This is a genomic window from Roseateles sp. GW835-FHT13E02, from assembly GCF_058794035.1.
This window is the reverse complement of sequence record NZ_JBXAGJ010000011.1, coordinates 114048-169212: the sequence shown is the minus strand read 5'-3', so window position 1 is coordinate 169212 and position 55165 is coordinate 114048. Positions and strand designations below refer to the sequence as shown.

54 protein-coding genes and 1 other RNA gene (2 of these 55 only partly in view) are annotated in these 55165 nt (G+C 65.4%); 17 read left to right on the top strand and 38 right to left on the bottom strand.

Features of this window, described 5'->3' with window-relative positions:
* The 7 genes from AC1Q6P_RS12905 to aptA form a co-directional block, all read right to left on the bottom strand.
* Positions 1 to 611: the 5' portion of an ABC transporter ATP-binding protein gene (locus AC1Q6P_RS12905; RefSeq protein WP_492664169.1), read on the bottom strand. Its footprint begins 520 nt before the window's first position; only the first 611 of its 1131 coding nucleotides appear in the window; its start codon is at positions 609 to 611; its stop codon lies off the left edge, out of view.
* A gap of 47 nt (positions 612 to 658) precedes the next feature.
* A complete protein-coding gene (locus AC1Q6P_RS12900) occupies positions 659 to 1783 on the bottom strand; it encodes a polyamine ABC transporter substrate-binding protein (RefSeq protein WP_102770267.1) in 1125 nt (374 codons plus the stop codon).
* 136 nt (positions 1784 to 1919) lie between these two features.
* A complete protein-coding gene (locus AC1Q6P_RS12895) occupies positions 1920 to 3350 on the bottom strand; it encodes an aspartate aminotransferase family protein (protein ID WP_492664168.1) in 1431 nt (476 codons plus the stop codon).
* A 39-nt stretch (positions 3351 to 3389) separates the two neighbouring features.
* On the bottom strand, positions 3390 to 4757 hold the full coding sequence (locus AC1Q6P_RS12890; RefSeq protein ID WP_102770269.1) for a glutamine synthetase family protein: 1368 nt from the start codon (positions 4755 to 4757) through the stop codon (positions 3390 to 3392).
* 91 nt (positions 4758 to 4848) lie between these two features.
* Entirely contained in the window at positions 4849 to 5610 is a 762-nt protein-coding gene (locus tag AC1Q6P_RS12885; RefSeq protein WP_492664193.1) for a gamma-glutamyl-gamma-aminobutyrate hydrolase family protein, read from the bottom strand.
* A gap of 74 nt (positions 5611 to 5684) precedes the next feature.
* A complete protein-coding gene (locus AC1Q6P_RS12880; protein ID WP_492664167.1) occupies positions 5685 to 7028 on the bottom strand; it encodes an NAD(P)/FAD-dependent oxidoreductase in 1344 nt (447 codons plus the stop codon).
* Positions 7029 to 7050: 22 nt separating this feature from the next.
* The gene (gene aptA, locus AC1Q6P_RS12875) at positions 7051 to 8331 is read right to left on the bottom strand and encodes an omega-aminotransferase AptA (protein ID WP_492664192.1); all 1281 of its coding nucleotides are present in this window, start codon (positions 8329 to 8331) and stop codon (positions 7051 to 7053) included.
* Between the two features lie 217 nt (positions 8332 to 8548).
* Between aptA and AC1Q6P_RS12870 the strand changes: the two genes are divergently transcribed.
* On the top strand, positions 8549 to 9019 hold the full coding sequence (locus AC1Q6P_RS12870; RefSeq protein WP_171826212.1) for an Lrp/AsnC family transcriptional regulator: 471 nt from the start codon (positions 8549 to 8551) through the stop codon (positions 9017 to 9019).
* Between the two features lie 72 nt (positions 9020 to 9091).
* On the opposite strand, the gene AC1Q6P_RS12865 is transcribed toward AC1Q6P_RS12870, so the two are convergent.
* From AC1Q6P_RS12865 to AC1Q6P_RS12840, 6 genes are all read right to left on the bottom strand, one after another.
* On the bottom strand, positions 9092 to 9280 hold the full coding sequence (locus tag AC1Q6P_RS12865) for a hypothetical protein (protein WP_492664166.1): 189 nt from the start codon (positions 9278 to 9280) through the stop codon (positions 9092 to 9094).
* A 96-nt stretch (positions 9281 to 9376) separates the two neighbouring features.
* The gene (locus AC1Q6P_RS12860; RefSeq protein ID WP_492664165.1) at positions 9377 to 10291 is read right to left on the bottom strand and encodes a DMT family transporter; all 915 of its coding nucleotides are present in this window, start codon (positions 10289 to 10291) and stop codon (positions 9377 to 9379) included.
* 213 nt (positions 10292 to 10504) lie between these two features.
* On the bottom strand, positions 10505 to 11209 hold the full coding sequence (locus AC1Q6P_RS12855; protein WP_102770275.1) for a Bax inhibitor-1/YccA family protein: 705 nt from the start codon (positions 11207 to 11209) through the stop codon (positions 10505 to 10507).
* Between the two features lie 105 nt (positions 11210 to 11314).
* Entirely contained in the window at positions 11315 to 12076 is a 762-nt protein-coding gene (locus AC1Q6P_RS12850; protein ID WP_271009351.1) for a TerC family protein, read from the bottom strand.
* Between the two features lie 165 nt (positions 12077 to 12241).
* Positions 12242 to 12640 (bottom strand): hypothetical protein, encoded by a 399-nt coding sequence (locus AC1Q6P_RS12845; protein WP_492664164.1) that lies wholly within the window; start codon positions 12638 to 12640, stop codon positions 12242 to 12244.
* A 10-nt stretch (positions 12641 to 12650) separates the two neighbouring features.
* Positions 12651 to 13508 carry a ferritin-like domain-containing protein gene (locus tag AC1Q6P_RS12840; RefSeq protein WP_492664191.1) on the bottom strand — a complete coding sequence of 286 codons (858 nt, stop codon included), beginning with the start codon at positions 13506 to 13508 and terminating at the stop codon, positions 12651 to 12653.
* A 129-nt stretch (positions 13509 to 13637) separates the two neighbouring features.
* On the opposite strand from AC1Q6P_RS12840, the gene AC1Q6P_RS12835 reads away from it, so the two are divergent.
* From AC1Q6P_RS12835 to AC1Q6P_RS12820, 4 genes are all read left to right on the top strand, one after another.
* Positions 13638 to 14195 (top strand): gamma carbonic anhydrase family protein, encoded by a 558-nt coding sequence (locus tag AC1Q6P_RS12835; RefSeq protein ID WP_492664163.1) that lies wholly within the window; start codon positions 13638 to 13640, stop codon positions 14193 to 14195.
* Positions 14192 to 15160 carry an Hsp33 family molecular chaperone HslO gene (hslO, locus tag AC1Q6P_RS12830; RefSeq protein WP_271009353.1) on the top strand — a complete coding sequence of 323 codons (969 nt, stop codon included), beginning with the start codon at positions 14192 to 14194 and terminating at the stop codon, positions 15158 to 15160. Before AC1Q6P_RS12835 ends, hslO begins: the two co-directional genes overlap by 4 nt.
* A 171-nt stretch (positions 15161 to 15331) precedes the next feature.
* A complete protein-coding gene (locus AC1Q6P_RS12825; RefSeq protein WP_492664162.1) occupies positions 15332 to 18913 on the top strand; it encodes a hypothetical protein in 3582 nt (1193 codons plus the stop codon).
* A gap of 41 nt (positions 18914 to 18954) precedes the next feature.
* On the top strand, positions 18955 to 20028 hold the full coding sequence (locus tag AC1Q6P_RS12820; RefSeq protein ID WP_492664161.1) for a 6-phosphofructokinase: 1074 nt from the start codon (positions 18955 to 18957) through the stop codon (positions 20026 to 20028).
* A gap of 16 nt (positions 20029 to 20044) precedes the next feature.
* On the opposite strand, the gene AC1Q6P_RS12815 is transcribed toward AC1Q6P_RS12820, so the two are convergent.
* From AC1Q6P_RS12815 to AC1Q6P_RS12775, 9 genes are all read right to left on the bottom strand, one after another.
* Positions 20045 to 20719, bottom strand: a complete 675-nt coding sequence (locus AC1Q6P_RS12815; protein ID WP_102770282.1) for an AAA family ATPase — start codon at positions 20717 to 20719, stop codon at positions 20045 to 20047.
* Between the two features lie 22 nt (positions 20720 to 20741).
* The gene (gene pnuC, locus AC1Q6P_RS12810) at positions 20742 to 21404 is read right to left on the bottom strand and encodes a nicotinamide riboside transporter PnuC (RefSeq protein WP_492664160.1); all 663 of its coding nucleotides are present in this window, start codon (positions 21402 to 21404) and stop codon (positions 20742 to 20744) included.
* A 71-nt stretch (positions 21405 to 21475) separates the two neighbouring features.
* Complete coding sequence (gene ftsB, locus AC1Q6P_RS12805) at positions 21476 to 21745, bottom strand: cell division protein FtsB (RefSeq protein ID WP_102770284.1); 270 nt, start codon at positions 21743 to 21745, stop codon at positions 21476 to 21478.
* A 105-nt stretch (positions 21746 to 21850) separates the two neighbouring features.
* A complete protein-coding gene (gene eno / locus AC1Q6P_RS12800; RefSeq protein ID WP_492664159.1) occupies positions 21851 to 23137 on the bottom strand; it encodes a phosphopyruvate hydratase in 1287 nt (428 codons plus the stop codon).
* 113 nt (positions 23138 to 23250) lie between these two features.
* Positions 23251 to 24108 (bottom strand): 3-deoxy-8-phosphooctulonate synthase, encoded by an 858-nt coding sequence (kdsA, locus tag AC1Q6P_RS12795; protein WP_171826224.1) that lies wholly within the window; start codon positions 24106 to 24108, stop codon positions 23251 to 23253.
* 13 nt (positions 24109 to 24121) lie between these two features.
* Positions 24122 to 25765 (bottom strand): CTP synthase, encoded by a 1644-nt coding sequence (gene pyrG, locus AC1Q6P_RS12790; RefSeq protein ID WP_271009358.1) that lies wholly within the window; start codon positions 25763 to 25765, stop codon positions 24122 to 24124.
* Positions 25766 to 25853: 88 nt separating this feature from the next.
* Positions 25854 to 26675: an alpha/beta fold hydrolase gene (locus AC1Q6P_RS12785; RefSeq protein WP_492664158.1), complete on the bottom strand. Its 822-nt coding sequence runs from the start codon at positions 26673 to 26675 to the stop codon at positions 25854 to 25856.
* A 24-nt stretch (positions 26676 to 26699) separates the two neighbouring features.
* Positions 26700 to 29294 (bottom strand): DNA mismatch repair protein MutS, encoded by a 2595-nt coding sequence (gene mutS / locus AC1Q6P_RS12780; RefSeq protein ID WP_492664190.1) that lies wholly within the window; start codon positions 29292 to 29294, stop codon positions 26700 to 26702.
* Between the two features lie 102 nt (positions 29295 to 29396).
* The gene (locus AC1Q6P_RS12775; protein ID WP_271009360.1) at positions 29397 to 30377 is read right to left on the bottom strand and encodes an inositol monophosphatase family protein; all 981 of its coding nucleotides are present in this window, start codon (positions 30375 to 30377) and stop codon (positions 29397 to 29399) included.
* A gap of 210 nt (positions 30378 to 30587) precedes the next feature.
* On the opposite strand from AC1Q6P_RS12775, the gene AC1Q6P_RS12770 reads away from it, so the two are divergent.
* Positions 30588 to 31307, top strand: a complete 720-nt coding sequence (locus AC1Q6P_RS12770; protein ID WP_492664157.1) for an RNA methyltransferase — start codon at positions 30588 to 30590, stop codon at positions 31305 to 31307.
* 101 nt (positions 31308 to 31408) lie between these two features.
* On the top strand, positions 31409 to 32185 hold the full coding sequence (cysE, locus tag AC1Q6P_RS12765; RefSeq protein ID WP_102770291.1) for a serine O-acetyltransferase: 777 nt from the start codon (positions 31409 to 31411) through the stop codon (positions 32183 to 32185).
* A 44-nt stretch (positions 32186 to 32229) separates the two neighbouring features.
* Here the strand turns inward: cysE and mog are convergent, their stop codons facing one another.
* Positions 32230 to 32850, bottom strand: a complete 621-nt coding sequence (gene mog, locus AC1Q6P_RS12760; protein WP_492664156.1) for a molybdopterin adenylyltransferase — start codon at positions 32848 to 32850, stop codon at positions 32230 to 32232.
* Positions 32847 to 33428 (bottom strand): ribosome biogenesis factor YjgA, encoded by a 582-nt coding sequence (gene yjgA / locus AC1Q6P_RS12755; protein ID WP_492664155.1) that lies wholly within the window; start codon positions 33426 to 33428, stop codon positions 32847 to 32849. The genes mog and yjgA overlap by 4 nt, the downstream gene beginning before the upstream one ends.
* Before the next feature lie 224 nt (positions 33429 to 33652).
* On the opposite strand from yjgA, the gene pmbA reads away from it, so the two are divergent.
* On the top strand, positions 33653 to 35029 hold the full coding sequence (gene pmbA, locus AC1Q6P_RS12750; RefSeq protein WP_492664154.1) for a metalloprotease PmbA: 1377 nt from the start codon (positions 33653 to 33655) through the stop codon (positions 35027 to 35029).
* Positions 35030 to 35147: 118 nt separating this feature from the next.
* On the top strand, positions 35148 to 36230 hold the full coding sequence (locus AC1Q6P_RS12745) for a TRAP transporter substrate-binding protein (protein WP_102770295.1): 1083 nt from the start codon (positions 35148 to 35150) through the stop codon (positions 36228 to 36230).
* A 77-nt stretch (positions 36231 to 36307) separates the two neighbouring features.
* On the opposite strand, the gene AC1Q6P_RS12740 is transcribed toward AC1Q6P_RS12745, so the two are convergent.
* From AC1Q6P_RS12740 to AC1Q6P_RS12715, 6 genes are all read right to left on the bottom strand, one after another.
* Positions 36308 to 38125 carry a TRAP transporter large permease gene (locus tag AC1Q6P_RS12740; RefSeq protein ID WP_492664153.1) on the bottom strand — a complete coding sequence of 606 codons (1818 nt, stop codon included), beginning with the start codon at positions 38123 to 38125 and terminating at the stop codon, positions 36308 to 36310.
* A 13-nt stretch (positions 38126 to 38138) separates the two neighbouring features.
* Entirely contained in the window at positions 38139 to 38765 is a 627-nt protein-coding gene (locus tag AC1Q6P_RS12735) for a TRAP transporter small permease subunit (protein ID WP_102770453.1), read from the bottom strand.
* A 232-nt stretch (positions 38766 to 38997) separates the two neighbouring features.
* Complete coding sequence (locus AC1Q6P_RS12730) at positions 38998 to 39339, bottom strand: protein tyrosine phosphatase family protein (RefSeq protein WP_171826234.1); 342 nt, start codon at positions 39337 to 39339, stop codon at positions 38998 to 39000.
* A gap of 20 nt (positions 39340 to 39359) precedes the next feature.
* On the bottom strand, positions 39360 to 39806 hold the full coding sequence (locus tag AC1Q6P_RS12725; protein ID WP_171826235.1) for a GatB/YqeY domain-containing protein: 447 nt from the start codon (positions 39804 to 39806) through the stop codon (positions 39360 to 39362).
* A gap of 178 nt (positions 39807 to 39984) precedes the next feature.
* Positions 39985 to 40197 (bottom strand): 30S ribosomal protein S21, encoded by a 213-nt coding sequence (gene rpsU, locus AC1Q6P_RS12720; protein ID WP_007833691.1) that lies wholly within the window; start codon positions 40195 to 40197, stop codon positions 39985 to 39987.
* Positions 40198 to 40357: 160 nt separating this feature from the next.
* Positions 40358 to 41593, bottom strand: coding sequence for a BaiN/RdsA family NAD(P)/FAD-dependent oxidoreductase (locus AC1Q6P_RS12715; RefSeq protein WP_492664152.1), 1236 nt, complete (start codon positions 41591 to 41593; stop codon positions 40358 to 40360).
* 469 nt (positions 41594 to 42062) lie between these two features.
* Here AC1Q6P_RS12715 and AC1Q6P_RS12710 point away from each other — a divergent pair, with 469 nt between their 5' ends.
* Positions 42063 to 43091 (top strand): GGDEF domain-containing protein, encoded by a 1029-nt coding sequence (locus tag AC1Q6P_RS12710; protein ID WP_102770300.1) that lies wholly within the window; start codon positions 42063 to 42065, stop codon positions 43089 to 43091.
* 28 nt (positions 43092 to 43119) lie between these two features.
* Here AC1Q6P_RS12710 and AC1Q6P_RS12705 read toward each other — a convergent pair whose 3' ends face one another.
* The 8 genes from AC1Q6P_RS12705 to AC1Q6P_RS12670 all read right to left on the bottom strand — a co-directional run bounded on the left by AC1Q6P_RS12705 (position 43120) and on the right by AC1Q6P_RS12670 (position 48675).
* Positions 43120 to 43587, bottom strand: coding sequence for an EVE domain-containing protein (locus tag AC1Q6P_RS12705; RefSeq protein ID WP_492664189.1), 468 nt, complete (start codon positions 43585 to 43587; stop codon positions 43120 to 43122).
* 148 nt (positions 43588 to 43735) lie between these two features.
* Positions 43736 to 43916: non-coding RNA, 6S RNA (gene ssrS / locus AC1Q6P_RS12700), on the bottom strand.
* A 38-nt stretch (positions 43917 to 43954) separates the two neighbouring features.
* Positions 43955 to 44278 carry a cell division protein ZapA gene (locus tag AC1Q6P_RS12695; protein ID WP_171826237.1) on the bottom strand — a complete coding sequence of 108 codons (324 nt, stop codon included), beginning with the start codon at positions 44276 to 44278 and terminating at the stop codon, positions 43955 to 43957.
* A complete protein-coding gene (locus AC1Q6P_RS12690; protein ID WP_102770302.1) occupies positions 44275 to 44490 on the bottom strand; it encodes a cell division protein ZapB in 216 nt (71 codons plus the stop codon). Before AC1Q6P_RS12690 ends, AC1Q6P_RS12695 begins: the two co-directional genes overlap by 4 nt.
* Positions 44491 to 44506: 16 nt before the next feature.
* On the bottom strand, positions 44507 to 45178 hold the full coding sequence (gene nth / locus AC1Q6P_RS12685; protein WP_492664151.1) for an endonuclease III: 672 nt from the start codon (positions 45176 to 45178) through the stop codon (positions 44507 to 44509).
* Between the two features lie 45 nt (positions 45179 to 45223).
* Positions 45224 to 45913 carry an electron transport complex subunit RsxB gene (gene rsxB / locus AC1Q6P_RS12680; RefSeq protein ID WP_492664150.1) on the bottom strand — a complete coding sequence of 230 codons (690 nt, stop codon included), beginning with the start codon at positions 45911 to 45913 and terminating at the stop codon, positions 45224 to 45226.
* A complete protein-coding gene (locus AC1Q6P_RS12675; RefSeq protein WP_271009370.1) occupies positions 45910 to 47229 on the bottom strand; it encodes a polyhydroxyalkanoate depolymerase in 1320 nt (439 codons plus the stop codon). Before AC1Q6P_RS12675 ends, rsxB begins: the two co-directional genes overlap by 4 nt.
* Before the next feature lie 243 nt (positions 47230 to 47472).
* A complete protein-coding gene (locus tag AC1Q6P_RS12670; protein WP_492664149.1) occupies positions 47473 to 48675 on the bottom strand; it encodes an amino acid aminotransferase in 1203 nt (400 codons plus the stop codon).
* Between the two features lie 179 nt (positions 48676 to 48854).
* On the opposite strand from AC1Q6P_RS12670, the gene uvrB reads away from it, so the two are divergent.
* The 7 genes from uvrB to hscA form a co-directional block, all read left to right on the top strand.
* Entirely contained in the window at positions 48855 to 50948 is a 2094-nt protein-coding gene (gene uvrB, locus AC1Q6P_RS12665; protein ID WP_492664148.1) for an excinuclease ABC subunit UvrB, read from the top strand.
* Positions 50949 to 51179: 231 nt separating this feature from the next.
* Positions 51180 to 51713, top strand: a complete 534-nt coding sequence (locus tag AC1Q6P_RS12660; RefSeq protein WP_102770307.1) for a Fe-S cluster assembly transcription factor — start codon at positions 51180 to 51182, stop codon at positions 51711 to 51713.
* 102 nt (positions 51714 to 51815) lie between these two features.
* Positions 51816 to 53036, top strand: a complete 1221-nt coding sequence (locus AC1Q6P_RS12655) for an IscS subfamily cysteine desulfurase (RefSeq protein WP_492664147.1) — start codon at positions 51816 to 51818, stop codon at positions 53034 to 53036.
* 98 nt (positions 53037 to 53134) lie between these two features.
* The gene (iscU, locus tag AC1Q6P_RS12650) at positions 53135 to 53521 is read left to right on the top strand and encodes a Fe-S cluster assembly scaffold IscU (protein WP_102770308.1); all 387 of its coding nucleotides are present in this window, start codon (positions 53135 to 53137) and stop codon (positions 53519 to 53521) included.
* Between the two features lie 10 nt (positions 53522 to 53531).
* Positions 53532 to 53855: an iron-sulfur cluster assembly protein IscA gene (gene iscA, locus AC1Q6P_RS12645; RefSeq protein ID WP_102770309.1), complete on the top strand. Its 324-nt coding sequence runs from the start codon at positions 53532 to 53534 to the stop codon at positions 53853 to 53855.
* A gap of 131 nt (positions 53856 to 53986) precedes the next feature.
* Positions 53987 to 54529: a Fe-S protein assembly co-chaperone HscB gene (hscB, locus tag AC1Q6P_RS12640; RefSeq protein ID WP_492664146.1), complete on the top strand. Its 543-nt coding sequence runs from the start codon at positions 53987 to 53989 to the stop codon at positions 54527 to 54529.
* 3 nt (positions 54530 to 54532) lie between these two features.
* Positions 54533 to 55165 carry the 5' portion of a Fe-S protein assembly chaperone HscA gene (gene hscA / locus AC1Q6P_RS12635; RefSeq protein WP_492664145.1) on the top strand. 1224 nt of this gene lie beyond the right edge of the window, so only the first 633 of its 1857 coding nucleotides appear in the window; it begins with the start codon at positions 54533 to 54535; its stop codon lies beyond the right edge, outside the window.

The window sequence follows — 55165 nt, the reverse complement described above, 5'->3', positions numbered from 1 at the left end:
CAGGTCACGCCCACGCTTTCGATGATGTTGACCAGCTCGATCTGGGTCTGCTCACGCAGCTTCTTGTCGAGGGCGCCGAGCGGCTCGTCGAGCAGCAGCAGCTGCGGCTTCTTGGCCAGGCTGCGCGCCAGGGCCACGCGCTGCTGCTGGCCGCCGGAGAGCTGATGCGGCTTGCGCTTGGCGTACTTGCCCAGCTGCACCAGCTTGAGCATGGCCTCGACGCGGCTGGCGATTTCATCCTTGGGCAGGCCGTCGCGGCGCAGGCCGAAGGCGATGTTGTCCCAGACGCTCAGGTGCGGGAACAGCGCATAGCTCTGGAACATCATGTTGATGGGCCGGGCATAGGGCGGCAGGCCCGCCAGGTCCTGACCGTTCAGGATGATTCGGCCGCTGCTCGGTGTCTCGAAGCCGGCCAGCATGCGCAGCAAGGTGGTCTTGCCGCAGCCCGAGGAGCCGAGCAGGGCGAAGATCTCGCCCTTGGCAATGTCGATGGACACACGGTCCACCGCGACGGCGCCGCCGCCAAAGTCCTTGACCACGTTCTCGATGCGCAGGTAATCGCCTCGTGGCGCATCGCCTGGCCCCTGGTTCTTGCGCTCCGCGTCGCTCATCGCGTTCCTCCCGGCTGACTGGGTCTTGTGGCTGCGGCGTGCCGGGCTCAGAGGCCGGTCTTGAAGCTGGTGTAGATGCGCGTCATCTGGCGGCGCACATCGTTGTTGATGGCATCGGGTGCGGCCATCTTCTTGAGGTCGCTGTCGCTCAGGAACACGCTCGGGTTGTTGGCCACATCGGGCTTGACGAACTTCTTGGCCTCTTTGTTGGGGTTGGCGTAGAAGACCTTGTTGGTCAGGCTGGCGTGCACCTCGGGGCGCAGGATGTAGTTGATGAACTTGTGGGCATTGCCGGGGCGCGGCGCATCGGCCGGGATGACCATCACGTCCATGAAGATGATGCCGCCGCTCTTGGGGATCAGGGCCTCGATCTTCTGGCCGGTCTTGCCGTCGATGGCGCGCTGGCGGGCAATGTTGATGTCACCCGAGTAGCCCATGGCCACGCACAGCGAGCCGTTCGCCAGGTCGTTGATATAGCCCGAGGAGCTGAACAGGCTGACATAGGGCCGCACGCTCTTCAGTAGGGCTGGCACATTGGCGAAGTCGCCGATGTTCTTGGTGTAGGGCGGCTTGCCCAGGTAGTGCAGGGCGGCGGGCACCACCTCGGTGGCCGAGTCGAGGAAGCTCACGCCGCAGCTCTTGAGCTTGGCCATGTACTCGGGCTTGAAGATCAGGTCCCAAGCGTTTTCGGGCATGGGCATGCCGCCCAGCGCCGCCTTGACCTTGTCCACATTGATACCCACGGTGGAGAAGCCCCAGAGCCAGTTGACGAAGAACTCATTGCCCGGGTCCAGCTTGGCCAGCTGCGCCTGCACCTCGGGATCGAGGTTCTTGTAATTGGGGATCAGGCTCTTGTCGATCTTGCGCAGCAGGCCACCATCGGCCTGCATCTTGGCCCAGTAGCTCGAGGGCACGACGATGTCGTATCCGGTCTTGCCGGCCACCAGCTTGGCGTGGACGATTTCGTTGTTGTCGAAATTGTCATAACGCACCTTGATGCCGGTCTCCTTCTCGAAGTTCCTGATCGTGTCTTCGGCGATGTAGTCGGACCAGTTGTAGATGTTCAGGACCTTCTCTTCCTCTTGCGCTCGGGCCGGACCGGCCGCGGCCAGCAGGGCGAGCAGCGGGGTGAGAGCACAGGCGAAACGACGCAGGGCAGGTGACAGCTTCATGGTGGGGTTCCCGAAAGTTCAGTCTGACAAAGAAGGTGAAGGGTGAGAGGAATCAAGGACAGGATTGCGCCCCAGTCTAGGCATTGGCCAGGCTGCGCCCATCGGCCAAAACCCGGGGCTGTGGCGCGGGCCCCGCTCAGAGCCAACCGCGCTTGCGCAGGTCCTCCAGGGTCAGGTCGAGGCAGCGGCGGATCAGGCCCATCATTTCGTCGACCTGGGCGCGCGTCATCACCAGCGGCGGCGCCACGATCATGCGGTCGCCCACGGCGCGCATGATCAGGCCGTTGCCGAAGCAGTGGCCGCGGCAGACCATGCCCACTTCGAGAGCCTCGTCAAAGGGCGTGGCCGTGGTCTTGTCCTTGACCAGTTGCACCGCGGCCATCATTCCGCAGCTCTGGGTTTCGCCCACCAGCGGGTGATCGTTCAGCTCGGCAAAGCGCTGGGCCAGATAAGGCCCCACATCCTCGCGCACATGGCGCACCACATCGAGTTCGCGCAGCAGGCGGATATTGGCCAGGGCCACGGCGCAGGCGGTCGGGTGGCCGGAGTAGGTGAAGCCGTGGTTGAACTCGCCGCCCTGCTCGATCAGCACCCGGGCCACGCGCTCGCCCACCATCACCCCACCGAGCGGGATGTAGCCCGAGCTCACACCCTTGGCAAAGGTCATCAGGTCGGGCTTGGTGCCCATGGTCTCGCAGCCAAACCACTGGCCGGTGCGGCCGAAACCGCAGATTACCTCGTCGCTGACCAGCAAGATGCCGTATTTGTCGCAGATGCGCTGGATCTCGGGCCAGTAGCTGGCCGGCGGCACGATCACGCCGCCCGCGCCCTGCACCGGCTCGCCGATGAAGGCGGCCACCTTGTCGGCACCCAGCTCCAGGATCTTGGCCTCCAGCCAGCCGGCGGCCTTGAGGCCGAAGGCCTCGGGCGTCAGCCCGGCCGTCTCGCCGCGCAGGCCAGCGCCATGCTCGAACCAATGCGGCTGGTCGATGTGGGTGATGTTGGGTATCGGCAGGCCGCCCTGGGCATGCATGCCGCTCATGCCGCCCAGCGAAGCGCCCGCCATGGTGGAGCCGTGGTAACCGTTCTTGCGGCCGATGATGACCTGGCGCTCGGGCTGGCCCAGCACATCCCAGTAGCGCCGCACCATGCGCACGATCGTGTCGTTACCTTCCGAGCCCGAGCTGGTGAAGAAGACATGCTGGAACTGCGGCGGGCTGATCTCGGCCAGCACCTCGGCCAGCTCGATGGCCGGCGTGGTGGCGGTCTGGAAAAAGGCGTTGTAGAAGGGCAGCTCCTTCATCTGCGCCGCGGCGGCGTCGATCAGGCTTTGCTGGCCATAGCCGACGTTGACGCACCAGAGGCCGCTCATGGCATCGAGGATTTTGTGACCCTCGCTGTCCCAGAGGTAGATGTTCTCGGCGCGGGTGATGATGCGCGCGCCCTTGCGCGCCAGTCCCTGGAAATCGGTGAAGGGGTGGAGGAAATGCCGGCTGTCGGCAGCTTGCCAGTCTTGGGTGTTACGGCTGGGAGTGGCTTGAGAGGCGACGGTGGAGATGGTGTTCATGATGTAGATCCTTGGCTCAGTTCAGCGATGCGATGGCGCTCACACATGGAGCAGCAGATGCTCCCGCTCCCAGGGCGAGATCACCTTCATGAACTCGGCGTACTCGATCTCCTTGATCTCCGAATACACGGTGACGAAGGATTCACCGAGCACCGCGGCCAGCTCCTTCTCGGCGCGCAGCAGATTGAGCGCCTCACCGAGGCTGCGGGGCAGCTGGAAGTCGCCGAGGTAGGCATCGCCCTTGCACTCGGGCGTGGGCTCGATGCGGTTCTTGATGCCCAGATAGCCGCAGGCCAGAGTGGCCGCCAGCGCCACATAGGGGTTGGCATCGGCCCCGATCACGCGGTTCTCGATGCGGCGCGCCGCCGGCTCGGCCAAGGGCGAGCGGATGCCCACGGTGCGGTTGTCCGTGCCCCACTGAATGTTGATCGGGGCGGCCGTGTGGCGGGCCAGGCGGCGGTAGCTGTTCACATAGGGCGCGAACAAGGCCATGGCCGCCGGGATGTACTTCTGCAGGCCGCCGATGTACCAGTAGAACTCGGGGCTGGGCGAGCCGTCCTCGTTGCTGAAGAGGTTGCGGCCGGTGGCCTGGTTCACCACGCTTTGGTGGATGTGCATGGCGCTGCCGGGCTCGCCGGCGATCGGCTTGGCCATGAAGGTGGCGAACATGTCATGGCGCAGCGCCGCTTCACGCACCGTGCGCTTGAAGAAGAACACCTCGTCGGCCAGGCCCATGGGGTGGGCATGGAAGAAGTTGATCTCCATCTGCCCGGCGCCCACCTCGTGGATCAAGGTGTCGACATTGAGCTCCATCTTCTCGCAGTACTCGTAGACGTCTTCGAACAGCGGGTCGAACTCATTCACCGCGTCGATGGAGTAGGCCTGGCGCGAGGTCTCGGCCCGGCCCGATCGGCCGATGGGCGGCTTGAGCGGCATGTCGGGGTCGCTGTTGCGGGCGACCAGGTAGAACTCCAGCTCCGGGGCCACCACCGGCTCCCAGCCCTCGGCCGCAAACAGGCCGCAGACGCGGCGCAGCACCGAGCGCGGCGCGAAGGGCACCAGCTGACCATCGCGGTCAAAGCAGTCGTGGATGATCTGCGCCGTCGGGTCGATAGCCCAGGGCACCAGGCGCGCCGTCGTCGGGTCGGCGCGCAAATGCATGTCGCGGTCGTTGGGGCTGATGACGTCGTAGTAAGGGCCTTCTTCCGGGAACTCGCCCGTCACGCCCATGGCCACTACCGCCTCGGGCAGGCGCATGCCGCGGTCTTCGGTGAACTTCTCGCGCGGCAGGATCTTGCCGCGGGCGACACCGGTCAGATCGGGCACCAGGCACTCGATCTCGGTCACACGTTGCGCCTTGAGCCAGGTCTCCAGCTCGCTGAATGTGAAATTGCTGCGATCAACCATCTTGAATCTCCGTGGGTCTTGAGCCCCCGGCCGGCCGCGGTTGCGGCCCGGGTGCCGGGGCATGGGGTCTTGGGAGTTCAGGCGATGGGACCTAGGTCTCGGGGTCGCGCAGCGAGTCGTGCCGGGGTTGGTGGATCTGGTCGCGGTAATCGCGGCAGGCCTGGCCAAAGGCCTGCAGCAAAGCCATGGAATGCGGGTTGTGCGCGGCCTGCCACTCGGGGTGCCACTGCACACAGAGCGAGAAGCCGGGGGCCTCGGCCATGCTGAAGGCTTCGATCAAGCCATCGGGCGCCAGCGCCTCGACGCGCAAGCCCGGCGCCAGGCGCTTGACGCCCTGTCCGTGCAGCGAGTTCACACGGATGTGCGCCTGGCCCAGCAAGGCCTGCAATCGGCCGCCGGGCTGGATGGCGATCTCGTGCTGGTCGGCATAGGCGATCTCGGGCGGCTGGCCCTCGGGGGCGCGGTGGTCGTGCAAGCCGGGCTGTTCCTGCACGGCCTGGTGCAAGCTGCCGCCCAGGGCCACATTGGCCTCCTGAAAACCGCGGCAGATGGCGAACAAGGGCATGCCGCGCGCCAAGGCCTTGGGGATCAGGGGCAGGGTCCAGGCATCGCGCTCCGGGTCCAGGGGCAGGGCGGGGTTGTGCACCGCCTCGTCGAAATGGCTGGGGTGCACATTCGAGGGCGAGCCGGTCAGCAGCACACCGTCGGCCTGGTCCAGCAAGGCATCGAGGTCCTGCAGCTCGATCGGCGGCACGATCAGGGGCAGGCAGCCGGCCAGACGGACCGCGTCCACATACTTCTTGCCGGCGATGTGGTTGGGGTAGTCGCCCACCATGCGTTGGCAGGCGGGCACCAGCACCACGGGTTTGCGTGGTGCTGATTGCGGCGGTGCTTGAGGTGCTTCCGCTTGGGGCTTCTTGACCTGTGTCACAGCAGATCCTTCAGTCGGTAGTACGCCATGCCCAGCACCAGGGCCGGCATGCGCATCAGTGTGCCACCGGGGAAGGGCCGGTGGCGCAAGGCAGCAAAACAATCAAAGCGGCTGGCGTCGCCCGCGATCGCCTCGGCCACCAGCTGGCCCGCCAGCCCCGTCAGGGCCAGGCCATGGCCGGAGAAGCCCTGCAGGTAATAGATATTCTGAGCGGTGCCCAGGCGGCCGAAATCGGGGGCGCGGTTCATGCTGATGTCCACAAAGCCACCCCATGCATAGTCCATGCCAATTTCGGCCAGCTGCGGGAAGGTGGCATGCATGCGCGCGGCCATGATGGCCTTGAGATCGCGCGGCGTGCGCGTGCTGTAGCTGACCCGGCCGCCGTACAGCAGGCGCTGGTCGGCCGTGGGCCGGAAATAGTCGAGCACGAAATTGTTGTCGCACACCGCGCTGCGCGAGGGGATCAGGGCGTTCAGGCGCTCGGCCTCGATCGGCGCGCTGCAGCCGATGTAGGTGCCGACCGGCATGATGCGCTGCGTCAGCTGGGGTGCCAGCTCGGGCGCCAGTTCGGGCAGGTAGACATTGCCGGCCAGCAGCGCAAAGCGGGCCCGCAGTTGGCCCTGGCTGCTGCGCAGCCTGAGCCCGGTTTGAGCGCTTGTGCCCTGATCCAGTGCCAGGGCCGGGCTGTGTTCGAACAGCTGCACCGGGGCGGTGCCTGGGCGGCGTGCGGGCTCGCTCAGCAGCTGAGCCAGGCCGCGGCAATACTTCAGCGGATGCAGATGCCCCGAGGCCGGGTCGTGCACGCCGGCCTGGTAGCGCGGGCTGGCGATCCAGTTGGACAATTCGTTCTTGGGAATCCAGCGCTGCTCGTGGCCATAGACCTCGTCCATGCCCTGCTGCCAGGCTTGCAGGTCAGCAGCCTTGCGCGCGCTGGTGGCCACGCTCAGAAAACCGTCCTGCCATTCGCAGTCAATGCCGTAGCGCTGGCTGCGCTGACGGATCATCTCGACGGCTTCCAGGCTCATGGCCCAGATGCGGCGCGCCTCAGCGAGGCCCAGCTGGCCTTCGACCTCGGCCATGTCACAGGCCAGGCCGGCCAGGGCCTGGCCGCCGTTGCGACCGGAGGCACCGCCGCCGATCTCGCCGGCTTCCATCAGCGCGACGCTGAAGCCGCGCTCGCTCAGCGCCAGGGCGGCCGACAGTCCCGCCAGTCCGCCGCCGACGATGGCCACATCGGCCTCCACCGTGCCTTGCAGCGGCGCGAAGCCGGGGCCTTGCGGCGCGGTGGCCGCGTAATAGCTGTCTCTCGCGAGCTGACGATCGATCTGCAGCAAAGGCATGCAAGCGTGGGTTGGTGAGGGCTCAGGCGGCGCGTTGCAAGGCGCCGCGCACGGTGTCGATCAGGCGATCGATGTGGTGCTTCTCGATAATCAGCGGCGGGCTGAAGGCAATGGTGTCGCCGGTGGTGCGGATCAAGACGCCTTGCTCCCAGCAATCGAGGAAGATCGAGAAGGCGCGTTTGGCCGGCTCGCCCGGCAGCGGCACCAATTCGACGCCGCCGACCAGGCCCAGATTGCGGATGTCGATCACATGGGGCGCGCCCTTGAGCGAATGCAGGGCTTCGGCGAAGTAGGTCTGCATGTCCGCGGCGCGGGTCAGCAGGCCGTCCTCGGCGTAGGTGTCCAAGGTCCCCAGGGCCGCTGCGCAGGCCAGGGGGTGGGCCGAGTATGTGTAGCCGTGGAAGAACTCGATCAGGTGCTCGGGGCCCTGCATGAAGGTGTCGTAGATGGACTGCTTGGCGAACACCGCGCCCATGGGCACAGCGCCGTTGGTCAGGCCCTTGGCCACCGTCATCAGGTCGGGCGTGACGCCGAAGGTCTGGGCGCCAAAAGGCTGGCCGGTGCGGCCGAAGCCGGTGATGACCTCGTCGAAGATCAGCAGGATGCCGTGCTTGTCGCAGATCTCGCGCAGGCGCTGCAGATAGCCTTGGGGCGGGATCAGCACGCCGGTGGAGCCGGCAATCGGCTCGACGATGACGGCCGCGATGGTGCTGGCGTCATGCAGGGCGACCATGCGTTCCAGATCGTCCGCCAGCTCGGCGCCGTGCAAGGGCTGGCCCATGGCGTAGGCATTGCGCGCCGGGTCGTGGGTGTGGCGCAGATGGTCCACGCCGCTGAGCAGGGTGCCGAACATTTTGCGATTGGCCACCATGCCGCCGACCGAGATGCCGCCGAAGTTCACACCGTGGTAGCCGCGTTCGCGGCCGATCAGGCGGGTGCGCGAGCCCTCACCGCGCACGCGGTGGTAGGCCAGGGCCATCTTCAGCGCGGTCTCCACCGACTCGGAACCCGAGTTGGTGAAGAAGGCCTTGTTCAGGCCGGCCGGCGTCAGCTCGACCAGGCGCTCGGCCAGCTCGAAGGCCTTGGGGTGGGCCATCTGGAAGGGCGGCGCGAAATCAAGCTCGGCCGCCTGCTTCTGGATGGCTTCGACGATGCGCGGCCGGTTGTGGCCGGCGTTGACGCACCAAAGCCCGGCAATGCCGTCCAGCACCTGACGGCCTTTGTCATCGGTGAAGTACATGCCGTCGGCGCTTGTGAGCAGGCGCGGCGACTTCTTGAACTGCCGGTTGGCGGTGAACGGCATCCAGTAGGCGTCCCGCTTCGGGTCCGCACTGGCGGTGGTGCTGGGGGCCGAATCGGGGGCGATGGACTGGCTCATGACGGGCTCTCCTCATTCAACAACTGAGAGCCAGTCTAGAGAGCCTTGCGCGCAATGTGCGAGCGCATTCGCCCCGGTGCTTACCCGAGGTTCTGCACGTTTGTGCCATCATTCAGTGAACGATTCGCACAATATTCGAAATATGAGTTCAGAAGTGACTTTGGATGCGATTGACCGCAGCATTCTGGCGGCGTTGCAGCGCGATGGCCGCATCAGCAATGTGGAGCTGGCCAAGCAAGTCCATCTCTCGCCCTCGGCTTGCCTGCGGCGGGTCAAGCAGCTGGAAGATGCCGGCGTGATCGCCGGCTATGTGGCCTTGCTCAACCCCAAGGCCATCGGCCAGCCGGGCACCAGCTTCACCATCATCAATTTGGAGCGCATGACGCCGCAGGCGCTGGGCGCCTTTGAGCAGGCGGTGCGGGACATCCCGGAGATCCTGGACTGCTTCTATGTGGCGGGCACCAACGACTACCTGATGCGCTTTGCCTACAAAGATGCTGAAGACCTGGAGCGCCTGCACAGCGATGTGCTGATGCATCTGCCCGGTGTGGCGCGCAGCAACTCGATGCTGGTGCTGCGCACGGTCAAGAAGACCACGGCGTTTGAGCTTTGAACGCTGAACTTGGAGCCCGGGCCGAGTGGTTTCCGGGCTGGGCGGCGGATCGCGGCGGCGATCCCGCCAGTCTTACATGGCCAGGCCCATCATCAGGGCGGTCAGACCGAAGCAGCTCAGGGTGGCAGCCAGGCCGAGGGTTTCGGCGACTAGGCTGATCTTCTTGGCAGAGCCGAAGGTACCGGCCAGCGAGGGTTGGTCTTGCTCAACAGCCAGCAGGTATTGTTGCGATTGAGCGAGGAAGGCGGGAGTTGCAGTCATGATGATGTTTTGTCTCTGTAGCGACACCCCTGTGGGTGACTTCGAGCGCAATTATCAATGACATCCGTGAAAACCCTATGACAAAAATCAGGGTTTCTACTTAATTGGTAAAACTTCACTTGAAGTCTTGGCTGGCTGGAGCAGGGGCAGCAACTGCACCACCAGCAGGCTGCCCAGGATCAGGGCGCAGCCGGCAAGGCCTGCCGGGGCCAGGCGGTCCCCCATCAGCCAGTAGCCAAACAGGGCGGCAAACAAGGTCTCCGAGGACAGCACGATGGCGGCGTCGGCCGCGTGGGCATAGCGCTGCGCCACCACCTGGGCGGTGAAGGCCACGCCGACCGACAGAATGCCGGTGTACAGAATCGGTGTGGCGGCGGCCTGGATGCCGGCGCCGCTGAAGGGCTCGAACAGCAGCCCCCAGACCAAGGCCAGCAGGCCGCAGACGAAAAACTGGCCGCAGGCCACGAGAAAGGGCGCCGCCATGCGGTCCGCCACGCGGCCGATCAGCAGCACATGCAGGCCCCAGGGCAGGGCCGAGGCGATCACCCAGCTGTCGCCGAGGCCGATCTCCAGGCTTTGCGCGCCCGAGAGCAGAAAAGCGCCGACCAGGCAGGCCAGCGCGCCGGGCCAGACCGACCAATGCGGCAGCTGGCGCAGCAGCAACCAGCCCAGCACCGGCACCAGGGGCACGTAGAGCGCGGTCAGAAAGCCGGCATTGGTCACCGTGGTGTACTTGATGCCGATCTGCTGCATGGCTGCACCCAGGGTCAGCAGCATGCCCAGGCCCAGGATCTTCAGGCCGTCGTCGCGGTTCAGCGCCAGCTGCCGCCCGGCCAGGTAGTTCCACTCGCGCCAGGCCAGGGGCAGCACGACCAAGGCGCCGACCAGAAAGCGCAGGCCGGTGAACATCATCGGCCCCAGCTCCTGCATGCCGTGGCTTTGCGCCACAAAGGCCGAGCCCCAGATCAGGGCGATGAGGGTCAGCAGGAGATTGGCTTGGATGCGGCTCAAGAGATGGGGCTTTCCGTGCAAGAGGCGGGGGGCAACTGGCGTGATCGTTTCGAATGGCGCGGCGGCCAAAAAGAAACGGCGCCGATTATCGCGGCGCCGCTCCGAGCCAGGGCTGAGCACAAGCCCAAACTGGGGTCACAAACTGGGGTCAGAGTGAGTTTCGGCGCATGGCCGAAATCACTCCGCTCAGCTCAGCTCATTCAGCCATCCTCATCATTCCTCGCGGCCACCAAAAATGCCCAGCAGCGACAGCAGCGACTGGAACACGTTGTACAGGCTCAGGTACACGCTCAGCGTGGCGGTGATGTAGTTGGTTTCTTCGCCGTCTTGCACGCGCTTGAGGTCGTACAGGATGAAGGCCGAGAAGATGCCAATCGCCAGCACCGACAAGGTGATCATCAGCGCGCTGGACTTCAGGAAGATGTTGGCAATGCCCGCCACCAGCAAGAGGATCATGCCGATGAAGAGGAATTTGCCCATGCTGCTCAGGTCGCGCTTGATCACCGTGGACAGCGAGGCCATGCCCAGGAAGATGGCGCCCGTGCCCGCGAAGGCCGTCATGATCAGCTCGGCGCCATTGCCCAGGCCCAGGACCGCACCCACCAGGCGCGACAGCATCAGGCCCATGAAAAAGGTGAAGCCCAGCAGCACAGGCACGCCCGCGGCCGAGTTCTTGGTCTTCTCGATGGCGAACATGAAGCCGAACGCACCGGCCATGAAGACGATCAGGCCGACCATGGGCGACATGGCCTTGGACAGGCCGGTGGCCACGCCCAACCAGGCGCCCAGCACCGTCGGCACCATGGACAGGGCCAGCAGCCAGTAGGTGTTGCGCAGCACGCGGTTGCGTTCGCGGCGCAGCGCGCCTTCGTTGAGGCCGGTGGAGACGGCAGAGAAAGATCCGAAGTTCGGGTTCATGACAGCAACTCCTGTGAGAGTGAGTGAATGAATGGGTTGAAAGAAGAAGGGAAGACTGGGTTGTGAGTTTGATCGACCTAGATCTCGGGCGAGCGAGTTGCGGCCTCAGCCCTTGTCGCCGGCCGCAGCAGCGGCTAAACGCTTGCCGCGGGCGCGGATGTTGAGGGCCTCAACCGCCAGCGAGAAGCACATCGCGGCGTAGAGGTAGCCCTTGGGCACATGCTGGTCGAAGGCCTCAGCCGTCAGCGCCATGCCCACCATCACCAGGAAGGCCAGGGCCAGCACCTTGACCGAAGGATGGCGGTCCACAAACTCGCCGATCGGCTTGGCCGCGATCAGCATCACGCCGACCGAGGTCACCACGGCCGCCACCATCACGCCGATGCGGTCCACCATGCCGACCGCGGTGATCACCGAATCGAGCGAGAACACGATATCGATCACGGCGATCTGGCCGATCACCATCCAGAACAGCTTGCGCCCGGCGGCTTTCAGCGCGGCGGCATCGGCCGTCGGCGGGCCGTCCTGCTCATGGGCTTCCACTTCGACAAAGATCTCGTGCGAAGCCTTGTACAGCAGGAACAGGCCGCCCAGCAGCAAGACCAGATCTCGGCCGCTGATGCCTTGGCCGAAGACATGGAAGAGATCGGCCGTCAGGCCCATGACCCAGCTCAGCGAGAACAGCAGCAGCAGGCGCGACACCATCGCAAAACCCAGGCCCAGGCGCCGCGCCTGATCGCGCTGCTCCGGCGGCAGGCGGCCGACCAGGATGGAGATGAAGATGATGTTGTCGATGCCCAGGACGATTTCCAGGGCGGTCAGCATCGCGAAGGCGAGCCAGAGATTGGGGTCGAAAAGAAAGTCCATGCGGGCGAGAAAAAGAGGCTAAGGCGGTGCACGAGGCCGCAGCACAGAGGCTGCAAACTGCCGGCGGCAAAAGAAGAGAAAAGCGGGGAGGAAGGACGGCGCCGAATGGAGTCGCTCGCAAGTTGGGCCATTCAGGCCATGGGCGAGCGCGGCAGCTGCGGGCGATCAGCCCCCGCGCGGGCGTGGCGGGCGCTGCAGGCCTTCGAGCCAGGGGGCATCCATCAGGTACGGCAACTTGGCGCCCGGCGGCGACAGGCTTGTGGCACTGAGCTGCAAGCCCGAGGGCGGCAGGCCCAGCTCGGGCGCTTCCAACCCGTCGCCAAGCTCGGCGCCGGTCACTGGGGAGTCGACCGTTGGTTCTACCGTGACCTCGGTCCAGGAAGTGAAACCATCCGCGGCGTTCAAGTCCGTCGCGCAGGCGGTCGCGGACTGCTGAGCCGCGATCAGCCCCCAAGCTTGCGCCGGCGCGCTGCCCATCACGAGCAGGCCCAGGGCCAAGCAGAGCGCCAGCCCGAGCTGGAGCTCGCGTGCGCGGCGAAGGATGAAGGCGGAGAACAGGGTCACAGGCCGCAGTTTAGCTGGCCGTGTCGCTGACCGCCTGAGCGGCGTCGGGCGCGCCCGTTCGATCGTTCGAGAAATCCGCCTGAAGGTAGGCCAATTCTTCTTCGCTGAAGCCAGCCGCGCCGCGAGCGCTCAGGTTGAAGGGGGGGCGCAGCCGCGGCGCCTGGTAGTGCTGCGCCAGGCCAGGATAAATCGCCACGGGGTCCAGGCCACGCAAGCGGCAGCAGTGGCGGTACCAGCGGTTGCCGATCTCCACATGACCGATTTCTTCGCGCAGGATGATGTCCAGAATGGCCACCGCCCGTGCGTCACCGGCGCGGGCCAGCTTGGCCTGCAGCGGCGGCGTGGCATCCAGGCCGCGAGCCTCCAGGGTGCGCGGCACCAGGGCCATGCGGGCCAGCACATCGTCGGCCGTGCGTTCGGCCATGGTCCAAAGGCCGTCGTGGGCGTCGAAGTCGCCGTAGCGGTGGCCCAGGCTCTGCAGATGCTCGTGCAGCAGGTTGAAATGCTGCGCCTCCTCGGCGGCTACACGCAGCCAGTCGAGGTAGAACTCACGCGGCATGCCGGCAAAACGCCAGACTGCATCCAGGGCCAGATTGATGGCGTTGAACTCGATATGGGCGATGGCATGGATCAGTGCCGCACGGCCCGCGAGTGTGAAGGGAGAGCGGTTGGGCACTTGCAAGGCCGGCAGCAGGCGAGGGCGATCGGGCCGACCAGGTACCCCCTCAGGCCGTTTCAGAGGCAAGCAGGGGTCCAGGTTCACGCCCTCAAGCGCCTCTTGGTAGAGCGCCTGCGCGGCTGCGGCCTTGTCGGCGGGGTCAATCAGGCAGAGAACGTGCAAGGCACGGACGCGGCAATCCGGGGGCATCATGCGCAAATTATCCCCGCTCGTTCATCCAGCCCCTGGGCCTGGCAATGCCCTGCGCTGTCGAGTCCGCAGCCAGGCCGCTTAAAATCTCCGGTTTTGCCGCGGCCAGGTGCCGTCCGGGAGCACGAGATGGCGATATTCCAGTTGGACGAACACCGGCCCGAAGTCGCCGCCAGCGCCTGGGTGGCCGACAGCGCCCAGGTCATCGGCCGGGTGCATCTCGACGAAGACGTCAGCATCTGGTTCAACGCCGTGCTGCGCGGTGACAGCGAACACCTGCACATCGGCCCGGGCTGCAATATCCAGGACGGCTCCGTGCTGCATGCCGACCATGGCTTTCCGCTGCATCTGGAGGCCGGCGTGACGGTCGGCCACCAGGTGATGCTGCATGGCTGCACGGTGGGCGAGAACTCCTTGATCGGCATTGGCGCCGTGGTGCTCAACGGTGCCCGCATCGGCCGCGACAGCATCGTCGGCGCCGGTGCGCTGGTGACCGAGGGCAAAGTGTTCCCGGACGGCAGCCTGATCGTGGGCAGCCCGGCCAAGGTCGTGCGTGAGCTCACCCCTGCGCAGATCGAAGGCTTGCGTGCCAGTTCCCGCCACTACATCGCCAACGGCCAGCGCTACGCCAGCGGCTTGCAAGACATCAGCGGCGACTATCCCCAGAATTCCAAAGCCAAACCATGAGTGAACTGCATAAATTCCTGTTCGAAGGCCTGCCCGTGCGCGGCATGCTGGTGCGCCTGACCGGCAGCTGGCAAGAGGTGCTTCAGCGCCGCGAGGCGGTGGGCGCGCATCCGCCCGAGCTGCGCGCATTGCTGGGCGAGATGTCGGCCGCGGCCGTGCTGATGCAGTCCAACATCAAGTTCAACGGCGCCTTGGTGCTGCAGGTGTTTGGCGACGGACCGGTCAAGCTGGCCGTGGCCGAGGTGCAGCCCGACCTGAGCTTCCGCGCCACGGCCAAGCTGGTCGGTGAGGTGCCGGAGGGCGCCCAGCTCGAAGCCATGCTCAATGTTCATGGCCAGGGCCGCTGCGCCATCACCCTGGATCCCAAGGACAAGTTCCCCGGCCAGCAGCCCTACCAGGGTGTGGTGCCTCTGCACGGTGACCAGCGCGAGCCGCTGCAAAAGCTCTCGGAGGTGCTGGAGCACTACATGCTGCAGTCCGAGCAGCTGGACACGAAACTGGTGCTGTTCGCCAACGACGAGATCGCCGCCGGTCTCTTGATCCAGCGCCTGCCGGTCGAGGGTGAGGCCAATCTGGAAGGGCAGGGCGCCACCCTGCGCAACGAGGACGAAATCGGCCTGTCCGACGCCTTCAACCGCATCAGCATGCTGGCTTCCACCCTGACCCGCGATGAGCTGCTGGGCCTGGATGCCGAGACCATTCTGCGTCGCCTGTTCTGGGAAGAAAGCGTGCGCCGCTTCGAGCCGCTGGCGCCGCGCTTCGCCTGCAGTTGCTCGCGCGAGCGCGTCAGCCAGATGCTCAAGGGCCTGGGCCGCGACGAGGTCGAAGAGGTGCTGGCCGAGCGCGGCAATGTCGAAATCGGCTGCGAGTTCTGCGGCCTTCAGTACCACTTCGACGCGGTTGATGTAGGCCAACTGTTTGCGCAGGAGCTGGCCCAAGCCGGCGGTAGCGGCACCGTGCAATAAGCCCGGCGACGCTGCGGTCCCCATGCCCCCGAAGCGCGGCGTGGCGCGGATGCCGCGCTCCGCTGGCAATACGACCTGAGGGATTGACGCTCCCGCCCTGATCCTCGACCTTGTCCGGCGGTCCCGCGTGTTCCGCGGGTGCGAGGCCGGTAGCGGCCTGAAAGGGCGAGGATGGACAACAAAGGCGGTGGAATCCCCTGGACCAGCTTGGCCGTGCTGGTCGCTTTCATCACCAGCACCCAGCTGGTTCCTCATGCGTTTGACCAGTTGCGTCCGGCCGAAAAGGAGCGGGCGCAAGCCGTGACGGCGGCCGACCTCGAGGTGGAAGCGCGGCTTTGGGAAGACCCATTTGTGGCCGTGCGCCGCCATGAGGCCGAACGGCTGGAGCGCTGCGACAAGCTCTACAAGGACCCGGCCAAGGCCACCGAGTGCAAACTCAAATCGGTCTCAGCCTTGCGCACGCCGCAGGAGTTGTCGCGCCGCCTGAGTGGCGATGACGAACCGGATTCCAGCGAAACCCTGGTTCTTGTGGCCTTGGTGCCCGGCAATGCCTTTGTTGGGGCCGAGGAGGGGCGGCGGCGCACGCGCTATGCCGTGCTGGCGGGCCTGCAGGCCAAAGGCTATGTGCCCGACAACGCCGAGCGCCTGGGCCTGCTGCAGCTGGACGAATCCAAGCTCAGTCCCCAGGCTGCTGCCAGCAATGGCGTGCGTCCGGGCTTGCTGGTGCCCTATGAGCTGCTCTCGGCCAGCAGCTTGAGCGCGGCGGTGGCCCGGACTTCTCCGGCCCGGCCGGCTCAGGCGGCCTCAGATGTGGCCGACATCGCGCAGGCCTCGCGGTACAGCCAGGTGGCTGTGCTGTGGGTGGATGAGACCGCTTTGCCTTCGCGCAAGCTCGACAGCCTGGCCTTGATGCTGCATGCCCTTTTCGAGCCCTGGGCTGCTGGCAAGCGGGAGCCACCGCCACTGGCTGTGATTGGCCCGTCCACCACCGATGCCCTGCGGGTGGCATTGGCCGATCTGCGCAGCGCCGCCTGGCGGCTGGGGCCGGGGCCCGGTTCGCGCAGCCATTGTTCGGTTCCGCCCGGGCAGCGACCTCTGGCCCAGGCCCCGACGGCCTCCGAACCTTGGCTCGATGGCTATTGGCACTTGTCGCGGGCCTTGCTGCTGAGCCCGTTCTCCACCGCCAGTGACGCCATGCTCAGCGAACTCGACGGCAGCAGCCTCGAGGACTACGTGTCCTGGCGCTTTTGTCGCCTGCAGGGGGGGCGCCAGGACCCGCCGGTGCGGCTGATCCGCAAGATCGGCAGCGACAAGGAGCTGCTGGACCAGTTGACGGGCGAGCTGAGCTTGAGACTGTCGGCCAAGGCACGCTCGCCGCAGCGTGTGGTCTTGATCGGCGAACGCGACTCGCTCTACGCCCAGGCCTTGGTGGGGCAACTGCGTGCACAGCTTTCGCAGAATCCGGCCCTTCATTTGGAAGAGCTGTACTTTTTCCGTGGCCTGGACGGTGTGACAACGCGCGACGCCGGTCGCGATGAGGCGCGCGGCGGATCCGGCAAAGCCGATGCGCAAGCACGCATTGAGTGGCCCGAAGCTCGCGATCAGCTGGACTACCTGCGTCGCCTGGCCCAGCAGTTGCAACGCAGCGAGTCCAAGGTCGGGGCCCTGCCCATCGGGGCCATCGGTCTGATGGCCAGTGACGTGCATGACAAGCTCCTGCTGCTGCAGGCTCTGCACGAGAGTTTCGCGGACAAGGTTTTTTTCACCACCGATATGGATGCACGCTTTCTGCATCCGCGTGTCCAGACCTTCACCCGCAATCTGCTGGTGGCATCCAGTCTGCCGCTGGAGTTTCCGCGCCTGTCGTCGCCGCGCTGCCAGGCGGTGGCCGATCGCGTTGGGCTGCCCGCGCCCGATCTGGCGGCCGGCAATCCACCCTGGCGCGATGTGTACCAATCGTCAGCCTATCTCGCAGCTCGCCATGCCGGTTGTCGCAGCAAAGCCTGCCGGGCCGTGGAGGACTGTGCGGCCGAAGAGGCACTCGATCACCCCTCGCTCTACGAGGTGGGCCGCAGCGGCGCCATGGCTTTGAGTGGTTATGCCTTCGAGCGCCGCCCGCCCGGCAAAGCCTACGGTGTGCGCCTGGCGGCCGTGGCTTTGCCGGTGCTTTTGCTGTTGGGCCTGCTGGTCTGGCCGGGCACGCCGGTGCTGCGCAACATCCGGCGTCGCCGGGCCGCGGCGCGGCTGGAGCATCTGCCGGCTGGATTGGTGCCCGCCATTTCCTTGCCGGAGCTGGGCTTCGTGGCCCTTTACTGCTGGCTGTTTTTCTTCACCCTGGTCAGTCTGAGCGAGATGCTGTGGCCGGGCCATCTGCGCTTTGCGCCTGGCATGTTGGGCCTGAGCCTGGGCAGCACGCTGCTGGTGCTCTTGTCCTTGGCGCCCGAGCATCGTTTCGGCTTCGGATTTGGCAAGGGCCTCGGCGCAGGGGGCGTGCCGGCCATCATGGCCCCGGGACTGCGTCGCACGCTGCGCGGGCTGTGTTGGTTGACCCTGGGCCTGGTCTGGGCCTATGTGCTGAGCGGCGTCGAGGCCCGCCGCTGCGACAGCTGCGAGCCCCTGGCCTGGTTGGAGGGGCTCAGCGCCTGGCCTTCGCACCTGCTCCATCTGCTGGCCCTGCTCGCGATTGTTGACACCCTGGATGCCACCTGGTCGCGCAGTGTTCAGGGCATGGCCGAAGACAGCGCCTGGCTGCATCTGCCCGAACAGGCGCCCAAACGCGCCGGTGTCGCGGCCCGCCAGGGCGGTTTGCGCCTCATGCGCCGGATCTGGCAGCGGCACTTGAGCGTGGCCGGCTGGCATGCGGCGCCTGGGGGCAGCCTGGACTTTCGCATCCTCTGGCATCAGTACGGTCGGCGTGGCAGCCGGGTGCCTCGGGCTCTGCGCATCATGTTGGGTTTTGTGCTGACTCTGCTCGTGGTCCTGGGTTTGTTCTTTGGTTTCAGCGACGGCGTCGGTCCGGCCGTGCCCGTGCGAGGCGAGGATCACCGCGCCCTGATCCGTTTCACGCTCGATGCCATCCTGGTGCTGCTGCCGCTGCTGGTGGTGGCGGTGGGCGACGCCACCATGCTGGCCTGCCGATTCATCCGATTGCTCACGGCCGCGCGCACGGTCTACCCGGCGAGCACGCTGGCGCATTTCGCCGCCAGCCTGGGCAGCGCGCATGAGGCACTGTGGCTGCGCCCCATCGCCGCCGACCCGGCCCAGCGCGCCGTGGCGCCACCCGAACTGCGCCGCCACAGCCTGCTGGACGACTGGATCGATGTGCAGATCGTCGTGCGGCGCAGCGCGCGCATCGGGCCCTTGGTGATGGGACCCTTCGTGGTGCTGGCGCTCTTGATCGTCGGGCGCAGTCGCTTGTTCGACAACTGGTCGCTGACCTTGCCGGTGGCCATGGCCGCCAGCGCCTACCTGCTGGGCCTGCTGGCCCTGGCCGTGCTGCTCAAGCAGGCGGCCGAACAGGCGCGCAGCCGGGCCTTGCGCCGTATGGAGGCCGATCTGCGCTGGCTGACGGGCGGCGATGAGGAGCAGCGCAAGCTGATCGAGCCCTTCAAGCGGCTGATGGCCTCGGTGCAGGAGGAGCGCGGCGGCGCGCTGGCGCCGATTTTTGAGCAGCCCTTGGTCAAGGCCCTCTTGGTGCCCTTGGGTGGGGCGGGTGGCGCCCAGCTGTTCGAGTATTTCCTGCTGGCGCGCTGACCCATAATTGTTGCGATCACCATGACCTTTGCAGCCCCTCCATGCACATAGCCATCCTCACCGGCGGCGGCGACTGCCCCGGCCTCAATGCGGTGATCCGTGCCGTCAGCCTGGCCCTGATTCAGCAGTGCGGGGCGCGTGTCAGCGGCGTGGAGCGCGGCTTCCTCGGTCTGATCGAGCAGCGCCTGCGGCCCTTGGCTCTGGCCGATGTGCGGGACATCCTGGCCCAGGGCGGCACCATCCTCGGCACGCACAACCGCTGTGATCCTTTCCACTACTTTGCCGAGGGCGGGGCGGATGTCTCGGCGCGCGTGCTCGATTTCGTGCGGGCCCAAGGTATTGATGCGTTGGTCGCCATCGGCGGCGACGGCACCATGGCGATTGCCGAGCAATTCAGCCGTTTGGGCCTGCCCGTGGTGGGGGTGCCCAAGACCATCGACAACGACCTTTGTCTGACCGAACGCAGCTTCGGTTTCGACAGCGCCGTGGCCGTGGTGTCCGAGGCGCTGGACCGGCTGGAAACCACGGCGCGCAGCCATGGCCGGGTCATGATTGCCGAAACCATGGGCCGGCATGCCGGCTGGATTGCGCTGGAAGGGGGATTGGCGGGTGGGGCGGATGCCATCCTGCTGCCCGAGTTGCCCTACCGGCTGGAGGCCGTGATCGAGCATTGCCGACGCCGGACGGAGGGCGGCGGCCATGCCTTGATTTGCGTGGCCGAAGGGGCGCATGCCCAGGCGCAAGGCCAGGTGGTGCGCGCCTTGCTGGCCGACAGCCCGGACCCGGTGCGCCTGGGCGGCATCGGTGCGCTGCTGGCCCAGCAGTTGCAGCAGGCATTGGGTGAGCACAGCGAGGTGGAGGTGCGCTCGACCTTGCTCGGCCATGTGCAGCGCGGTGGCACACCCACGGCCTTCGATCGCGTGCTGGCCACACAGTTTGGCTGGGCCGCGGCCCAGCTGGTGCGCGAGGGCCGCTTCGGCCGCATGGTGGCCTTGCAAGGGGCAGAGTTCACCAGCGTGGCCCTGGCCGAGGTGGCGGGGCGCAACCGCCTCGTGCCCTTGGATCACCCCTTGCTGCAAGCAGCCCGGGGGCTGGGCCTCTGCCTCGGTCAGTGAGCTGGGCCGGGCGCGTTCAGCGGCGCCGGTTCAAGAGGTGCTCGCACTCGGGTACATCGCAGTTGTCGCAGGCCCAGCGCCACTCGGGCAGGGCGTCTTGGCGGGCTTGTAGGCGGCTGAACAGGCCCGTGGCCGGCAGGGGCGCGGTCTTTCGGGCCAGCAGCAAGGGCGTGATGGCATTGAGGGCAGCTTCCAGGCGCTGCGCACCGCTGCCGGCCACCACCGACCAACCGAGGCCCGCGCCCATCAGCGCTCGCCGCACGGCCGCATCCACCGGCGCGCGCACATGGGCTCCGTCGCGCTGCAGCCCATCGGCCACCCAAGGCAGGTCCAGCGCGGTCAGCAAGGTGAGGGCGCAGCGGCGGTGGAAAGCCAGGCCGGTGTCCAGCAAGGAGTGGTCGTCAAACAGCAGTTCGCTGTAGACCGCCGTCATCAGGGGCGTGGTGTCGCAGAGCACCAGATCGGCGCTGAGCGCCAGGGCTTCGCAGCGGGTCGCCTGGGCGGCGGCAATGGCGGCCTGTTCTTCGGGGCGCGGTGTGCGGCCCGCTTGATCGCACCATTCGCGCAACAATTCGGGCGCCCAGGCACAGCGCAGGCCGGTGGCCTCGCTCAAGCGCTGCTGCAGGCTTTGGGCCAGGGTCGATTTGCCGGTGCTCTCCGCACCGACGATGGCGATCAGCAAGCCGGGCACGGCTGGGTCTGCCAGGTCTTCATCAAGCCAGTGCCTGGCGGGAACCGCCGCTCGCGTGGCTGAGCTTGAGCTGCTGCGCCCAGGCGCGCCAGCCGGCCACCGACATGGGGATGAAGACTGCGTAGAGCAGCACGGTCAGCCAGTAACCCTTGTAGGCGAACAAGGCGACGCTGACGCCGTTGACCAGCACCCAGACGCCCCAGTTCTCCTGGTACTTGCGCGCCAGCAGCCACTGGCCGAGCAGGCTGGCGACCGTGGGGAAGGCATCCCAGAAGGGCACGGGTGAATCGGTCTGCTGCTGCAGAAACAGGCCCAGCAGAGGCCAGGCCAGCAGGGTGGCGAGCAGCGAGGCCCACAGGCCCGCCGTGCTCAGGCGACGCACGCGCAGGGCCTGGCCGTCATCGCCTTTGCCACGCAGCCATTGCCACCAGCCCCAAAGCGAGAGGCTCACAAACAGCAGCTGCAGGCTGGCTTCACCGTACAGCTTGCCGCTCCAGAACAGCAGGAAATACAGCAGCGAGCTGAGGATGGCCAGCGGCCAAGCCAGCACGTGCACACGCATATTGCAGACGACCATCCACAAGGCCAGCACAAAGGCGATCAACTCGGTCCAGGTGATGGGGCTGCCCAGCAACTCAAAGGCCGGGGCAAACAGGGGTTGCAGTTGCAGCAGCAAAGCGTCCATGCGGAACGGCGTGTCCTCGAATCGGGGTGGATTTAGGGCAGGGCAGGGCCGGGCTGTTAGCGCGGCGGCGCTCAGCGGCGAACTTGCACGTAGATCTCGTCGGGCTTGATCATGCCGAGCTCGAAACGCGCCTTTTCTTCGACCATTTCCAGGCCTTCGCGCAGATCGCGCAGCTCGGCTTCGAGCTGGGCATTGCGGGCGCGGGCCTGTTCATTGGCCTGCTGCGCCTGGGCCAGCTCGGCGCGCAGCTGCACGCCGCGAGGCAGGCTGCCCTTGCCCAGCCAGAGCTGGTACTGGATCAGCAGCAAAAAGGCCGCGAGGATGACGCCAAGTGTTTTCACGCGCGCAGTTTAGCCGAGCCGCGAAGCAATAAAAAACGCCGCAAGACCGGAGGGTCGGGCGGCGTTGGCAGATCAGGGCCACTCAAGACAGAGTGGCAACCCGCATCACTTCAGGTTGTAGAAGGCAGCGCGGCCGGGGTAGACGGCCACATCGCCCAGGTCTTCCTCGATGCGCAGCAGCTGGTTGTACTTGGCCATGCGGTCCGAGCGCGACAGCGAGCCGGTCTTGATCTGGCCGGCGTTCAGGCCGACGGCGATGTCGGAGATGGTCGAGTCTTCGGTTTCGCCCGAGCGGTGCGAGATCACAGCGGTGTAGCCGGCGCGCTTGGCCATCTCGATGGCGGCGAAAGTTTCGGTCAGGGTGCCGATCTGGTTGATCTTGATCAGGATCGAGTTGGCGATGCCCTTGTCGATGCCTTCCTTCAGGATCTTGGTGTTGGTGACGAAGAGATCGTCGCCCACCAGCTGCACCTTCTGGCCCAGCACTTCGGTGATGTGCTTCCAACCGTCCCAGTCGCCTTCGGCCATGCCGTCTTCGATCGAGATGATGGGGTACTTGTCCACCCAGGTGGCCAGCATGGAGGTCCATTCCTGGGCCGTCAGCTGGATGCCGCCTTCGCCTTCCAGTAGGTACTTGCCGTCCCTGTAGAACTCGCTGGCAGCGCAGTCCAGGCCCAGGGCGATCTGCTCGCCAGCGGTGTAGCCGGCGGCGTCGATGGCTTGCAGGATCAGTTGGATGGCGGCTTCATGGCTTTCCACGCTGGGCGCGAAACCACCTTCATCGCCCACGGCGGTGGAGATGCCCTTGTCGTGCAGGATCTTCTTCAGGGCGTGGAACACCTCGGCGCCCCAGCGCAGGGCTTCGCGGAAGCTCGGTGCACCCACGGGGATGATCATCAGCTCTTGCAGATCGAGGCTGTTGTTGGCGTGCGCGCCGCCGTTGATGACGTTCATCATCGGCACCGGCAGCTGGTTGCCGCCCATGCCGCCGAAGTAACGGTACAGGGGCAGGCCCGATTCTTCGGCCGCAGCGCGGGCCACGGCCATGGACACGGCCAGCATGGCGTTGGCGCCCAGGCGGCTCTTGTTCTCGGTGCCGTCCAGGTCGATCAGGGTGCGGTCCAGGAAGGCTTGCTCAGAGGCATCCAGGCCCAGCACGGCCTCGGAGATCTCGGTGTTGATGTGCTCCACCGCCTTCAGAACGCCCTTGCCCAGATAACGGCTCTTGTCACCGTCACGCAGTTCGATCGCTTCGCGCGAGCCGGTCGATGCACCGGAAGGCACGGCGGCACGGCCCATCACGCCGGATTCCAGCAAGACATCGCATTCGACGGTCGGGTTGCCGCGGCTGTCCAGAATTTCGCGGCCGACGATATCAACAATGGCACTCATTCAAGCTCTCCAAAAGGTCAAAAATTCGGTTTCGGCGCGCATCTTGCCAGCTGGCAGTTACCGGCGCTGAACAATCGTGCGCGGGGTCCGCCCGCCAAGGTGGGCGATCCAATTCAGGCCGAGAAGTCGTTCTCGAGCAGGGGCTGGCTCTTGACCACGCGGTCCAGGGCCACCAGTTGTTCCAGCAAAGCGCGCATGCGCTGCAGGGGCACGGCATTGGGGCCGTCCGACCAGGCTTCAGCTGGGCGCGGATGGGTTTCCATGAACAGGCCCGCCACACCCGCGGCCACGCCGGCACGGGCCAGCACCGGCACCATCTCGCGGGCGCCGCCGCTGCTGGTGCCCTGGCCGCCGGGCTTCTGCACCGAGTGGGTCACATCGAACACCACCGGCGCGCCAGTCTTGCGCATCTCGGCCAGGCTGCTCATGTCGGCGACGAGGTTGTTGTAGCCAAAGCTCACGCCGCGTTCGCAGGCAAGGAAGCGGTCTTCCGACAAGCCGGCTTCGCGCGCGGCGTCGCGGGCCTTGTCGATGACATTCTTCATGTCCCAAGGGGCCAGGAACTGGCCCTTCTTGATATTGACCGGCTTGCCCGACTTGGCCACCGCGCGGATGAAATCCGTCTGGCGGCAGAGGAAGGCCGGGGTCTGCAGCACGTCGACAACGCTGGCGACCTCGGCCACCTGCGATTCATCGTGCACATCGGTGATGATGGGCAGCTGCAGCTGGCGGCGCACTTCATCGAGGATCTTCAGGCCGGCATCGATGCCGACGCCGCGCTTGGTCGAACCCGAGGAGCGGTTGGCCTTGTCGAAGGAACCCTTGTAAATCAGCGGAATGCCCAGAGCCGTGCAGGCTTCCTTGAGCTGACCAGCCACGTCGAGCGACATTTCCAGGCCCTCGATCGAGCAGGTGCCGGCGATCAGGAAGAAAGGTCGGTCGATGCCGACCTCAAAACCGCAAAGCTTCATGGGCAGGATTCCTTCAGGCCTGTTTGTGGTTCAGTGCCGCCTTGATGAAGGCGGTGAACAGCGGGTGGCCGTCCCAGGGGGTGGACTTGAACTCGGGGTGGAATTGCACGCCCACATACCAGGGGTGCACCTCGCGCGGCAGCTCCACCATCTCAGTCAGCTTTTCACGCTGGGTGATGGCCGAGATGACCAGGCCGGCGTTTTGCAGCTTGTCCAGGTAATGGGTGTTGGCTTCGAAGCGGTGGCGGTGACGCTCGCTGACCACCGGGCCGTAGATGTCATAAGCCAGGGTGCCGGCCTTGACGTCCGAGCTCTGCGCACCGAGGCGCATGGTGCCGCCGAGGTCGCTCTTCTCGTCACGCTTCTGGATCGAGCCGTCGGCGTCTTGCCATTCGTCGATCAGGGCGATCACCGGGTGTGGGGTTTCGGGTTCGAACTCGGTCGAGTTGGCACCGGTCAGGCCCGCCATATTGCGGGCGTACTCGATGGTGGCGACCTGCATGCCCAGGCAGATGCCCAGGTAGGGCACTTTGTGCTCACGGGCGTACTGGGCGGCCAGGATCTTGCCTTCCACGCCGCGCTTGCCGAAGCCGCCGGGCACCAGGATGGCGTCGAACTGCTGCAGCTGCGAGATGTTCTCGGCGTTCAGCATTTCGGAGTCCACGTACTCGATATTGACGCGTGCGTGGTTGTGGATGCCGGCGTGGCGCAGGGCCTCGTTCAGCGACTTGTAGGAGTCGCTCAAGTCGGTGTACTTGCCGCACATGGCAATGGTCACGTCCTTGGCGGGGTTCTCCACCTCGCTGACCAGGGTGTCCCAGCGTTTCAGGTCGGCCGACTTGGTGTTCAGCTGCAGCTTGGTGCAGATCAGCTGGTCCAGGCCCTGCTCGTGCAGCATGCGCGGCACTTTGTAGATGGTGTTGACGTCCCACATGGAGATCACACCGTACTCGGGCACATTGGTGAAGAGCGAGATCTTGCCGCGCTCGTCATCGGGGATGCGGCGGTCGGCGCGGCACAGCAGGGCGTCCGGCTGGATGCCGATTTCGCGCAGCTTCTGCACCGTGTGCTGAGTCGGCTTGGTCTTCAGTTCGCCGGCCGCAGCAATCCAGGGCACATAGGTCAGGTGCACGAAGGCGACGTTGTTCGGGCCGGCTTTCAGGCTCATCTGGCGCGCCGCTTCGAGGAAGGGCAGGGACTCGATGTCACCCACCGTGCCGCCGATTTCCACAATGGCCACGTCGACCGCATCGGGCGTTCCAGCACCGGCACCGCGTCGGACGAAGTCCTGGATTTCGTTGGTGATGTGCGGAATCACCTGCACCGTCTTGCCGAGGTAATCACCGCGGCGTTCCTTCTCCAGCACGGACATGTAGATCTGTCCGGTGGTGAAGTTGTTGGCGCGCTTCATGCGCGTGGTGATGAAGCGCTCGTAGTGACCCAGATCCAAGTCCGTCTCGGCGCCGTCTTCGGTCACGAAGACTTCGCCATGCTGGAACGGGGACATCGTGCCCGGATCGACGTTGATGTACGGATCCAGTTTGATGAGGGTGACCTTGAGGCCGCGCGATTCGAGGATGGCAGCCAGTGAGGCCGATGCGATGCCCTTGCCGAGGGAGGACACCACACCGCCTGTGACGTAGACGTACTTGGTCATGTCGTGCAGCGTTCTCGTGAAAAACGCTGTGGTGGTAAAGCGCGATTATAGCGAGGCCCGACGGACCGCTCGGACACCGGCCCGGGAATCAGTCCGGGGACGGTGTGGAAAGCTGCATGGCATCGAGCAACTGCAGCACGAGGGCGGCCGTGTCGTCCGGACGCTCGAAAGGAAAGAGGTGGCTGCCCTCCATCCAGACGAAGTTGGGCCCGGCCAGGGCCTTGCTGGCGGCGGCGCCCGCCTGGCGCAGTTCCTCGGACTGGGTGCCCGCCACAAAGGCCACTGGGCAGCGCAGCGGGTGCCGGCGCAGCAGGCTCGGCAGGTGATGGGGCAGGGTGTCGTAGATGCGGGTCTCGATCTCGCGGCGAAAGCGCAGGCGGCTGCGCCCATCCTGTTCCTCAAAACCACCGTCGACATAGTCCTGCAGCACCCGTGGGTCCCAGCGCGCGAATTTGTGCTTGCTGGCGAAGTGGCTCATCACCGCCTCGCGATCCGGCCATTCGTAGCGGCGCTGGTGGGACACCTTGCCCGGCGAGACCCGGTGGATCAGCCTTGTGGCCTTGGCCACCCGCACGCTCTGGGCACGCCAACCGCTGACCACCGGCGAGTCCAGCATCACCAGGCTTTGCACCAGTTCCGGCTGCTGGCAGGCGACCAGCAGGCTCAGCATGCCGCCCAGGGAATGGCCGACCAGGCTGACCGGCCCGCTGGGTTTCACCTCCGTGCGGATGAAATCGATCAGCTCGTCGCGCAGATGCGGCCAGTTGCTGCTGACGGGATAGGCCGGGTTGTGGCCGATCTGAGGCAAGGCATGGACCTGCCAGCCGGCGCGCCGCCAGGCCTCGAAATGCAGGCGGTAGCAGGCGGCACCAAAGCCGTTGGCGTGGGAGAAGACGAGAGTCCGGTTCATTCCAGGGAGCGCCGGGCGGCGGGGCTACTCGGCCTGGCTCAGTTTCTTGAGCCGGTAGACCAGATCCAGCGCTTCGCGCGGCGTGAGCGTGTCGGGGTCCACATCATTGATGGCTTGGCTCAGCGCGCTTGTCGCTTGCGAGACAGGCGGCGGCTCGGGCGCGGCTGGCGGTGGCGCAAACAGGTCGATCTGCGCCTGGCCTTCGCCGGCCTTGGCCTCCAGGGCCTCCAGCGTGGCCCGCGCCTGGCGCACCAGGGAGGCCGGCATGCCGGCCAAACGTGCCACCTGCACGCCATAGCTGCGGCTGGCCGGGCCGGGCTGGATCTCGTGCAGGAAGACGATGTCGTCGCCGCTCTCGACCGCGCCGACGTGGCAGTTGATGGCTTGCGGGTGCTTGCTGGGGAACTCGGTCAGTTCGAAATAGTGGGTGGCAAACAGCGTGAAGGCGCGGCTCTTGTCATGCAGATGGCTGGCGATGGCGCCGGCCAGGGCCAGTCCGTCGAAGGTCGAGGTGCCGCGGCCGATCTCGTCCATCAGCACCAGGGACTGCTCGGTGGCACTGTGCAGAATCGCCGCGCCCTCGGTCATTTCCAGCATGAAGGTGGACTGGGCATTGGCCAGGTCGTCGGCCGCGCCGATGCGGGTGTGGATGGCGTCCATGGGCCCCAGCCGGCAGGCGCTGGCCGGCACATAGCTGCCGATGGCCGCCAGCAGGCTGATCAAGGCCACCTGACGCATGAAGGTGCTCTTGCCGCCCATATTCGGGCCGGTGATCACGGCCATGCGGGTGCGCGCATCGAGCCGGCAGTCGTTGGCCATGAACTCACCCGCGCCGGTTTCGCGCAGGCGCGACTCCACCACCGGATGGCGTCCCTGGCTGATGTCGATGCAGGGCTGGTTGACGAACTCCGGCCGGCACCAGTTGAGCGTGGCGGCGCGCTCGGCCAGGGCCGCCAGGGCGTCCAGGCTGGCCAGGGCACGGCCCAGGGCCGAGAGTGGCTGCAGCGATTCGATCAGCCAATCGATGAGTTGCTCGAACAGCAGCTTCTCGCGCGCCAGCGAGCGCTCCTGCGCCGACAGGGCTTTGTCCTCGAAGGCCTTGAGCTCGGGCGTGATGTAGCGCTCGGCGTTCTTCAAGGTCTGGCGGCGCTGGTAGTCGCTCGGCACCTTGTCCACCTGGCCCTGCGTCACCTCGATGTAGAAGCCATGGACCTTGTTGAATTGCACGCGCAGATTGGGGATGCCGGTGCGCGCACGCTCGCGGGTTTCCAGGTCCAGCAGGAAGGCGTCGCAGTTGTTCTGGATGGCGCGCAGCTCGTCCAGTTCAGCATCGAAGCCACTGGCGATCACGCCACCGTCGCGCACCAGAACGGCCGGCTCTTCGGCAATCGCGCGGTTCAGCATCTGCTCCAGCTCGGGAGAGGCGAGCAGGCCCTGGGCCAGCTGATCCAGCAGTTCGCTGCTGCCGGCGGGCACGGTCTGCTGCAGCTCGGGCAGGATGTGCAGGGTGGCGCGCAGGCCGGCCAGCTCTCGCGGGCGCACCTGGCGCAAGGCGATGCGGGCGGCGATGCGCTCGACATCCGAGACTTGGCGCAGCGCCTCGCGCAGCGGCTCAGGCCGGGCCTGCAGCAGGGCGGCAATGGCGCCGTGTCGTGCCAGGGCCTCGGCGCGCTCGCGCTTGGGGTGCAGCAGCCAGTGGCGCAGGGCGCGGCTGCCCATGCCGGTGCGGCAGCTGTCGAGCAAGGAGAGCAGGGTGGGGCTGGTCTCGCCACGCAGGGTCTGCGTCAGTTCCAGATTGCGCTGGGTGGCGGGCGGCAGGTCCAGCAGCTCGCTGCTGCGCTGGACGCTGAGCGCGCGCACATGGGCCAGGGCCCGGCCCTGGGTGTGTTCGGCATAGCTGAGCAGGGCGGCGGCGGCGGCTTGCGCGGCCGTCATCTGCTGGGCGTTGTAGCCGGCCAGGCTGGCCACGCCGAGCTGCTCGCAGAGCTTGCGGGCACCCAGGGCGGTGTCGAACTGCCAGCTCGGGCGGTTGGTGATGGGCGCGCGCGCGGCCAGTACGGCGGCGGGCTGGCGCTCGCGGTCCACCAGCACCTCGGCCGGGCTCAGGCGGGCCAGCCAGGAGGGCAGCTCACGCTCCGTGCATTCGGCCAGGCCCAGCTGACCCTGGGTCAGCGAGAGCCAGGCCAGGCCATGGGTCTTGCCTTGCTGAACGACCGAGAGCAGCACCGAGTCCTGCTTGTCGGTCAGCAGCTCGCTGTCGGTGACCGTGCCGGGCGTGACCACACGCACCACCTTGCGCTCGACCGGTCCTTTGGAGGTGGCCACATCGCCCACCTGTTCGGCAATCGCCACCGCCTCGCCCAGCTTGATCAGCTTGGCCAGGTAGCTCTCCAGCGCATGGACCGGCACGCCGGCCATCACCACCGGCTCGCCGGCGCTCTGGCCGCGGGTGGTCAGGGTGATGTCGAGCAGCTGGTTGCACTTGCGGGCGTCGTCGAAGAAGACCTCGTAAAAGTCGCCCATGCGGAAGAACACCAGCTCCTCGGGGTGCTCGTGCTTGATGCGCAGGTACTGCGCCATCACCGGCGTGTGGGCAGAGAAATCCGGGGCGTGGCTCATGATCGGGATGCGGGCGTCGGTGATGCGGGCGTCAGAAATGAACAAAGCCCTCGGACGGAGGGCTTTGTCGGTCAGGGGTGCTGAGACAGCTCAGCGCGCAGTTTAAGCGCCTTCGCCACCCAGTTCATCCTTGCGGATGCGCACCGCGGCGCGCTTCTTCGGTGCGGCGGCGGCATCCGCGGCCACAACGCCCGCAGCGTCTGCGGTCTTCTTCTTGCCAGCGGCCTTGGCGTCTGCCGGCTTGGCATCGCCTTCGGCCTCTTCCGCCGTGATCACGCGGGTGTAGGGCGCCAGGATCTGCACCAGCTGGCCGTAGATCTTGGGGCTGCCGGCCACCACTTCGCGCTGGTGCAGGAAGTCGGCTTCGCCGGTGAAGTTGCCGATCAGGCCACCGGCTTCCGTGATGATCAGTGAGCCCGCGGCCACATCCCAGGGCTGCAGGCCGGTCTCGAAGAAGGCGTCGTAGTAGCCGGCGGCGACATAGCAGAGGTCCAGGGCGGCCGCACCCGGGCGGCGCAGGCCGGCGCACTCGACCATCACGGCTTCGAACATCTTCATGTAGCGCTTGAAGTTGTCGCCGCGGCGGAAAGGGAAGCCGGTGCCGATCAGGGCGTCGCTCAAGCGCGTGCGCTTGGAGACGCGCAGGCGGCGGTCGTTCAGGAAGGCGCCACGGCCCTTGGTGGCATAAAACAGGTCGTTGCGGGTCGGGTCGTAAACGACGGCCTGCTGCACCACGCCGCGGTGCGCCAGCGCGATCGACACGCAGTACATGGGCAGGCCGTGGATGAAGTTGGTGGTGCCGTCCAGGGGATCGATGATCCAGACGAATTCGGAATGCTTGGCGCCGTACTCGCGACCCGACTCTTCGGCGAGGATGCCGTGGTCAGGGTAGGCCTGGAGCAGGGTTTCGATGATGACTTTTTCTGCCGCTTGGTCCACCTCGGTCACGAAGTCATTGGGCGACTTGGTGTTGATCTTCAGGATATCGAGGTCCATCGAGGCGCGGTTGATGATGGCGCCAGCTGCGCGTGCCGCCTTGATGGCGACATTGAGCATGGGATGGAGTGAAGCTTGCTGCGACATGCGTGAAACCTTGCCTGAAGAAGGAGGGTTGAGGTGGACTGGCGAAGAAAAAGAGCGTCTCTAGTGCCGCGGCCGGTCTGAAACTGTTCGGGTTCAGGGCGGCGAGCCTAGGATAATCCCGCATTTTAACCGAGGCGCGGGTTTTGCCTAGCGATTCCTTGGCCGATCTTTCCCGATTCTGCCCGGCTGACCCCGGTGCCCCGCGTTGATATGACACGTTTTGTCTTGATTCAGACCAGCCACCCCGGCAATGTGGGCGCCACCGCCCGGGCCATGAAGGTGATGGGATTTTCCGAGCTGGTGCTGGTGCGGCCGCGCTTTGCCGATGTGCTGAGCCAGGAAGAGACGGTGGCCATGGCCAGCGGCGCCGCCGACATCCTCACCCGGGCGCGCATCGTCGACAGCCTGGAAGAAGCGCTCGACGGCGTCACCTTTGCCTGCGCCACGGCCATGACGCCGCGCGACTTCGGCCCGCCGGTGCGCGAGCCGCGCGCCTTGTTCGCCGAGCTGGCGGCCTCCGAGCACAAGCTGGGCCTGGTGTTCGGCTCCGAGCGCTACGGCATGAGCAATGAAGACGTGTACCGCTGCCACGCGGTGCTGTCGATTCCCACCCACCCGGACTACGGCTCCTTGAACCTGGCCCAGGCCGTGCAGCTGCTGGCCTACGACTGGCGCCAGGCGCTGGGTGGCTTCAGCGTGGCCGCGCGCACGCCCGACCCGAATCTGGCCGACGCGCGCGCGGTGCAGGGCTTGCTCACGCATCTGCAGGCCTCGCTGGAGCAGATCGGCTTTCTGGACCCGGCCGCGCCCCGCAAGCTGATGCCGCGCCTGAACCAGCTCTTCAACCGCGCGCAGCTGAGCACCGAGGAAGTTCACATCCTGCGCGGCATTGCGCGGGCCATGGTGGAGCCGCATGCACGTGACACCTGAGGCGCGACGCTTGAAGCGCCGCTCCGGGTGCATCAGCCGCTCTTGAACGGGCTTTTGCTGCCACCGCTAAACTGGCCGACCCCTGTTTCCTTTGACGCCCCATGTTCCAGCGCCTCCGCGAAGACATCGCCTGCATCCTTGAGCGCGACCCGGCTGCCCGGTCGACCTGGGAGGTGCTGACCTGTTATCCGGGCCTGCATGCGCTGTGGATGCATCGCCGCGCGCACTGGTGCTGGCGCCACGGCCTGCGCTGGACCGGGCGGTTCATCTCGCATCTGAGCCGCTTCCTGACCGGTATCGAGATCCACCCGGGCGCCACCATCGCCCGCCGTGTGTTCATCGACCACGGCATGGGCGTGGTGATCGGCGAGATGGCCGAAATTGGCGAAGGCTGCACGATTTACCAGGGCGTGACCCTGGGTGGCACCTCGCTGGTCAAAGGCGCCAAGCGCCACCCGACGCTGGAGGCCGGCGTCATCGTCGGTGCTCATGCCTGCGTGCTGGGCGGCTTCACGGTGGGGGCGGGCGCGCGCATCGGTTCGGGCGCGGTGGTCACGCGCCCGGTGCCGGCCAATGCCACGGCGGTGGGCAACCCGGCCCGCATCATCGAAGCCAAGGCCGATGCCCGCCGCGAAGAACAGGCGGCCAAGATGGGCTTCTCGGCCTACGGGGTCAGCCAGGGTGATGACCCGGTGGCGCAAGCCATGCGGGGCCTGATCGACAGCGCCGCCGGCCATGAGCATCAGATCGCCTTGCTGTGGCAGGCGGTGTGCAAGCTGTCGGCGGCAGCGCCGGCCCAGCTGGGCGATTGCGTGCCGGCGGGCGCGCGGCAATGTGAGGACTTTGACGCCGCGTCGCTGAACCAGCTGGTCAAGTGAAGACCCTGAAATTCAGGGCTTGGGGCTGACGCCGCTCTGCCGGCTCAAGCTCTCTGGCGGATCGCCGTCTTGGGCCGGAAGGCCTTGCACTTTGCCTCGCGCGTCTCCAGATACGGCGCGCCTATCAGGTCCAGGCAGTAGGGCACGGCCGCAAAAATGCCGGGCACCAAGCTCTGGCCCTCGGCGTCGCGCAGGCCCTCCAGCGTCTCGGCGATGGCTTTGGGCTGCCCCGGCAGATTGATGATCAAGGCCTGGCCGCGGATCACCGCCACCTGGCGCGAGAGGATGGCCGTGGGCACGAAGCGCAGGGAGATCTGGCGCATCTGCTCACCAAAGCCGGGCATCTCCTTGTCGGCCACGTCCAGCGTGGCTTCGGGCGTGACATCACGCCGCGCCGGGCCGGTGCCGCCGGTGGTCAGCACCAGGTGGCAGCCCGCCTCATCGACCAGCTCGCGCAGAGTTTGCGCAATCAAGGGCCGCTCGTCGGGGATCAGGCGCGGTACGAACTCGATCGGGTTGTGCAGGGCCTCGCTCAGCCAGCTCTGCAGGGCCGGCAGGCCCTTGTCTTGGTAGACGCCGCTGGATGCACGGTCACTGATGGAAACAATGCCGATGCGCACCGGCTCGGGTGTGGCCGGCAGGGGCGCCAGCGCGGTCTCGCTCATGCCTGCTCGTCCTCGTCCGCGTCGTCTGCCGATTCGCCTTCGGCCGCCGGGTTGACGCGCAGGCGCTCGGTCTTGATGAACTGGAACAGCTCCCGGAAGGCGCGGCCGCTGCGCTTCTCCGGCTCGTTGGCGGCGTCCTTGCGGGCGGCGCGCACGAGACTGCGCAGCTGCTGCACATCGATGCCGGCATGCTCGGCGATGAAGCTCTGCAGCGCGTTGTCGTCGGCCAGCAGGCGCTCACGCCAGGCTTCGCTCTCGTGCAGGGCGAGGCTGTCCTTGGCATGGCCCAGCTTGTAGGCGGCCACGGCCTGGCGGATGGGCTCGGGGTCGACACGGCGCATCAGCTTGCCGATGTACTGCATCTGGCGGCGACGGCCTTCGTGCGAAGTGATCTTCTTGGCCATGCGCAGGGCATCGTGCAGGATCTCGGGCAGGTTCAGCGGCTCGAGGCGGCTGGCCGGCAGGGTCAGCAGGTCTTCACCCAGGCTCTGCAGGACGTGGCTTTCGCGCTTGAGCTGGCTTTTGCTGGGGCGGTCGAAATCGTCGTCTTCGTCGTGCAGATCTTCTTGTGTTCTCATGATGCGGCGTCGGGATAGGGGAGAAGGCAATGGGCGCATGGGCCCGGCCCCGGCAGCAGGGCGCTGCGACTCGTATGATTGTCCCCCAGTTCTGAATCTCCGCGCGTGCGCCTGTGTGCGGCGCGCGCGGTGTCTGGGTCGGTGCGCTTGGCGCTCGGGCCCTTTTTTCTCACGTTTGCGCGCCCTCCATGACCTCTACATCCAAGCCTGTCTCCTCGTCTGCCATGTCTGCATCGTCCACGAATGGCAGTGGATTTGCCTACAAGGTGGAGCAGTTCCAGCAGTTGATCGAGGATGTGCTGGCCGAAGCCAAGCGCCTGGGCGCCAGCGACGCCGGCGCCGAGGTGTCCGAGGGCTGCGGCCTGTCGGTGTCCACCCGCCTGGGCCAGTTGGAGAACGTCGAGCGCAACCGCGACAAGTCGCTGGGCATCTCGGTCTATCTGGGCCAGCGCCGCGGCAATGCCAGCACCTCGGATTTCTCGCCCAAGGCCCTGCAAGACACGGTGCGCGCGGCGTTTGACATCGCCCGCTTCACGGCCGAGGACCCGGTGGCCGGTCTGCCCGACGAGCAAGACCTGTCCCTGGATGCGGCAAGCCGCCCGGACTTGGACCTGTTCCACCCCTGGGCCATCGACGCGCAGGCCGCAGCAGCCATCGCCCTGCGCTGTGAAGAGGCGGCTTTTGCCACCGACAAGCGCATCGCCAACAGCGAGGGCGCGGCCGTGTCGGCGCAGCAGTCGCATTTCTACATGGGCAACAGCCGCGGCTTCCGCGGTGGCTATGCCAGCTCGCGTCATTCGATCTCGGTGGCGCCGATTGCGGGCCGTGGCGCGCAAATGCAGCGCGACGCCTGGTACAGCTCGATGCGCGATGCGCAGGAGCTGGCGGCGCCCGAGGCCATTGGCCGTTATGCCGCCGAGCGGGCGCTGTCGCGCCTGAAGGCGCGCAAGGTCGGCACGGCCGAGGTGCCGGTCTTGTTCGAGAACACGGCCGCCGCCGGCTTGCTGGGTGCCCTGGTGCAGGCGGTCAGCGGGGGGGCGCTGTACCGCCGTGCCAGCTTCCTGCTCGACAGTCTGGGCCAGAGCGTGCTGGCCTCGCACATCGACATCCATGAAGACCCGCACGAGCGCAAAGGCAAGGCCAGCTCGCCTTTCGATGACGAAGGCGTCACCACCCGCGCGCGCAGCGTGGTCGAGGCCGGTGTGCTGCAGGGTTACTTCTTGTCCACCTATTCCGCGCGCAAGCTGGGCATGCGCACCACCGGCCATGCCGGCGGCTCGCACAATCTGAGCATGAGCAGCCGCCTGACCGCCCCTGGCGATGATTTGCGCACCATGCTGCGCCGCCTCGGCACCGGCCTTTTTGTGACTGAGTTGATGGGGCAGGGCGTCAACTCGGTGACCGGTGACTATTCACGTGGTGCCAGCGGCTACTGGGTGGAGAACGGCGAGATCGCCTTCCCGGTTCATGAAGTGACCATTGCCGGTAATCTGAAGACCATGTTCCAGGACATTGTCGGGCTCGGCACCGATCGTTACACCCTGGGCGGCAAGACGGTTGGCTCCATGCTGATCTCGCGCATGAAACTGGCCGGCAGCTGAGCATCGCCTGACGCCCCGCTGACGCCTCGCGCAGGGGTTTCTCCGGTGAAGGAGGCGAGGAGCTCGCCTCCTAGAATCAGCTCGCTACTTGAAGCACCATTTCACCAGGAGACAAGAGATGACGCGTCGTACCTTCATTCGTGGCGCCGGGCTTGCGGGCGTTTTGGCCGCAGGTTCCGCTCCGGCCATTGTTCACGCCCAGACCACCTTGCGCTGGCGCTTGGCCTCCAGCTTTCCCAAGTCCTTGGACACCATTTTTGGCGCGGCCGATGTGTTCGCCAAAAAGGTCGGCGAAATGACCGGGGGCAAGTTCCAGATCTCCGTGCATGCCGGCGGCGAGCTGATGCCTCCTTTTGGAGTGGTGGATGCGGTCAAGGAGGGGACAGTCGAGATCGCGCACACGGCGCCCTATTACTTCCACGGCAAGGATGAAGTCTTCGCCTTGGGCTGCGCCATCCCTTTTGGCCTGAACAGCCGCCAGATGACCGCCTGGATGGTTGAGGGCAATGGCCTCAAGCTGATGCGCGAGTTCTACCGCGGCTACAACATCATCAACTTCCCGGGCGGCAACACCGGTGCGCAGATGGGCGGCTGGTATCGCAAGGAGGTGAAGAGCCTGGCCGATATCAAGGGCATGAAGATGCGCATTGGTGGTTTTGCCGGTCGCGTGCTGGAACGCATGGGCGGCGTGCCGCAGAACATCCCGGGTGGTGAGATCTATCAGTCTCTGGAAAAAGGCACCATCGATGCGGCCGAGTGGGTGGGGCCCTACGACGATCAGAAATTGGGCTTCAACAAAGTGGCGCCCAACTACTACTACCCGGGCTGGTGGGAAGGCGGTCCGCAGCTGGACTTCTACATCAATACCAAGTCGTTCGATGCCCTGAATCCCGAGTACAAGGCCATCGTGGAATGCGCAGCGGCGGTCGCCCATGTCGATATGCAAGCCAAGTACGACGCCAAGAACCCGGGCGCCCTGCGCGAACTGGTCAAGGGTGGCACCAAGCTGTTCCGTTTCCCCAAGGATGTGATGGATGCGGCGTTCAAGGAGTCCATGGCCATTTACGCCGAACTGGGCAGCAAGAACGCGAACTGGAAAAAGGTCTACGAGGACTATTCCAATTTCCGCCGCGAACAGAATCTCTGGTTCCGCTTTGCTGAAGCCGGGTTTGACGACTTCATGCAATCGCAGAAGCTCTAAGCCTCGAGTTGCTCAGACAAAACAAAACCCGGCCAAGGCCGGGTTTTTTTATGGGTGCGATGCGCGTGAATTGATCGTCAGGGCTTGCGGCTGGCTTCGGCTGCGGCCTCCATCGGGTCGATGGGGCCCGCCGACGCTTTGCCGGCGCCAGAGGAAGCTGCAGGGGCTGCCGAGGAGGCTGCTGAAGCCGGTTCGTCAGCGGGGCCAAAGAGCTTGTTGGCGTCCATCTCGATGGCATTGCCGGATTCGCTTTGTGGTTGGGCTTCGATCACCACATTGGCGTTGTCCGTGCTGCTGGCCGCCTGGCCCATGCCACCCGAGACCAGGTTGGGGAAGGCGATGATCAGACCCACCATGACGATCTGGATCAGCACGAAGGGCACGGCGCCCCAGTAGATCTGGCCGGTGGTGACTGGTGCAATGCGGCGCTGGGTCAGCTTGTCGATGTACTCGGTCAATGGGGCCACGCTGCGCAGATAGAACAGGGCGAAACCAAAGGGCGGGTGCATGAAGGAGGTCTGCATATTGACGCCCAACAGCACGCCGAACCAGATCAGGTCGATGCCCAGCTTCTCGGCCACTGGGCCGAGCAGGGGCACAACAATGAAGGACAGCTCGAAGAAGTCCAGGAAGAAGGCCAGCACGAAGATCAGCACGTTGACGAAGATCAGGAATCCGATCTGGCCTCCGGGCAGTGCGCTGAGCAAATGCTCCACCCATTTGGGGCCGTCCACGCCTTGGAAGCTCAGGCTGAAGATGGTGGAGCCCACCAGAATGAAGACCACAAAGCAGGACAGCTTGGTGGTGCTGGTCAGGGCTTGGCGCAAGAGGCCAGACGACATGCGGCCCCGCATGGCGGCCATCAACAGTGCACCCATGGCGCCCATGGCGCCGCCTTCGGTGGGCGTGGCGATGCCGAGGAAGATGGTGCCCAGCACCAGAAAAATCAGCGCCAGTGGTGGGATCAACACAAAGGTGACGCGCTCGGCCATGCGCGAAAGCAGGTTCAGTCGCAATGCCTTGTTGAGCACTGAAGCGATGAAAGCCACACCCACACCGACCGACATGGCCACGACGATGGTCTCATCCGTGGCCACGCTAGCCACCGCCTCGCCCTTGAAGTACTCGGTCACCTCCCGGTAGTGCTGGCCGAACAGAACGGCCAAGCCGGTCGAGACCGTGGCCAGCACGGCCAGTGAGCGCAGACCGCTTTGGCCGTTGTCCTCGCGGATGGAGCGCGCCTCCAGAGGCAGGGCTGGCACCCAGTGCGGCTTGAACACAGCCAGCCCGACGATGTAGAGGGTGTACAGCCCGGTCAGGATGAAACCCGGCAGAAATGCACCCTTGTACATATCGCCCACGCTCTTGCCCAACTGGTCGGCCAGGATGATGAGCACCAGCGAGGGCGGAATGATTTGCGCCAGCGTGCCGGATGCGGCAATCACGCCCGAAGCCACGCGCCGGTCATAGCCGTAGCGCAGCATGATGGGCAGGGAGATCAGACCCATCGAGATCACCGAAGCCGCCACCACCCCAGTGGTGGCCGCCAGCAGGGCGCCCACGAAGATCACTGCGAACGCCAGGCCGCCACGGATGGGGCCGAAGAGTTGGCCGATGGTGTCCAGCAGGTCCTCGGCCATGCCCGAGCGCTCCAGGATCAATCCCATCAAGGTAAAGAAGGGAATGGCCAGCAACGTGTCGTTCTTCATGATGCCGAAGATGCGCAAGGGCAGGGCCTGCATCAGGGAGGCGGGCAGCACGTTCAGCTCGATGCCGACAAAACCGAAGAACAGACCGCAGGCACCGAGGCTGAAGGCCACCGGAAAGCCCATGAGCAGGAACACGATGAGCCCCGCGAACATGATCGGGGCCAGGTTGTTGGCGATGAATTCCATGGTGGGCGCTTCCTCAGGCCTTCTTGTGGTCGTGGGGGGCTTGCAGCGCTTCTTGCTGCCTTTCGGCAGCCAAGCGGATGGCCTCAGCCAACTCTTCCTCCGGGCTGCGCTGCTGCACCTTGATGCCGGGGTCGGGTGCCAGGCCTTGCAGGAAGGCCAGGCGCTTGATCAGCTCACTCAGGCCCTGCAGCAGCAAGAGGCTGAATCCCAGGGGGATCAAGGCGTAGACAGGCCAGACGATCAGGCCACCTGCGTTGGATGAAATCTCTCCCGAGCGCCAGGCCTGCAGAAAGAAAGGCGTGCCCAGCCACAGCACAGTCACGCACATGGGCATCAGGAAGGCCAGCAGGCCGAAGACATCAATCCAGGTTTGCACGCGCCTGGAGAAGCGGCCGACCACCACGTCAATCCGCACATGCTCGTTGTTGAGCAGGGTGTAACCAGCGGCCAGCAAAAAGGACGCGGCGAACAGATACCACTGCAGTTCCAGGAATGCGTTCGAGCTGTAATTGAAGACCTTGCGGATGATGGCGTTGACCGCACTGATGACCGTGGATGCCAGCACCAGCCAGATGACCCAGCGGCCGATGAAACGGCTCAGGCCGTCAATCAGGCCTGAGACTTTGAGGAGGGAATTCAAGGTGGTCTCCAATGCATTTTCTGGTGCAGACGGCCCGCAAGGGCTTGCGCAGGGTTGCCGGCCTGGCCAGCCCCGCGTGGCAAGCCTGCACTGTAAGAGCTGACGCCCAGGCTTGGAGCCTTTGTGGGGCCTGTCCTAGGGCAAGTCCTAGGCTGGTTCGCTTTGCCCATGAATGCCCATGAAAAAAGGGCCTGCATCGACGCAGGCCCTTGGGCATTGAATGGGCGGAGCTTCAGAGCACCGAGGCGGCCGTATAGAGACGGGTCGAGCGTGCGCCTGAACGGCAAAAGGCCAGGATGGGCTTGGGCAGGCTGTTCAGCAGCTGATGGAACTGCACGATCTCTTCCGGTGACTGGTAGCTGCCGCTGACCGGCAGATGGCGGTACTCCAGACCGGCAGCTCGTGCGGCTGCCTCCATTTGCGCCGTGGTGGGCTGATCCGGGCCGCCTTCGAAGTCAGGGCGGTTGTTGATCACGCTGCGGAAACCGGCTTGTGCCGCCAGGGCCATGGCTTCGGGTTGCAGCTGTGGCGAGACGCAGAAATCGGGGGCGATGGTTTGCGCGGGCAGGCTCATGGCAGGGCTCCGTCCCGGAATCACTGGCTCAGGGCTTGTTTGACCGCGGTCGAGACCAGGCCCATATCGGCCTTGCCTGCCAGCTGCGCCTTCACGGCGCCCATGACCTTGCCCATATCGCCAGGACCCTTGGCGCCCAGCTCAGCGACGATGGCTTGCACGGCCGCGGCCACTTCCTCCGCCGACATGCGTTGCGGCAGGTAGGGCTCCAGCACTTGCAGCTCGGCCTGCTCCTTCTCTGCAAGGTCAGGGCGGCCGCCCGCGCTGAACTGGCTGATCGAGTCTTTGCGCTGCTTGATCAGCTTGTCGACGATGGCGATCACGCCGGCTTCGTCCAGTTCCACGCGCTCATCGACTTCTTTTTGCTTGATGGCGGCGAGCAGACCCCGAATGGTGGTCAGGCGCTCGCTGTCCTTGGCGCGCATGGCGGCCTTCATGTCGTCGGTGATGCGGTCTTTCAAGCTCATGGCAAATCCTGGGTGTCTTGGAATAGGTGGGTGCGTTGCACGCGGGACCAACGTGCTCGGCGCGCAGTGTGCCTGCGTTTATGCAGGTTCGAGATCAAAAAAAACCCGCTACAGCGTCCTGTGCGGGTTTTTTCGGCCGTGTAGCGGTTCCAAGGGAACTGCCAAGGCAATCAGGCGATCAGTACAGCTTCTTCGGCAGCTGCATGCTGCGGACGCGCTTGTAGTGACGCTTGACGGCGGCTGCCTTTTTGCGCTTACGCTCAGCCGTGGGCTTCTCGTAAAACTCGCGGGCGCGCAGGTCGGTCAGCAGGCCCAGTTTTTCGATGGTGCGCTTGAAACGGCGCAGGGCCACATCAAACGGCTCGTTCTCTTTGACGCGAATCGTGGTCATGAAAAGGTAGTTCCTTCAATATGCGCTCGGTGTTCGCCAAGTACTTCATTCAAGACATTTTGAATTCAGTGTCTGAAACGGCTTATCCGGATTCCGCTTCAGAAGCGTTGCGAATCGACGCGCAGGTTTGCCAGCAAAGACGAAGATTGTAGCCTGATTTTCAAGCGATTGCTGTATTTGCATGCAAAGAGCGCGCGCAGGCCGCCGCGCTGGCCCAGGCCCACTGGAAGTTATAGCCTCCCAGCCAGCCGGTGACGTCCACCACCTCGCCGATGAAATACAGGCCCGGCACCCGTTTGCTCTCCATGTTCTGCGAGTTCAGCTCGCGCGTGTCGACGCCGCCGCGCATCACCTCGGCCTTGCGCCAACCCTCGCTGCCGTTGGGTATCAGCGACCAGGCTTGCAGCTGTTGCGCCAGGTTCTGCAGGTCTTTGTCCTTGCATTCCGGCATGGGGCGCTGGCTGGCGAGGCCCAGGCGTTCCAGCCAGGCTTGGGCCAGGCGTTGCGGGAACAGGCTGGCCAGTTCGTTGCCCAGCTGCCGCTTGGATTCCTGCTTGGCGCTTTGCAGCAGGGCGAGCAGCTTGTGCTCGGGCGCCAGATCGATCTGCAGGACTTGGCCCTCGGTCCAGAAGCTGGAGATTTGCAGGATGGCCGGGCCGCTCAGGCCGCGGTGGGTGAAGAGCAGGTCCTCCAGAAAACGCGCCTTGCCCTTGCCCTGGCCGGTGCTGACCGCGACCGGCAGTGACAGGCCCGCGAGCGCCGAAAAGGGCGCCCAAGCCTGCTCGTCGAAGGTCAGTGGCACCAGGGCCGGGCGGGGCTCGACGATGGCATGACCGAAGCGCTTGGCCAGGCGCAGGCCCCAATCGGTGGCGCCGATCTTGGGCACGGGCAGGCCGCCTGTGGCCACCACCACCGAGTGCGCGCGCACCGGGCCGCGCGAGGTTTGCAGCTCGAATCGGGCCGCCGAGGCCTCTGTCGATTCGGCGCTCAGCGTCTGCACCTCCTGCACGCTGCATGGCTGCCAGCGCTCCACGCCGCCGGCCGCACATTCCTTGAGCAGCATCTGGATGATCTGGTCGCTGGAGTCGTCGCAGAACAGCTGGCCCTTGTGCTTTTCGTGGAAGGCGATGCCGTGTTTTTGCACCAGGGCGATGAAGTCCTGGCTGCTGTAGCGCGCCAGGGCCGAGCGGCAGAAGGCGGGGTTGTCGGAGAGGAAATTGGCCGGGCCGACGTCGCGGTTGGTGAAGTTGCAGCGGCCGCCGCCTGAAATGCGAATCTTTTCGGCCACGCGCTCGGCATGGTCGATCAGCAGCACCTTGAGGCCGCGTTGACCGGCTTGGCCGGCACAAAAAAGTCCTGCGGCGCCGGCGCCGATGATGACGAGGTCGAAATGCATGAATGCGGTTGATGTGTTCGGGGCGGGCAGATGCGCTGTGCCCGGGTTGAAAGCTGTTGCGTCAATGCCGCGCCTGCCCCTCGTTGATGCGGCGAGAACTGCAAGGCATTGCCAAGAGTGCAGCAATTGTCCCGCAGCCGCAGCATCGGTCCTTGAGATGGTTCTGAAGAGGCCGATATCGCTTGAATACGGCGCTGGGCGTGATCTAGGGACGAACCGTGAAGAAATTTGCATTTGGATCGACCAGAGCCCAGGCTGCACTTCGCTAGGATGCAAGCTGTTGCCAAGTTAGGGGGAGAACCCCGGGCCTGTGCACACTTGCTTGATTCGCGGGCGCGAAGCCATCTACAGTGCCCGAAAGCTTGCGCGGTTCCCCAAAATGGCGCGCGAGTGAGCGAAGGTCTCGCTGGCCTGCTCGTCCCGTCAGCCTGTGTGCGTCGACCCTGAATGATTGAACGACTGAGACCTCATGAACAATCCAGCCGCCCCTGACCACGCCGTGCCACCCGCTCAGGGCAGTTTGGCTCATTGGTTGGCCGGGCATGGGGCGGTGGCCAGCGACATGGGGGCGACCCTGCTCAGCTTGATCGAGCCGCTGAACTTGCTGGCTGCCATCAAATCCCTGGCCACGGGCCGCTATGTGTTCGCCAGCCCGGGCCTGGACCGCTTGTTCGAGCGCAGCGAAAGCTCGGTGGTCGGCAGCGTTGACAACGACCTGATGCGCGCCGAGGAAGTGGTGGCCATGCGCCGCGTCGAGCAGGCGGTGATGGCGCAGCGCTCGGTCACCGTCAGCGAGCATCGCCTGGAGTTGGGCGGGCGCCGGCGCGAGTTCACCGTCACCCGGGCCGCCTTGGGCACCGAATTTGTGCTGTCTGTCTGGCAAGAACGCACCGAAGAGCGGCACCGCGAAAGCCATTTGCAGCGTGCCCTGCAGCAACTGGAGCAGCAGCAAAAAGCCCTGGAGCAGATCCGCCGTGAGCTGCAACAGGGCAGCGGCCGTGACGAGGTCTCGGGCCTCTACCTCCAGGCGCAGTTCGACGATGCGCTGTTGCGTGAAATCGACCTCTCGACCCGTGAGCATCGCGAATTCGCTCTCGTCATCATTGCCCTGGACCCGGCGCCCGCCGCCATCCAGGCCCTGGGCGAAGAGGCCAATCAGCGTCTGCTCGAGGGCATGGGTCGCATGCTGCGCGCCAACACCCGCGCCATGGATGCGGCCTGCCGTGTCGGCCACAGCCGCTTTGCCGTTTTGCTGTCGGGTGTGGGCCTGGCCACGGCGCATGCGCGCATGGAGCAGCTGCGTCGCCAGTGCATGGCGCAGATCATCGTGCTGAACGGCCAGGACATGGGCTTGTCCTTGTCCATGGGCGTGTGCAGCTTCCCGCACACGGCTTCCAAGCAGGACGAGCTCTGGAACGCCAGCGAAGCAGCTGTGCACGAAGCCCAGCGCCGGGGCGGCAATCAGGTGGTCTTGGCCTCGATCCCCTTCGGCGCTTGAGCCTGCATCCGGTGACCTGGCTCGGGCTCTAGCCCAGCAGCGACAGGATCACCGACCATTCGTCCGGCGTGACCGGCGTGATTGACAAGCGGCTGCCTGGCTGCAGCAAGCGCATGCTGGCCAGGCGCGGCTCGGCGCGCAGCTCGGCCAGGCTCAGCAGCCTCGTCTTGCGCTCGAAGCGCACATCTACATGCAGCCAGCGCGGTGACTCGACCGTGGCTTTGGCGTCGAAGTAGGGGCTGGCCGGATCGAACTGCGTGGCATCGGGGTAGGCCGGGCTGGCGACGCGAGCCAGGCCGGCAATGCCGATCTGCTCTGGCTTGGGGCAGGACGAGTGATAGAACAGCACGCCATCACCTAACTGCATCTGATCGCGCATGAAGTTGCGTGCCTGGTAGTTGCGCACGCCCACCCAGGGCAGTTGCTGACCCGACGCCTGCGCCAAATCATCGATGGAGCATTCCGAAGGTTCGGACTTCATCAACCAGTAGTTCATGGGCGGACTCATGGTCAGGCGCGAGGTCAGGCGCGAGGTCAGGCGCGAGGTCAGGCGCAGGGTCAATCGGCCGCTGGCGCCAGCTTGGGCAATCCAGCGAAGCACAAACACAAACGGCCCGTGAGGGGCCGTTTGCATGCTGGAAAAAGGTGTCCACCGCGAACCGTGAGCCGCATTCCTGAACCCAGGGGGATTCAGGTGGGCGAGGTCAACCGAACTTCGGGTTCATCTGACGCGAGACGATCACACCAGCTGGGCAATGTTCCAAGCCCTTGCTCATAGAGCATCGGTTCAAGGAAATATAGAGCTCACGCGAATGCGATGGACGCTTGCATTCTACGGCGAGCCGGCCGCTTGCCGACGGAGTTCAGAGCAATTGTCCGTCGTGGCCCAGGGCTTCATCGAGGCGGCGGATCAGGCCGTCGAGATCGGGCAGGTCGGCGCCGTTGGGCGCCGTGACCGCGCTGCGCGCAGCCGGCGCACTGGCCGGCTTCTCCTCCGCCAGTTGATAGGCCAGGTTCAGGGCCGCCAGCACGGCGATGCGTTCGCGCGCCTTGACGCGGCCGGCGTCACGGATGGCGCTCATTTCCTTGTCGACCTGGCTGACGGCCTTGCTCAGCGCCGCTTCTCCACCCTCGGGGCAGCCCAGCAGATAACTCTGCCCCATGATGGTCACTTCCATTTGTTTCATGGACTATTCTTTCCGGATTCACTTTCGACGGGCAGGCGTTCCAGCAAGGCATCGATGCGCGCACGCGCGGCATTCAGGCGCGAGCGCTGGCTGTCGCGCTCCTGGCTCAGTGCTTGAACCTGCTCCTGAAGCAGCGCATTGGTGCGCTTCAACTCTTCGTGGCGCAACAGCAATCGCTCGACGCGGTCGATCAAGTCGTTGAGGCTTGGCATGGTTTCCCGTGGCTCCCTAGGGCTTTTTCGGAACAGTTCCTACTCTGGCAAGCCGGGATTGTAGGCGGCGGCCCTCGTCACAAAATGTAGCGACGCTGCAGCTCTCACACATGGGCGCGCGGGCCTTGCAGACGTAGCGGCCATGCAGGATCAGCCAGTGGTGCGCATCGACCAGAAACTCCTCGGGAATGCGCTTGAGCAGGCCTTGCTCCACCGCCAGCGGTGTCTTGCCGGGCGCCAGGCCGGTGCGGTTGCCGAGGCGGAACAAATGCGTGTCCACCGCCATGGTCGGCTCGCCGAAGGCGACATTGAGCACCACATTGGCGGTCTTGCGGCCGACGCCGGGCAGGGCCTCGAGCGCCTCGCGGGTGCGTGGAACCTGGCCGCCATATTGCTCGACCAGGATCTGGCAGGTGGCGATCAGATGCCGTGCCTTGCTGCGGTACAGGCCGATGGTGCGGATGTACTCGCTCAGGCCGTCTTCGCCCAGGGCCAGGATCTTCTGCGGCGTGTTGGCCACCGGGAACAGGCGCCGCGTGGCCTTGTTGACGCCGACATCGGTGGCCTGGGCCGAGAGCAGCACCGCCGCCAGCAGCTCGAACACGCTGCTGTACTCCAGCTCGGTCTGTGGGCTGGGGTTGGCGGCGCGCAGCGTCGAGAAAAAACCGTGGATCTGTTGCGCGTTCATGGGGCGCGATTGTGCCCGTGGCTCGGCCTCGCAGCCGAGCCTGGTTCAGCTTTGGCGTTGCGCTCGCGCACGGGCCAGGGCGGCCTGAATCACGGCGCGCTTGCGCTCAAGATCATCGGGTGCGGTCAGCTTGGAGGCGGCAGCCAGATCGGCCAGCTTGGCTTCGGCCTTGGCTTGCAGGCGGGCGGCGTTGTCGCGCAGCTCGCGCTCGGCCTTGAACTGGTGGAAGCCGTAGCGATCGCGCGCGGCATCGGCCTGCGCCGGGCTCCAGGCCGACCAGCCGGTCTGCTCACCCGTGACCGGGTGCATGGAAATGCAATCCACCGGGCAGGCTGGCACGCAGAGCTCGCAACCTGTGCATTGCTCGGCCACGATCAGGTGCATTTGCTTGGGCGCGCCGACGATGCAGTCGACCGGGCAGGCCTTGATGCACAGCGTGCAGCCGATGCACCAGGCTTCGTCGATCACGGCCAGCGCTCGCGGCCCCTCCTGGCCATGCTCGGCGCTCAAGGGCAGCACGGGGCGGCCGGTCAGGGCGGCCAGGCGCGCCACGCCCTCGCTGCCGCCCGGCGGGCATTGGTTGATGCCGGCTTCGCCGTGGGCCACGGCCTCGGCGTAGGCGCGGCAGTCCACATAGCCGCAGCGGGTGCACTGGGTCTGGGGCAGGGCGGCGTCGATGCGCGCCGTCAGCTCGGTCAGCCGGTTGCTGGCCTCGGGCTTCTCGATCAGGCTCAAGGTTTGGCGCGGCTTTCTCGGGGCTTGCGCGCCTTGCTGACGGTGGCCTGGGCTTGCGCTTCGGCGGCGGCTTCACCGTGGTCGTACTTGGCGATGAAGTTGCGCACCTCGGGGTAGACCTTCTCGCGCCAGCGGCGGCCGGAGAAGATGCCGTAGTGGCCAGCACCGATGGCGTCGTAGTGGTACTGGTGCTCGGGCGGGATGCCGGCGCACAGGGCATGGGCGGCGCGGGTCTGGCCGGCACCGGAGATGTCGTCCAGCTCGCCTTCCACAGTCAGCAAGGCGGTGCCTTGAATGTCCTGGGGGCGCACGAACTGCCCATTGACCTTCCAGGTACCGTTGACCAGGGCGAAGTCCTGGAACACGGTCTTGATGGTGTCCAGGTAGTACTCGGCCGGCATGTCCAGCACGGCGTTGTACTCGTCGTAGAACTTGCGGTGGGCATCGGCGCCGTCGTCATCGCCGCGGACCAGGTCTAGGAAATAGTCGTAGTGCGAGCTCAGGTGGCGGTCCGGGTTCATGGCCACAAAGCCGGTGTGCTGCAGGAAGCCCGGGTAGACGGCGCGGCCGGCACCGGGGAAATTGGTCGGCACGCGATAGATCACGTTCGATTCGAACCAGCTGAAGCTGCGGTTCATGGCCAGGTTGTTGACGGCGGTCGGGCTCTTGCGGGCGTCGATGGGGCCGCCCATCATGGTCATGCTGCGTGGCGTGGTTTCGCCATTGCTGGCCATTAGGGAGATGGCCGCCAGCACGGGCACGGTGGGCTGGCAGACCGAGATCACATGGCAATCGGGGCCCAGGTGGCGGATGAACTCCTGCACGTAGGCGATGTAGTCGTCGAGGTGGAAGGGGCCTTCCTCCAGCGAGACCATGCGCGCATCGGTCCAGTCGGTGATGTAGACCTTGTGCTCCTTCAGCAGCTGCTTGACGGTGTCGCGCAGCAAGGTGCTGTGGTGGCCGGAGAGCGGCGCCACGACCAGCACGGTGGGCTGGTCCTTCATCTCGGTCAGCACCTGCAGATTGTCGGTGTAGCGCTTGAAGCGCAGCAGGCGGCAAAAGGGCTTGGTGATGGGCACCAGCTCCTGCACTGCCACCTCGGTTCCGCTGACCTCGACGCTGCGGATGTCGAACTCCGGCTTTTCGTAATCCTTGGCCAGGCGGTGCATCAGGTCGAGGCCGGCTGACACCCGTTGCGCCATGGGCGTGTGCGCGAACGGCGACAGCGGGTGGCTGTAAAGCTTGGCGGAGGCGGCGGCGAACTCCGAGAACGGGCTCATCAGCGCGCGCTGGGTTTCAAAAAGCTGGTACAGCATGGGTGGGCCTCGGGGTCATGGCGCACAGCGTCGCGGGGGGAGGGCGGGGCTGCGCTGGGTTGCTGAAGCTCGATCTTGCCTGAAATCTTTTGTGCAGTGCAGCATTTTACCGCGCGCGGCACAGCGGCATGGTCGGCTATTAGCGGTGAAAAGCGTGACAGCTCGCAGCGAACAAACCCGAAATTGTGCGCAGGACGCCCGAAAACCGGGCGTCCTGCGAGCGTTTTGCCTGAGATCCGGGCCTCAGCTGCACAGCACCGCCGCCATGGCTGAGGCCACGGCCGGCAGGTTCTTCTCGTTCAGCGCGGCCACGCAGATGCGGCCCGAATCCACGCCGTAAATGCCGAACTCGCTGCGCAGGCGCTGCATCTGCGCAGCGCTCAGGCCCGAGTAGCTGAACATGCCCTTCTGGCGGGTGACGAAGCTCAGGTCCTGGCTGACGCCTGCGGCCTGCAAGGCGCTGACCAGGGCCGAGCGCATGGCGCGGATGCGCAGCCGCATGCCGGCCAGTTCTTCTTCCCACAGGGCGCGCAGCGCCGGGCTGGACAGCACGGTGGCCACCACCTGGGCGCCATGCGTCGGCGGGTTGGAGTAGTTGGTGCGGATGACGATCTTGAGTTGGCTCAGCACGCGACTGGCTTCTTCGCCCGAGGCGCAGACCACGCTCAGCGCACCGACACGCTCGCCGTAGAGCGAGAAGCTCTTGGAAAAGCTGGTCGAGACAAAGAAGTCCAGGCCGGCGGCCAGGAACTGCTGGATGACGGCGCCGTCTTCAGCAATGCCTTCGCCAAAGCCTTGGTAGGCCATGTCCAGGAAAGCGACCAAGCCGCGGGCCTTGACCACCTCGACCACCTGGCTCCACTGGGCCGGGGTCAGGTCGTAGCCGGTGGGGTTGTGGCAGCATGCGTGCAGCACGACGACCGTGCCGGCTGCGGCGCTGTTCAGCGCAGCCAGCATGCCTTCGAAGTTGACGCCCAGATTAGCGGCGTCAAAGTAGGGGTAGGTCTCGACCTGGAAGCCGGCGTTGCTGAAGAGGGCGCGGTGGTTTTCCCAGGACGGGTCGGAGATCAGCACGCGGGCGCCGGGGTTCAGGCGTTTGAGGAAATCGGCGCCGATCTTGAGGCCGCCGGTGCCGCCGATGGCTTGCACGGTGGCCACGCGCTTGTCGGCCAGCACGGCGCTGTCTGCGCCGAAGACCAGGCCTTGCACGGCCTTGTCGTAGGCTGCGATGCCGTCGATGGGCAGGTAACCCCGGGCCTTGGGGTCGGCCAGCATGGCGCGCTCGGCCTCGGCCACGCATTTCAGCAGGGGCAGCTTGCCGTTTTCGTCAAAGTAGACGCCCACGCCCAGGTTCACCTTGGCCGGATTCGGATCGGCATTGAATTGTTCGTTGAGGCCCAGGATGGGGTCACGGGGGGCCATTTCGACGGCGGCAAACAAGGACATGGAAGCTTCCTGACAGGACGGTGGCATGAACAAACGGGCGCGTTTGCTGGGGCTTGCTGCGGCGCGGCTCGGCCTGCGCTACCCTTGCGGGTTGCCCAGCCCTGCAATTTTAGGTGGGCAAACCCTCGGTACTCGGCGCCTGCGCCCCTTGCTTTTCTCTCCCGACCTGGTCTCCACCCATGCAAGATTCAGACAGCCTCACTGACAACGCCCCCGATGCTGCGCAAGCGCCCAAGGGTGAGTTCGTGTCTTTCGAAGGCTCGCCGTTCCAGCTGTTTCAGCCCTTTCCGCCGGCCGGAGACCAGCCCACGGCGATTGCGCAGCTGGTGGAAGGTATCAATGACGGCCTCAGCTACCAGACCCTGCTGGGCGTGACCGGGTCGGGCAAGACCTTCACCATGGCCAATGTGATCGCCCGCCTGGGCCGGCCGGCCATCATCTTTGCCCCCAACAAAACCCTGGCGGCCCAGCTCTACAGCGAGTTCCGCGATTTCTTTCCGAACAATGCGGTCGAGTACTTCGTCAGCTACTACGACTACTACCAGCCCGAAGCGTATGTGCCGCAGCGCGACCTGTTCATCGAGAAGGACAGCGCCATCAACGAACACATCGAGCAACTGCGCCTCTCGGCCACCAAGAGCCTGATGGAGCGGCGTGATGTGGTCATCGTCGCCTCGGTGTCGGCCATCTACGGCATCGGCAACCCCAGCGACTACCACCAGATGGTGATGACCCTGCGCAACGGCGACAAGCTGGGTCAGCGCGATGTGATCGCCCAGCTGATCCGCATGCAGTACACCCGCAACGAGCTGGAATTCACGCGCGGCGCTTTCCGCGTGCGCGGCGACACCGTCGATGTCTTCCCGGCCGAGCATTCGGAGCTGGCCCTGCGCATCGAGCTCTTCGATGATGAAATCGAGACCCTGCAGCTCTTCGATCCGCTGACCGGCAAGATTCGCCAGAAGATTCCTCGCTTCACCGTCTACCCGAGCAGCCATTACGTCACGCCGCGCGAAAAAGTGCTGGGCGCGATGGAGACTATCAAGGAGGAGCTGCGCGAGCGCCTGGGTTTTTTCGTCAAGGAAGGCAAGCTGGTCGAGGCGCAGCGCCTGGAGCAGCGCACCCGTTTCGACCTGGAAATGCTGCAGGAGGTGGGGCACTGCAAGGGGATCGAAAACTACACCCGGCATTTGTCCGGCGCCGCGCCGGGCGAGCCGCCGCCGACCCTTGTGGACTACCTGCCCAGCGATGCCCTGATGTTTCTGGACGAAAGCCATGTGCTGATCGGCCAGTTCGGCGGCATGTACAACGGCGACCGGGCGCGCAAGACCACGTTGGTGGAGTATGGCTTCCGCCTGCCTTCGGCCCTGGACAACCGGCCGCTCAAGTTCGATGAGTTCGAGCGCAAGATGCGCCAGGCCGTGTTCGTCTCGGCCACGCCGGCGGCCTACGAGCAGCAGAACGCTGGCCAGGTGGTCGAGCAGGTGGTGCGCCCGACCGGCCTGGTTGACCCCATCGTCGAAGTGCGCCCGGCCACCCACCAAGTGGACGATGTGTTGCAGGAAATCCGCGAGCGCGTCGAGGCCAACGACCGGGTGCTGATCACGGTGCTGACCAAACGCATGGCCGAACAGCTGACCGATTACTTGAGCGACAACGGCGTCAAGGTCCGCTACCTGCATTCGGATGTGGACACGGTCGAGCGTGTGGAGATCCTGCGCGATTTGCGCCTGGGTGCGTTCGATGTGCTGGTGGGCATCAACCTGTTGCGTGAAGGCCTGGACATTCCCGAGGTGTCCCTGGTGGCGATTCTCGATGCCGACAAGGAAGGCTTCTTGCGCTCGGAGCGCAGCTTGATCCAGACCATCGGCCGGGCCGCCCGCAACCTCAACGGCAAGGCGATTCTGTATGCCGATCGGGTCACCGAGTCCATGCGCAAGGCCATGGGGGAAACCGAGCGCCGCCGCAGCAAGCAGCTGGCCTTCAACGAGGCCCATGGCATCACGCCGCGCAGCATCAACAAGCGCATCAAGGATTTGATCGACGGCGTGTACTCGGAAAAAAGCGGTCGCGACGATCAAAAGCTGCTGCAGGTGGCCGAGGTGGAGCAGATGTCCGAGAAAGACCTCAGCAAGCGCATCGCCCTGCTGGAAAAGCAGATGCTCGAGCATGCGCGCAATCTGGAGTTCGAAAAGGCTGCGCGCGTGCGCGATCAGCTGGCCCAGCTGCGCGAGCAGGCTTTCGGTGCCGTGGTGCACGACAATATCGGCTGACGCAGCCGGCCTCGCTCGCGGCCTCAGTCGGCGTGAAGCCCTCGCAAAACCCGCGGTTTTGCCTGCCCCCAGCAAAGCGCTCAGTAATTGAGTAAAATTGTCGGAAATAGACCCGGGTTAACCCTTCAGGCTTCGGCCAAGGGCGCCCGGATCGAGGTGGCAGCTGTCGGCGCTTGACGCGGTGGCTGCCCTGGGTCTTTCGGACATGAGTTCGGGCAAAAGGAGAGTGTGATGCGTCTCACCACCAAAGGTCGCTTTGCCGTCACGGCAATGATCGATCTGGCCTTGCGTGAAAACGGTGGCCCGGTCGCCTTGGCGGCCATCAGCCAACGGCAGCAGATTTCGCTGTCCTATCTGGAGCAACTGTTCGGCAAGCTGCGCCGCCACGAGCTGGTGGAAAGCACCCGCGGGCCGGGCGGTGGCTATTCGCTGGGCCGCAAATCCAGCGAAATCACCGTGGCCGACATCATCGTGGCCGTGGACGAGCCCATCGATGCCACCGGCTGCGGCGGCAAGGAAAACTGCATGGGCGAGGACACCGGCCGTTGCATCACGCACGAGCTCTGGACCAGCCTGAATGCCAAGATGATCGAGTACCTCGATTCAGTCTCCCTGCGCAAGCTGGTGGAAGACCAACTGGCCAAGGGCGTGACCATCGAGGAGTCGCCGATGAAGCGCGCGATTTCCTCCACGCCGGTGGTCAAACCCATCCGCATCACCGCGCCCAACTCGGTTTTTGCCTTGGGCAACGCCTTCACCAAGTAAGCCGCCATCCGCGACCACGCCAGCAGCGCAGGCGCTTTGGGCCTGCTCAGCTGGCGGAGCCAGTCGGAACAAAAGTCAGAACAAAAAGAGCATTTCTCGAACATGGACATGACCCCGCATTTCCCCATCTATCTCGACTACGGCGCCACCACCCCGGTGGATCCTCGTGTGGTCAGCGCCATGGTGCCCTGGCTCAGCGAGCATTTCGGCAACCCTGCGTCGCGCAGCCACGCCTGGGGTTGGGAGGCGGAGGCCGTGGTTGAGAAATCGCGCGAGCAGGTGGCCGCCCTGATCGGTGCGGACCCGCGCGAAATCGTCTGGACCTCGGGTGCGACCGAGTCCATCAACCTGGCCATCAAGGGTGCGGCCCAGTTCTACAAGACCCGCGGCAAGCACATCATCACGCTCAAGACCGAGCACAAGGCGGTGCTGGATACCTGCCGCGAGCTGGAGCGCCAAGGCTTTGAAGTCACTTACCTGGATGTGCAGGCCGATGGCTTGCTGGACATCGAGGCCTTCAAGGCGGCGATCCGCCCGGACACCATCCTGGCTTCGGTGCTGTATGTCAGCAACGAGATCGGCGTGATCCAGGACATCCCGGCCATCGGCGCCATCTGCCGCGAGCGCGGCATCATCTTCCACGTCGACGCCGCTCAGGCCACCGGCAAGATTGCGATCAACCTGGCCGAGCTGCCGGTCGATCTGATGAGCCTGGCTTCGCACAAGACCTATGGCCCCAAGGGCATTGGTGCCCTGTTCGTGCGTCGCAAGCCGCGTGTGCGCCTGGAAGCGCAGATGCACGGTGGTGGCCAGGAGCGCGGCATGCGCTCGGGCACCTTGGCGACACACCAGATCGTGGGCATGGGCGAGGCCTATCGCATCGCCAAGGAAGAAATGGCGACCGAAGGCGAGCGCATCCGTATGCTGCATGATCGCTTGCTGAACGGCCTCAAGGACATCGAGCAGGTCTTCGTCAACGGCAATCTCGAGCGCCGTGTGCCGCACAACCTGAACATGTCCTTCAACTATGTGGAAGGCGAGTCCCTGATCATGGGCGTCAAGGGCTTGGCGGTGTCTTCGGGCTCGGCCTGCACCTCGGCCAGCCTGGAGCCCAGCTATGTCCTGCGAGCCCTGGGGCGCAGCGACGAGCTGGCGCATTCCTCGCTGCGCATGACCATCGGCCGCTTCACCACCGTGGAAGAGATCGATTACGCCATCGCCACCCTGAAGGACCGCGTGGCCAAGCTGCGCGAGCTCTCGCCGCTGTGGGATATGTACAAGGACGGCATCGACCTCAGCACCATCCAGTGGGCCGCCCACTGACCGACCGATCACAGCCCGCGGCCGATTGAGGTCGGCAACAGGCTTGGTTCAGCGCCTTGCGATGAGACGTTGATCCGCCAACAGCTAGGAGAAAAATCATGGCATACAGCGAGAAAGTCGTTGATCACTACGAAAACCCGCGCAATGTCGGCGCCTTCGAAAAGGGCGACGAGTCGGTCGGCACCGGAATGGTCGGTGCGCCGGCCTGCGGCGATGTGATGAAGCTGCAGATCAAAGTCAACCCGGCCACTGGGCTGATCGAAGACGCGAAGTTCAAGACCTATGGCTGCGGCTCGGCCATTGCCTCGAGCTCGCTCGTGACCGAATGGGTCAAGGGCAAGAGCCTGGATCAGGCCCTGGCCATCAAGAACACCCAGATCGCCGAAGAGTTGGCCCTGCCGCCGGTCAAGATCCACTGCTCCATCCTGGCCGAGGACGCCATCAAGGCGGCCGTGGACGACTACCGCGCCAAGCACACGCAGTAAGGACGGCGCCATGTCAGTGACCGTGACCGAAGCCGCCGCACGCCATGTGACGCGCTACATCAGCAAGCGCGGCCGCGGCGTCGGCGTGCGCCTGGGCGTCAAGACCACCGGCTGCTCCGGCCTGGCCTACAAGCTGGAGTACGCCGACGAGGTGGCCCCCGAGGACGTGATCTTCGAAGGCCATGGCATCAAGATCCTGATCGATCCCAAGAGCCTGCCTTATCTGGATGGCACCGAGCTGGACTTTGTCCGCGAGGGCCTGAACGAGGGCTTCAAGTTCCGCAACCCGCGCGAGAAAGACCGCTGCGGCTGCGGCGAGTCCTTCCGCGTGTAATACAGTGCTGCGCCGCGCGAGCGGTGCAGGCCATGAGGGCGCGGCGTCGGTCCGCGCTTTTTTCATGGCCGAAGCCGAGTGGCGGCAGCCCTGCGCCCGCCGCACGATTTGAAAAGCCCGAGACCTGTTCCATGAAACTCGATGACGACGACTTCAGCCTGTTCGGCCTGCCGCAGCGGCAGACCCAGGATCGTGCCGCCATCGATGCCAGCTGGAAGGCCTTGCAGGCCCAGGTGCACCCCGATCGTTTTGCGGCCCAGGGCGCTGCGGCGCAGCGCCTGAGCGCGCAGTGGGCCATGCGGGTCAATGAGGCGCACCAGCGCTTGCGTGATCCGCTCAAGCGCGCGGCCTACCTGTGTGAGCTGCGCGGTGTGCCCTTGCAGATCCACGAGAACACCCGCATGCCCACGGCGTTCCTGATGGAACAGATGGCCTGGCGCGAGGCCCTGGACGAAGCGCAAGGCCTTGCCGAAGTGGAGGCGCTGGATGCCGAGGTGGCCACGCGCGAGCGTGAGCTGCTGGCCGAGGTGCAGCGCCTGCTCGATGCCGACGCCGGCACTGACGCCGATACGGCCGCCGCCACCGCTGCCGCCGCCCAGCAGGTGAGGGCGCTGATGTTTATTCACCGATTCCGTTCCGATCTCGATCGACGCCTGGAAGCCCTAGGACAATAAGACATGGCTTTGCTGCAAATTTCCGAACCGGGCCAGTCGCCCAATCCGCACGAGCGTCGCATCGCGGTGGGCATCGACCTGGGCACCACCCATTCTCTGGTGGCTGCCGTGCGTCACGGTGTGGCCGAGTGCCTGCCCGATGAACAGGGCCAGGTGATCCTGCCCTCGGCCGTGCGCTACCTGGAAGAAGGCCGCCGCCAGATCGGTGCCGCCGCGCTGGCCGCGCAAGCCGAGGATCCGGTCAACACCATTGTTTCGGTCAAACGTTTCATGGGCCGGGGCCTGGCCGATGTGGCCGAGCGCGGCCAGCTGCCCTATGACTTCGAAGACACGCCGGGCATGTTGTCCCTGCGCACCCGCGATGGCCTGAAGTCGCCGGTGGAGATCTCGGCCGAGATCCTGGCCACCTTGCGCTTCCGCGCCGAGGACAGCTTTGCCGACGATGTGTTCGGTGCGGTGATCACCGTGCCCGCCTATTTCGACGACGCACAGCGCCAGGCCACCAAGGATGCGGCCCAGCTGGCCGGCCTGAATGTGCTGCGCCTGATCAACGAGCCCACGGCCGCGGCCATTGCCTACGGTCTGGACAACGCCAGCGAAGGGCTCTACGCCGTCTACGACCTGGGCGGCGGCACC

Excerpts from the sequence above, each read along its gene's own strand:
- AC1Q6P_RS12900 (WP_102770267.1), bottom strand. The coding sequence starts at position 1,783 with ATGAAGCTGTCACCTGCCCTGCGTCGTTTCGCCTGTGCTCTCACCCCG.
- AC1Q6P_RS12895 (WP_492664168.1), bottom strand. The coding sequence starts at position 3,350 with ATGAACACCATCTCCACCGTCGCCTCTCAAGCCACTCCCAGCCGTAAC.
- AC1Q6P_RS12890 (WP_102770269.1), bottom strand. The coding sequence starts at position 4,757 with ATGGTTGATCGCAGCAATTTCACATTCAGCGAGCTGGAGACCTGGCTC.
- AC1Q6P_RS12880 (WP_492664167.1), bottom strand. The coding sequence starts at position 7,028 with ATGCCTTTGCTGCAGATCGATCGTCAGCTCGCGAGAGACAGCTATTAC.
- aptA (WP_492664192.1), bottom strand. The coding sequence starts at position 8,331 with ATGCCGTTCACCGCCAACCGGCAGTTCAAGAAGTCGCCGCGCCTGCTC.
- AC1Q6P_RS12870 (WP_171826212.1), top strand. The coding sequence starts at position 8,549 with ATGAGTTCAGAAGTGACTTTGGATGCGATTGACCGCAGCATTCTGGCG.
- AC1Q6P_RS12865 (WP_492664166.1), bottom strand. The coding sequence starts at position 9,280 with ATGACTGCAACTCCCGCCTTCCTCGCTCAATCGCAACAATACCTGCTG.
- AC1Q6P_RS12855 (WP_102770275.1), bottom strand. The coding sequence starts at position 11,209 with ATGAACCCGAACTTCGGATCTTTCTCTGCCGTCTCCACCGGCCTCAAC.
- AC1Q6P_RS12850 (WP_271009351.1), bottom strand. The coding sequence starts at position 12,076 with ATGGACTTTCTTTTCGACCCCAATCTCTGGCTCGCCTTCGCGATGCTG.
- AC1Q6P_RS12840 (WP_492664191.1), bottom strand. The coding sequence starts at position 13,508 with ATGCCCCCGGATTGCCGCGTCCGTGCCTTGCACGTTCTCTGCCTGATT.
- AC1Q6P_RS12835 (WP_492664163.1), top strand. The coding sequence starts at position 13,638 with ATGGCGATATTCCAGTTGGACGAACACCGGCCCGAAGTCGCCGCCAGC.
- hslO (WP_271009353.1), top strand. The coding sequence starts at position 14,192 with ATGAGTGAACTGCATAAATTCCTGTTCGAAGGCCTGCCCGTGCGCGGC.
- AC1Q6P_RS12825 (WP_492664162.1), top strand. The coding sequence starts at position 15,332 with ATGGACAACAAAGGCGGTGGAATCCCCTGGACCAGCTTGGCCGTGCTG.
- AC1Q6P_RS12820 (WP_492664161.1), top strand. The coding sequence starts at position 18,955 with ATGCACATAGCCATCCTCACCGGCGGCGGCGACTGCCCCGGCCTCAAT.
- pnuC (WP_492664160.1), bottom strand. The coding sequence starts at position 21,404 with ATGGACGCTTTGCTGCTGCAACTGCAACCCCTGTTTGCCCCGGCCTTT.
- eno (WP_492664159.1), bottom strand. The coding sequence starts at position 23,137 with ATGAGTGCCATTGTTGATATCGTCGGCCGCGAAATTCTGGACAGCCGC.
- kdsA (WP_171826224.1), bottom strand. The coding sequence starts at position 24,108 with ATGAAGCTTTGCGGTTTTGAGGTCGGCATCGACCGACCTTTCTTCCTG.
- pyrG (WP_271009358.1), bottom strand. The coding sequence starts at position 25,765 with ATGACCAAGTACGTCTACGTCACAGGCGGTGTGGTGTCCTCCCTCGGC.
- AC1Q6P_RS12785 (WP_492664158.1), bottom strand. The coding sequence starts at position 26,675 with ATGAACCGGACTCTCGTCTTCTCCCACGCCAACGGCTTTGGTGCCGCC.
- mutS (WP_492664190.1), bottom strand. The coding sequence starts at position 29,294 with ATGAGCCACGCCCCGGATTTCTCTGCCCACACGCCGGTGATGGCGCAG.
- AC1Q6P_RS12775 (WP_271009360.1), bottom strand. The coding sequence starts at position 30,377 with ATGTCGCAGCAAGCTTCACTCCATCCCATGCTCAATGTCGCCATCAAG.
- AC1Q6P_RS12770 (WP_492664157.1), top strand. The coding sequence starts at position 30,588 with ATGACACGTTTTGTCTTGATTCAGACCAGCCACCCCGGCAATGTGGGC.
- cysE (WP_102770291.1), top strand. The coding sequence starts at position 31,409 with ATGTTCCAGCGCCTCCGCGAAGACATCGCCTGCATCCTTGAGCGCGAC.
- mog (WP_492664156.1), bottom strand. The coding sequence starts at position 32,850 with ATGAGCGAGACCGCGCTGGCGCCCCTGCCGGCCACACCCGAGCCGGTG.
- yjgA (WP_492664155.1), bottom strand. The coding sequence starts at position 33,428 with ATGAGAACACAAGAAGATCTGCACGACGAAGACGACGATTTCGACCGC.
- pmbA (WP_492664154.1), top strand. The coding sequence starts at position 33,653 with ATGTCTGCATCGTCCACGAATGGCAGTGGATTTGCCTACAAGGTGGAG.
- AC1Q6P_RS12745 (WP_102770295.1), top strand. The coding sequence starts at position 35,148 with ATGACGCGTCGTACCTTCATTCGTGGCGCCGGGCTTGCGGGCGTTTTG.
- AC1Q6P_RS12740 (WP_492664153.1), bottom strand. The coding sequence starts at position 38,125 with ATGGAATTCATCGCCAACAACCTGGCCCCGATCATGTTCGCGGGGCTC.
- AC1Q6P_RS12730 (WP_171826234.1), bottom strand. The coding sequence starts at position 39,339 with ATGAGCCTGCCCGCGCAAACCATCGCCCCCGATTTCTGCGTCTCGCCA.
- AC1Q6P_RS12725 (WP_171826235.1), bottom strand. The coding sequence starts at position 39,806 with ATGAGCTTGAAAGACCGCATCACCGACGACATGAAGGCCGCCATGCGC.
- rpsU (WP_007833691.1), bottom strand. The coding sequence starts at position 40,197 with ATGACCACGATTCGCGTCAAAGAGAACGAGCCGTTTGATGTGGCCCTG.
- AC1Q6P_RS12715 (WP_492664152.1), bottom strand. The coding sequence starts at position 41,593 with ATGCATTTCGACCTCGTCATCATCGGCGCCGGCGCCGCAGGACTTTTT.
- AC1Q6P_RS12710 (WP_102770300.1), top strand. The coding sequence starts at position 42,063 with ATGAACAATCCAGCCGCCCCTGACCACGCCGTGCCACCCGCTCAGGGC.
- AC1Q6P_RS12705 (WP_492664189.1), bottom strand. The coding sequence starts at position 43,587 with ATGAACTACTGGTTGATGAAGTCCGAACCTTCGGAATGCTCCATCGAT.
- AC1Q6P_RS12695 (WP_171826237.1), bottom strand. The coding sequence starts at position 44,278 with ATGAAACAAATGGAAGTGACCATCATGGGGCAGAGTTATCTGCTGGGC.
- AC1Q6P_RS12690 (WP_102770302.1), bottom strand. The coding sequence starts at position 44,490 with ATGCCAAGCCTCAACGACTTGATCGACCGCGTCGAGCGATTGCTGTTG.
- nth (WP_492664151.1), bottom strand. The coding sequence starts at position 45,178 with ATGAACGCGCAACAGATCCACGGTTTTTTCTCGACGCTGCGCGCCGCC.
- AC1Q6P_RS12675 (WP_271009370.1), bottom strand. The coding sequence starts at position 47,229 with ATGCTGTACCAGCTTTTTGAAACCCAGCGCGCGCTGATGAGCCCGTTC.
- AC1Q6P_RS12670 (WP_492664149.1), bottom strand. The coding sequence starts at position 48,675 with ATGTCCTTGTTTGCCGCCGTCGAAATGGCCCCCCGTGACCCCATCCTG.
- uvrB (WP_492664148.1), top strand. The coding sequence starts at position 48,855 with ATGCAAGATTCAGACAGCCTCACTGACAACGCCCCCGATGCTGCGCAA.
- AC1Q6P_RS12660 (WP_102770307.1), top strand. The coding sequence starts at position 51,180 with ATGCGTCTCACCACCAAAGGTCGCTTTGCCGTCACGGCAATGATCGAT.
- AC1Q6P_RS12655 (WP_492664147.1), top strand. The coding sequence starts at position 51,816 with ATGGACATGACCCCGCATTTCCCCATCTATCTCGACTACGGCGCCACC.
- iscU (WP_102770308.1), top strand. The coding sequence starts at position 53,135 with ATGGCATACAGCGAGAAAGTCGTTGATCACTACGAAAACCCGCGCAAT.
- iscA (WP_102770309.1), top strand. The coding sequence starts at position 53,532 with ATGTCAGTGACCGTGACCGAAGCCGCCGCACGCCATGTGACGCGCTAC.
- hscB (WP_492664146.1), top strand. The coding sequence starts at position 53,987 with ATGAAACTCGATGACGACGACTTCAGCCTGTTCGGCCTGCCGCAGCGG.